The 50,585-nt window shown below is 73.2% G+C and carries 53 protein-coding genes and 1 pseudogene (1 of these 54 running past the window's edge); 33 read left to right on the forward strand and 21 right to left on the reverse strand.

The window, feature by feature from the left end; all coding sequences use genetic code 11:
- Together ACA514_RS15010 and ACA514_RS15015 are read right to left on the reverse strand one after the other, a co-directional pair.
- A protein-coding gene (locus ACA514_RS15010) for an NADP-dependent isocitrate dehydrogenase (protein WP_375041715.1) crosses the window boundary here: on the reverse strand, nt 1–685 show its 5' portion. 533 nt of this gene lie to the left of the window's left edge; only the first 685 of its 1,218 coding nucleotides appear in the window; the start codon lies at nt 683–685; its stop codon lies off the left edge, out of view.
- A gap of 139 nt (nt 686–824) precedes the next feature.
- Nucleotides 825–1,253, reverse strand: a complete 429-nt coding sequence (locus ACA514_RS15015; protein ID WP_375041716.1) for a DUF3017 domain-containing protein — start codon at nt 1,251–1,253, stop codon at nt 825–827.
- A 269-nt stretch (nt 1,254–1,522) separates the two neighbouring features.
- Here ACA514_RS15015 and ACA514_RS15020 point away from each other — a divergent pair.
- Nucleotides 1,523–2,098 (forward strand): annotated as a pseudogene (locus ACA514_RS15020) (FHA domain-containing protein); the annotation flags it as partial.
- Nucleotides 2,099–2,480: 382 nt separating this feature from the next.
- Here ACA514_RS15020 and ACA514_RS15025 read toward each other — a convergent pair.
- Nucleotides 2,481–3,329, reverse strand: coding sequence for a bifunctional methylenetetrahydrofolate dehydrogenase/methenyltetrahydrofolate cyclohydrolase (locus tag ACA514_RS15025; protein WP_375041717.1), 849 nt, complete (start codon nt 3,327–3,329; stop codon nt 2,481–2,483).
- A 226-nt stretch (nt 3,330–3,555) separates the two neighbouring features.
- Here ACA514_RS15025 and ACA514_RS15030 point away from each other — a divergent pair, with 226 nt between their 5' ends.
- Complete coding sequence (locus tag ACA514_RS15030; protein WP_375041718.1) at nt 3,556–4,149, forward strand: GNAT family N-acetyltransferase; 594 nt, start codon at nt 3,556–3,558, stop codon at nt 4,147–4,149.
- Between the two features lie 22 nt (nt 4,150–4,171).
- Here ACA514_RS15030 and ACA514_RS15035 read toward each other — a convergent pair whose 3' ends face one another.
- The 3 genes from ACA514_RS15035 to purN form a co-directional block, all read right to left on the reverse strand.
- Nucleotides 4,172–4,348 carry a hypothetical protein gene (locus tag ACA514_RS15035; RefSeq protein WP_375041719.1) on the reverse strand — a complete coding sequence of 59 codons (177 nt, stop codon included), beginning with the start codon at nt 4,346–4,348 and terminating at the stop codon, nt 4,172–4,174.
- Nucleotides 4,349–4,490: 142 nt separating this feature from the next.
- Nucleotides 4,491–6,056 (reverse strand): bifunctional phosphoribosylaminoimidazolecarboxamide formyltransferase/IMP cyclohydrolase, encoded by a 1,566-nt coding sequence (gene purH, locus ACA514_RS15040; RefSeq protein WP_375041720.1) that lies wholly within the window; start codon nt 6,054–6,056, stop codon nt 4,491–4,493.
- Nucleotides 6,053–6,757, reverse strand: coding sequence for a phosphoribosylglycinamide formyltransferase (gene purN / locus ACA514_RS15045; RefSeq protein ID WP_375041774.1), 705 nt, complete (start codon nt 6,755–6,757; stop codon nt 6,053–6,055). The genes purH and purN overlap by 4 nt, the downstream gene beginning before the upstream one ends.
- A gap of 106 nt (nt 6,758–6,863) precedes the next feature.
- On the opposite strand from purN, the gene ACA514_RS15050 reads away from it, so the two are divergent.
- On the forward strand, nt 6,864–7,349 hold the full coding sequence (locus tag ACA514_RS15050) for a hypothetical protein (RefSeq protein WP_375041721.1): 486 nt from the start codon (nt 6,864–6,866) through the stop codon (nt 7,347–7,349).
- A gap of 1 nt (nt 7,350) precedes the next feature.
- On the opposite strand, the gene ACA514_RS15055 is transcribed toward ACA514_RS15050, so the two are convergent.
- From ACA514_RS15055 to sucC, 3 genes are all read right to left on the reverse strand, one after another.
- Nucleotides 7,351–9,201, reverse strand: coding sequence for a DUF6350 family protein (locus tag ACA514_RS15055; protein ID WP_375041722.1), 1,851 nt, complete (start codon nt 9,199–9,201; stop codon nt 7,351–7,353).
- 158 nt (nt 9,202–9,359) lie between these two features.
- Nucleotides 9,360–10,247: a succinate--CoA ligase subunit alpha gene (gene sucD / locus ACA514_RS15060; protein ID WP_375041723.1), complete on the reverse strand. Its 888-nt coding sequence runs from the start codon at nt 10,245–10,247 to the stop codon at nt 9,360–9,362.
- A 2-nt stretch (nt 10,248–10,249) separates the two neighbouring features.
- Nucleotides 10,250–11,428, reverse strand: a complete 1,179-nt coding sequence (gene sucC / locus ACA514_RS15065; protein WP_375041724.1) for an ADP-forming succinate--CoA ligase subunit beta — start codon at nt 11,426–11,428, stop codon at nt 10,250–10,252.
- A gap of 238 nt (nt 11,429–11,666) precedes the next feature.
- On the opposite strand from sucC, the gene ACA514_RS15070 reads away from it, so the two are divergent.
- The gene (locus tag ACA514_RS15070; RefSeq protein WP_375041725.1) at nt 11,667–13,178 is read left to right on the forward strand and encodes a glycoside hydrolase family 15 protein; all 1,512 of its coding nucleotides are present in this window, start codon (nt 11,667–11,669) and stop codon (nt 13,176–13,178) included.
- A 12-nt stretch (nt 13,179–13,190) separates the two neighbouring features.
- Here ACA514_RS15070 and ACA514_RS15075 read toward each other — a convergent pair whose 3' ends face one another.
- Together ACA514_RS15075 and ACA514_RS15080 are read right to left on the reverse strand one after the other, a co-directional pair.
- Nucleotides 13,191–13,958 (reverse strand): sulfite exporter TauE/SafE family protein, encoded by a 768-nt coding sequence (locus tag ACA514_RS15075; protein ID WP_375041726.1) that lies wholly within the window; start codon nt 13,956–13,958, stop codon nt 13,191–13,193.
- A 124-nt stretch (nt 13,959–14,082) separates the two neighbouring features.
- Nucleotides 14,083–14,625 carry a GNAT family N-acetyltransferase gene (locus tag ACA514_RS15080; RefSeq protein ID WP_375041728.1) on the reverse strand — a complete coding sequence of 181 codons (543 nt, stop codon included), beginning with the start codon at nt 14,623–14,625 and terminating at the stop codon, nt 14,083–14,085.
- 51 nt (nt 14,626–14,676) lie between these two features.
- Between ACA514_RS15080 and ACA514_RS15085 the strand changes: the two genes are divergently transcribed.
- Both ACA514_RS15085 and ACA514_RS15090 read left to right on the forward strand, forming a co-directional pair.
- Nucleotides 14,677–15,264, forward strand: a complete 588-nt coding sequence (locus ACA514_RS15085) for a TetR/AcrR family transcriptional regulator (protein WP_375041729.1) — start codon at nt 14,677–14,679, stop codon at nt 15,262–15,264.
- Nucleotides 15,265–15,365: 101 nt separating this feature from the next.
- Nucleotides 15,366–15,806 carry a hypothetical protein gene (locus tag ACA514_RS15090; RefSeq protein ID WP_375041730.1) on the forward strand — a complete coding sequence of 147 codons (441 nt, stop codon included), beginning with the start codon at nt 15,366–15,368 and terminating at the stop codon, nt 15,804–15,806.
- Here the strand turns inward: ACA514_RS15090 and ACA514_RS15095 are convergent.
- Complete coding sequence (locus tag ACA514_RS15095; RefSeq protein ID WP_375041731.1) at nt 15,793–17,169, reverse strand: MFS transporter; 1,377 nt, start codon at nt 17,167–17,169, stop codon at nt 15,793–15,795. The two genes, ACA514_RS15090 and ACA514_RS15095, sit on opposite strands and share 14 nt — an antisense overlap.
- Nucleotides 17,170–17,285: 116 nt before the next feature.
- On the opposite strand from ACA514_RS15095, the gene ACA514_RS15100 reads away from it, so the two are divergent.
- Nucleotides 17,286–18,296 (forward strand): Lrp/AsnC family transcriptional regulator, encoded by a 1,011-nt coding sequence (locus ACA514_RS15100; protein ID WP_375041775.1) that lies wholly within the window; start codon nt 17,286–17,288, stop codon nt 18,294–18,296.
- Here ACA514_RS15100 and pcrA read toward each other — a convergent pair.
- The gene (gene pcrA / locus ACA514_RS15105; RefSeq protein WP_375041732.1) at nt 18,253–20,514 is read right to left on the reverse strand and encodes a DNA helicase PcrA; all 2,262 of its coding nucleotides are present in this window, start codon (nt 20,512–20,514) and stop codon (nt 18,253–18,255) included. The genes ACA514_RS15100 and pcrA overlap by 44 nt on opposite strands.
- Nucleotides 20,515–20,803: 289 nt before the next feature.
- Between pcrA and ACA514_RS15110 the strand changes: the two genes are divergently transcribed.
- Entirely contained in the window at nt 20,804–22,273 is a 1,470-nt protein-coding gene (locus tag ACA514_RS15110) for a hypothetical protein (RefSeq protein ID WP_375041733.1), read from the forward strand.
- 83 nt (nt 22,274–22,356) lie between these two features.
- On the forward strand, nt 22,357–22,647 hold the full coding sequence (locus ACA514_RS15115) for a protealysin inhibitor emfourin (protein ID WP_375041734.1): 291 nt from the start codon (nt 22,357–22,359) through the stop codon (nt 22,645–22,647).
- A 33-nt stretch (nt 22,648–22,680) separates the two neighbouring features.
- On the opposite strand, the gene dhaM is transcribed toward ACA514_RS15115, so the two are convergent.
- From dhaM to dhaK, 3 genes are read right to left on the reverse strand one after another with little or no spacing between them, the layout of a single operon-like run.
- Nucleotides 22,681–23,064, reverse strand: a complete 384-nt coding sequence (dhaM, locus tag ACA514_RS15120; RefSeq protein ID WP_375041735.1) for a dihydroxyacetone kinase phosphoryl donor subunit DhaM — start codon at nt 23,062–23,064, stop codon at nt 22,681–22,683.
- Between the two features lie 4 nt (nt 23,065–23,068).
- Nucleotides 23,069–23,710 carry a dihydroxyacetone kinase subunit DhaL gene (dhaL, locus tag ACA514_RS15125; protein ID WP_375041736.1) on the reverse strand — a complete coding sequence of 214 codons (642 nt, stop codon included), beginning with the start codon at nt 23,708–23,710 and terminating at the stop codon, nt 23,069–23,071.
- Nucleotides 23,707–24,702 (reverse strand): dihydroxyacetone kinase subunit DhaK, encoded by a 996-nt coding sequence (dhaK, locus tag ACA514_RS15130; RefSeq protein WP_375041737.1) that lies wholly within the window; start codon nt 24,700–24,702, stop codon nt 23,707–23,709. The genes dhaL and dhaK overlap by 4 nt, the downstream gene beginning before the upstream one ends.
- 106 nt (nt 24,703–24,808) lie before the next feature.
- Here dhaK and ACA514_RS15135 point away from each other — a divergent pair, with 106 nt between their 5' ends.
- From ACA514_RS15135 to ACA514_RS15155, 5 genes are all read left to right on the forward strand, one after another.
- Nucleotides 24,809–25,774: a nucleoside hydrolase gene (locus ACA514_RS15135; protein WP_375041738.1), complete on the forward strand. Its 966-nt coding sequence runs from the start codon at nt 24,809–24,811 to the stop codon at nt 25,772–25,774.
- A 139-nt stretch (nt 25,775–25,913) separates the two neighbouring features.
- On the forward strand, nt 25,914–26,597 hold the full coding sequence (locus ACA514_RS15140; protein WP_375041776.1) for a PIG-L deacetylase family protein: 684 nt from the start codon (nt 25,914–25,916) through the stop codon (nt 26,595–26,597).
- Between the two features lie 101 nt (nt 26,598–26,698).
- Nucleotides 26,699–27,088, forward strand: coding sequence for an SRPBCC family protein (locus ACA514_RS15145; protein ID WP_375041739.1), 390 nt, complete (start codon nt 26,699–26,701; stop codon nt 27,086–27,088).
- 131 nt (nt 27,089–27,219) lie between these two features.
- Nucleotides 27,220–28,104 carry a serine hydrolase gene (locus ACA514_RS15150; protein ID WP_375041740.1) on the forward strand — a complete coding sequence of 295 codons (885 nt, stop codon included), beginning with the start codon at nt 27,220–27,222 and terminating at the stop codon, nt 28,102–28,104.
- Nucleotides 28,105–28,208: 104 nt separating this feature from the next.
- Nucleotides 28,209–29,381 (forward strand): FAD-dependent monooxygenase, encoded by a 1,173-nt coding sequence (locus ACA514_RS15155; protein ID WP_375041741.1) that lies wholly within the window; start codon nt 28,209–28,211, stop codon nt 29,379–29,381.
- A 56-nt stretch (nt 29,382–29,437) separates the two neighbouring features.
- Here ACA514_RS15155 and ACA514_RS15160 read toward each other — a convergent pair whose 3' ends face one another.
- Nucleotides 29,438–30,190 (reverse strand): DUF4190 domain-containing protein, encoded by a 753-nt coding sequence (locus ACA514_RS15160; RefSeq protein WP_375041742.1) that lies wholly within the window; start codon nt 30,188–30,190, stop codon nt 29,438–29,440.
- 149 nt (nt 30,191–30,339) lie between these two features.
- Between ACA514_RS15160 and ACA514_RS15165 the strand changes: the two genes are divergently transcribed.
- Entirely contained in the window at nt 30,340–30,666 is a 327-nt protein-coding gene (locus ACA514_RS15165; RefSeq protein ID WP_375041743.1) for a hypothetical protein, read from the forward strand.
- Nucleotides 30,663–31,097 carry an acyl-CoA thioesterase gene (locus ACA514_RS15170; RefSeq protein ID WP_375041744.1) on the forward strand — a complete coding sequence of 145 codons (435 nt, stop codon included), beginning with the start codon at nt 30,663–30,665 and terminating at the stop codon, nt 31,095–31,097. Before ACA514_RS15165 ends, ACA514_RS15170 begins: the two co-directional genes overlap by 4 nt.
- Nucleotides 31,098–31,106: 9 nt before the next feature.
- Here the strand turns inward: ACA514_RS15170 and ACA514_RS15175 are convergent, their stop codons facing one another.
- Together ACA514_RS15175 and ACA514_RS15180 are read right to left on the reverse strand one after the other, a co-directional pair.
- On the reverse strand, nt 31,107–31,736 hold the full coding sequence (locus ACA514_RS15175; protein WP_375041777.1) for a LuxR C-terminal-related transcriptional regulator: 630 nt from the start codon (nt 31,734–31,736) through the stop codon (nt 31,107–31,109).
- A 5-nt stretch (nt 31,737–31,741) separates the two neighbouring features.
- A complete protein-coding gene (locus ACA514_RS15180; protein WP_375041778.1) occupies nt 31,742–32,920 on the reverse strand; it encodes a PspC domain-containing protein in 1,179 nt (392 codons plus the stop codon).
- Between the two features lie 213 nt (nt 32,921–33,133).
- Between ACA514_RS15180 and ACA514_RS15185 the strand changes: the two genes are divergently transcribed.
- The 5 genes from ACA514_RS15185 to ACA514_RS15205 all read left to right on the forward strand — a co-directional run bounded on the left by ACA514_RS15185 (nt 33,134) and on the right by ACA514_RS15205 (nt 36,980).
- Complete coding sequence (locus ACA514_RS15185; RefSeq protein WP_375041745.1) at nt 33,134–34,378, forward strand: PspC domain-containing protein; 1,245 nt, start codon at nt 33,134–33,136, stop codon at nt 34,376–34,378.
- Nucleotides 34,371–34,577: a hypothetical protein gene (locus ACA514_RS15190; RefSeq protein WP_375041746.1), complete on the forward strand. Its 207-nt coding sequence runs from the start codon at nt 34,371–34,373 to the stop codon at nt 34,575–34,577. Before ACA514_RS15185 ends, ACA514_RS15190 begins: the two co-directional genes overlap by 8 nt.
- Nucleotides 34,578–34,634: 57 nt before the next feature.
- Nucleotides 34,635–34,721 (forward strand): putative leader peptide, encoded by an 87-nt coding sequence (locus ACA514_RS15195; RefSeq protein ID WP_375041780.1) that lies wholly within the window; start codon nt 34,635–34,637, stop codon nt 34,719–34,721.
- 70 nt (nt 34,722–34,791) lie between these two features.
- A complete protein-coding gene (locus ACA514_RS15200; protein WP_375041747.1) occupies nt 34,792–36,135 on the forward strand; it encodes a dicarboxylate/amino acid:cation symporter in 1,344 nt (447 codons plus the stop codon).
- A 143-nt stretch (nt 36,136–36,278) separates the two neighbouring features.
- On the forward strand, nt 36,279–36,980 hold the full coding sequence (locus ACA514_RS15205) for a TetR/AcrR family transcriptional regulator (protein WP_375041748.1): 702 nt from the start codon (nt 36,279–36,281) through the stop codon (nt 36,978–36,980).
- A gap of 72 nt (nt 36,981–37,052) precedes the next feature.
- On the opposite strand, the gene ACA514_RS15210 is transcribed toward ACA514_RS15205, so the two are convergent.
- Nucleotides 37,053–37,457 (reverse strand): cysteine dioxygenase, encoded by a 405-nt coding sequence (locus ACA514_RS15210; RefSeq protein ID WP_375041749.1) that lies wholly within the window; start codon nt 37,455–37,457, stop codon nt 37,053–37,055.
- Between the two features lie 289 nt (nt 37,458–37,746).
- Here ACA514_RS15210 and ACA514_RS15215 point away from each other — a divergent pair, with 289 nt between their 5' ends.
- Both ACA514_RS15215 and ACA514_RS15220 read left to right on the forward strand, forming a co-directional pair.
- Complete coding sequence (locus ACA514_RS15215) at nt 37,747–39,285, forward strand: alkaline phosphatase D family protein (protein WP_375041750.1); 1,539 nt, start codon at nt 37,747–37,749, stop codon at nt 39,283–39,285.
- 195 nt (nt 39,286–39,480) lie between these two features.
- Nucleotides 39,481–39,843: a hypothetical protein gene (locus tag ACA514_RS15220; protein WP_375041751.1), complete on the forward strand. Its 363-nt coding sequence runs from the start codon at nt 39,481–39,483 to the stop codon at nt 39,841–39,843.
- Nucleotides 39,844–39,852: 9 nt separating this feature from the next.
- Here the strand turns inward: ACA514_RS15220 and ACA514_RS15225 are convergent, their stop codons facing one another.
- Nucleotides 39,853–40,578: a TetR/AcrR family transcriptional regulator gene (locus ACA514_RS15225; RefSeq protein WP_375041752.1), complete on the reverse strand. Its 726-nt coding sequence runs from the start codon at nt 40,576–40,578 to the stop codon at nt 39,853–39,855.
- 113 nt (nt 40,579–40,691) lie between these two features.
- On the opposite strand from ACA514_RS15225, the gene ACA514_RS15230 reads away from it, so the two are divergent.
- The 10 genes from ACA514_RS15230 (at nt 40,692) to ACA514_RS15275 (ending at nt 50,556) form a co-directional block, all read left to right on the forward strand.
- Complete coding sequence (locus tag ACA514_RS15230) at nt 40,692–42,197, forward strand: MFS transporter (RefSeq protein WP_375041753.1); 1,506 nt, start codon at nt 40,692–40,694, stop codon at nt 42,195–42,197.
- Between the two features lie 267 nt (nt 42,198–42,464).
- Nucleotides 42,465–43,304, forward strand: a complete 840-nt coding sequence (locus ACA514_RS15235; RefSeq protein ID WP_375041754.1) for an oxaloacetate decarboxylase — start codon at nt 42,465–42,467, stop codon at nt 43,302–43,304.
- 81 nt (nt 43,305–43,385) lie between these two features.
- Nucleotides 43,386–43,742, forward strand: a complete 357-nt coding sequence (locus tag ACA514_RS15240) for a hypothetical protein (protein WP_375041755.1) — start codon at nt 43,386–43,388, stop codon at nt 43,740–43,742.
- A gap of 193 nt (nt 43,743–43,935) precedes the next feature.
- Nucleotides 43,936–44,103, forward strand: a complete 168-nt coding sequence (locus tag ACA514_RS15245) for a hypothetical protein (protein ID WP_375041756.1) — start codon at nt 43,936–43,938, stop codon at nt 44,101–44,103.
- Nucleotides 44,100–44,807: a peptidoglycan-binding protein gene (locus tag ACA514_RS15250; protein ID WP_375041757.1), complete on the forward strand. Its 708-nt coding sequence runs from the start codon at nt 44,100–44,102 to the stop codon at nt 44,805–44,807. Before ACA514_RS15245 ends, ACA514_RS15250 begins: the two co-directional genes overlap by 4 nt.
- Nucleotides 44,808–45,028: 221 nt before the next feature.
- Nucleotides 45,029–45,523: a (2Fe-2S)-binding protein gene (locus tag ACA514_RS15255; RefSeq protein ID WP_344271870.1), complete on the forward strand. Its 495-nt coding sequence runs from the start codon at nt 45,029–45,031 to the stop codon at nt 45,521–45,523.
- Nucleotides 45,520–47,937, forward strand: coding sequence for a xanthine dehydrogenase family protein molybdopterin-binding subunit (locus ACA514_RS15260; protein ID WP_375041758.1), 2,418 nt, complete (start codon nt 45,520–45,522; stop codon nt 47,935–47,937). Before ACA514_RS15255 ends, ACA514_RS15260 begins: the two co-directional genes overlap by 4 nt.
- Entirely contained in the window at nt 47,934–48,791 is an 858-nt protein-coding gene (locus ACA514_RS15265; protein WP_375041759.1) for an FAD binding domain-containing protein, read from the forward strand. Before ACA514_RS15260 ends, ACA514_RS15265 begins: the two co-directional genes overlap by 4 nt.
- Before the next feature lie 154 nt (nt 48,792–48,945).
- Complete coding sequence (locus ACA514_RS15270; protein WP_375041760.1) at nt 48,946–49,752, forward strand: SRPBCC family protein; 807 nt, start codon at nt 48,946–48,948, stop codon at nt 49,750–49,752.
- Between the two features lie 102 nt (nt 49,753–49,854).
- Nucleotides 49,855–50,556, forward strand: a complete 702-nt coding sequence (locus tag ACA514_RS15275) for a class I SAM-dependent methyltransferase (RefSeq protein ID WP_375041761.1) — start codon at nt 49,855–49,857, stop codon at nt 50,554–50,556.
- Nucleotides 50,557–50,585 lie beyond the last annotated feature (29 nt).

Below are 50,585 nucleotides of genomic sequence, written 5' to 3' on the forward strand. Positions count from 1 at the left end.
TCTCCTGGAAGAGGTCCTTGAACCGGCCGTCGTAGGCCTTGAGGATCGTGTTCTTCGTCGACAGGTACAGCGGCATCTCGCGGCTCAGCGCGTACCGCATGCTCGTCCGGGCGAAGTCACGGATCGACTCGTCGTAGTTGTACATCCCCATCGCGACGCCGCCGCCGGGGAAGTTCGCGACCTCGACCTCCATGGGCTCCGAGCCGTCCTGCGGGGTGTAGGTGATCGTCACCTTGCCCGGGCCGGGGACCACGAAGTCGGTCGCCTTGTACTGGTCGCCGTGGGCGTGCCGGCCGATGATGATCGGCTTGGTCCAGCCCGGGACCAGGCGGGGGATGTTCGAGACCACGATGGGCTCGCGGAAGATCACGCCGCCGAGGATGTTGCGGATCGTTCCATTGGGGGAACGCCACATCTTCTTCAGGCCGAACTCTTCGACGCGCGCCTCGTCGGGGGTGATGGTGGCGCACTTGACGCCGACGCCGTGCTCGGCGATGGCGTTCGCGGCGTCGATGGTGACCTGGTCGTCCGTGGCGTCACGGTGCTCGATCCCCAGGTCGTAGTACTTCAGGTCCACGTCGAGATAGGGCAGGATCAGCTGGTCCTTGATGAATTTCCAGATGATCCGCGTCATTTCGTCGCCGTCGAGTTCGACGACCGGGCCCGCTACTTTGATCTTGGGCATGCTGTTGCTGTCCCTTTCCTACACCTGGCCAGCAGTCCTTGTAAGGCTCAACTGGCAAGGCTAGCCGAGGCCCGGATGCGGTCTAGACCTGGGCTCCTCGCTGGACCGGCCGCATCTCCGGTGACCTGCGGAAACATCGTTAGCCCGGCGAACCGTCCCGGCGCCGGACGAGCAGCAGGCGCACCCCGCGCGCCAGCATGACCAGGGCGATCAGCACGCCGAGCGCGCCCGCGCCGACGAGGCCGGTCTTGTTCATCGGGGGAATGCTGAGCGCGACGAACGCCACCATCTCGCCGAGGATCACCAGCGTCCAGCAGTCGATCTGGCGGCTGCGCACCGCGAGCAGCCCGAGCTGGGACTCCGGCAGCAGCAGCCGCGCCAGCGCGCCGAACAGCAGCGCGGCGGCCATCAGGCCGGAGCCCTTGCGGAAGTAGTTGAGGGCGCACAGCACCAGGCCGCCGCCCACGCCGCTGAGCACGATGAGGTACGGCAGCCGCGCGAGCCAGTGCGGGGCGGCGCCCCTGCCCCGCGGCGCTCTCCGCCTGCGCCGGTGCACCTGCGTGCTCATGGGTCCACGGTAATGCCGATCGGCGCGCGGCACGACATCGCCGGCGCCGGACGGCGGGACTTCGGGGCCGGGTGAGGGGCCGGGAGATCGTCCCGGCGAATCGGCGGCCGGACTTGTGCGGCGGCGACGGAAACGCACCCGGTCCGGCTGGTGGGGAAGAGCCCCGAATGCCTTGTGCCATCGGTGCTACTCGCCAGTAGGAGGGTGTGGCGGGGGTCCGGCCGGGTAACCCGGCAGACAGGGGTCGCTAACTAGCTGGGAGGACTGCCGTGGAGGGGCCGTTCATGCGGATCGAGGACAGCGGGCTGGTGGTGCCGCTGCGCCCCGACGTTACGACGGTCGGGAGAGGGAGAGGAGTAGACATCCGCCTCGACGACCCGAGTGTGTCCCGTTTGCACGCAGAGATCGTGCGGCGCGGCCCGTACGTCTACGTCGTCGACATGGGTCTGTCCCGCAACGGGACCCGTGTCAACGGCCGGCCGATCGCCCGCCGTGTCCTGGAGGACGGTGACGTCGTGAGCTTCGGCACGGCGCGCTGCCGGATGGGGGGCATCCCCCGTGAGGAGGTCGACCCGGACGTCGAGCTGAGGCGCGCCGTCGCCCCCGAGCTCACCCGCCGCGAGGTCGACGTGCTGACCGCGCTGTGCCGTCCCGCCCTGTCGGACGAGGCGTTCGTGGCCCCCGCCACGGCGCGCGACATCGCGGGAGAGCTGGTCGTGACCGAGGCCGCGGTGAAGCAGCACCTGCTGCGGCTCTACCAGAAGTTCCGGATCCCCGAGGGGGCCAACCGGCGCACCCGGCTGGCCAACGAGGTCATCGCGATGGGCCTCGTCCGGCCGCTGCCGCCGGTCCACGTTCCCCAGCAGGGCCGCCCCCCGATCGACGGGCGTCCGCCGGGGATGCGGGGTCCGGCGGACGCGCGCCGGACCGGGCCGCCGGGACACGCCCCCGGCCATCCCACGGGCCCGGCCCGCGCCGCGGCGCACACCGCGGCGACCCGCCGGGCCAGCTGAGATGCCGGGCCGACCGAAGTGAACGTGCGATCGCCCTCACCGGCAGCGCAGTCGAGGGCGATCGCCTGACCCGCCCGGATCGGGTCGCGCAAGTGACGGCGCGGCCCGGCCCGGGGGACCTCCGAGAAGGCGAGCGACAAGGCGAGAGGGCCGCCACCACGGGTGCGGTGGCGGCCCTCTCGCCTGTCCGGTCTCTCGCCTGTCCGGTGGGCCGTCAGACGGTCTGCTCGGCGGCCTCGACGACGTTCTGCAGGAGCATGGCGCGGGTCATCGGGCCGACGCCGCCGGGGTTCGGGGCGACCCAGCCGGCGACCTCGCGGACGTCGGCCGCGACGTCCCCGGTGAGCTTGCCGTCGACGCGGGAGACGCCGACGTCCAGCACGGCGGCGCCGGGCTTGACCATGTCGGCGGTGATCAGGCCGGGGACGCCGGCCGCCGCGACGACGATGTCGGCGGCGCGGGTGTGCGCGGCGAGGTCGCGGGTGGCGGTGTGGCAGAGCGTGACGGTGGCGTTCTCGCTGCGCCGGGTCAGCAGCAGGCCGAGCGAGCGGCCGACGGTGATGCCGCGGCCGACGACGGTGACCTCGGCGCCCTTGATCGGCACGTCGAAGCGGCGCAGCAGCTCGATGATGCCCTTCGGGGTGCAGGGCAGCGGGCCCGGCTGCATCAGGACGAGCCGTCCGAGGCTCATCGGGTGCAGGCCGTCGGCGTCCTTGGCGGGGTCGATCAGCTCCAGCACGCGCTGCTCGTCCAGGCCCTTCGGCAGCGGCAGCTGGACGATGTAGCCGGTGCAGGCGGGGTCGGCGTTGAGTTCGGCGACGGCCCGCTCGACGTCCTCCTGGGAGGCGGTCTCGGGCAGGTCGCGGCGGATGCTCTCGATGCCGACCTCGGCGCAGTCGCGGTGCTTCATGTTGACGTAGGAGCGGCTGCCGGGGTCGTCGCCCACCAGCACCGTCCCGAGGCCCACGGACACGCCGCGGTCGCGCAGCGCCTCGACGCGCCCCTTGAGGTCGGAGCGGATCTCGGCGGCCGTGGCCTTGCCGTCCAGGATCTGTGCGGTCATGCATGCCTCCGCGGTGTGTCGCCAGGGACCGAGCCCTGCTCGGGGTCCCGTCCACCCAGGCGCGCGGTGTCCGGACTGTCGTTCGCTCCCCGGTGGTGATCCACCTTGACCGCGCCAGTCGCGTCGAAACCCCATGGTAGCCGCCCCGGCGGCGCCGAGTGGTCCGCCGGAATCGCCCTGAAGTGGCTCTGCCGGACCCCCGGCGGTCCCTCCTAGCGTGGACGCCATGAACGACGAATGGTTTGCGCAGCCGGTCCTGACCGGCCGTTATGTGCGGTTGGAACCCCTCTCCCCCGACCACGTCGACGGCCTGTTCGCGGCGTCGAAGGACCCTTCCGTCTGGACGTGGCTGAGCGAGCGGCAGCCGGCGGACGCGGACGCCGTGCACGCCATGGTGAGCAAGGCCCTGATCGCGCGGGACAAGGGCGTGCGGCTGCCGTGGGCGCAGATCGACGTGGCGACCGGGGAGGTCGCCGGGACGACGTCGTACTACGAGGTCGTCCCGAAGGACCGGGGGCTGTGCATCGGGTACACGTGGCTGGGTGCGCGCTGGCAGCGGACGGGTTTCAACACCGAGTCGAAGCTGCTGCTCCTGCAGCGGGCGTTCGACGACCTGGGGGCGATCCGGGTGGGATGGCACACCCATTCCCGCAACGAGCGGTCGCGGGCGGCGATCCAGCGGCTCGGCGCGTCGTTCGAGGGGATCCACCGCAAGCACCGGATCCGCCAGGACGGCTCGATCCGCGACACCGCCGTCTTCTCGATGACCGACGACGACTGGCCGGAGGCGGCGAAGGCGCTGCGCGCGCGGCTGCGCTAGGCCGCGCCGGATGCCGGGAACGCTAGTCGTCGGCGCGTTCGCGGCGGGCGAGGATCCGGTCGGTGCCGTGCCAGCCGAGCTGCCCGGCCAGGAGGGCGGCGAGCACCGCCGCGACCAGCCCGACCAGCTGGCGTGACTCCATCAGCAGCGAGTCTGCCTGACCGATGTGGGCGACCAGGAAGGTCGTCAGCGAGTCCATTCGCGCCTCCTACAGCGGACGATCGCGCCGAAGGTCAAGAGACGGTCATGGGGCGCGGCCAGCCAGAGGCTACCTCCGGCGCGGCAGTGGAAAGACCGGGCCCGGCGGGGCGGAACGCCGCGCCGGGCCCGGGCATGTCCGGTCAGTGGAAGAAGTGCCGCGTGCCGGTGAAGTACATCGTGACGCCGGCCTTGGTCGCGGTCTCGATGGCCAGCTCGTCGCGGATCGAGCCGCCCGGCTGGACGACGGCCTTCACGCCGGCCTCGATCAGCACTTCGAGCCCGTCCGGGAACGGGAAGAAGGCATCGGACGCGGCGACCGAGCCGCGCGCCCGCTCCTCCCCCGCGCGCGCCACGGCCAGGCGGGCCGAGTCGACCCGGTTGACCTGGCCCATGCCGACGCCGACGGTGGCGCCGCCGGAGGCCAGCAGGATCGCGTTGGACTTGACGGCGCGGACGGCCCGCCACGCGAACGCCAGGTCGCGGAGGGTGTCCTCGTCGGCGGCCGCGCCGCACTTGAGCTCCCAGCCGGACGGGTCGTCGCCGGACGCGTCGACGCGGTCGACGGTCTGCACGAGGAGCCCGCCGTCGATCCGCCGGGACTCGATGGCGCCGCCGGGGGCGTCCGGGCAGATCAGCAGCCGGGTGTTCTTGAACCGGTTCTTCAGCACGGTGACGGCCTCGTCCTCGAAGGACGGGGCGACGACGACCTCGGCGAAGCTCCCGGTGATCTGCTCCGCCATCGCGGCGGTGACCGGCCGGTTCGCGGCGATCACGCCGCCGTAGGCGGACGCCGGGTCGCACTCGAGGGCGCGGCGGTGCGCGTCGGCGATGTCGGCGCCGACCGCGATGCCGCACGGGTTGGCGTGCTTGATGATCGCGACGCAGGGGTCGGTGAAGTCGTAGGCGGCGCGGCGGGCGGCGTCGGTGTCCACGTAGTTGTTGTAGGACATCTCCTTGCCGTAGATCTGCTCGGCGCCCGCGAGGCCCGTCTCGCCCGGCACCCGGTACAGGGCGGCGCGCTGGTGCGGGTTCTCGCCGTACCGCAGGGCGTTCGACCGCTCCCAGGTGGCGCCGAGGAAGTCGGGCCACCGCGTCTCGGCGGCCTGCTCGTCGGGCGCGTACTCGCTCGCGAACCAGGAGGCCACGGCCACGTCGTAGGACGCGGTGTGCGCGTAGGCGAGCGCGGCGAGGCGGCGGCGCTGCTCGATCGTGAACCCGCCGGCCTTCACCGCGTCCAGGACGTCCCCGTAGGCGGACGGGTCGACGACGACGGCGACGGACGCGTGGTTCTTCGCGGCGGCGCGGACCATCGTCGGGCCGCCGATGTCGATCTGCTCGACGCACTCGTCGGGCTTCGCGCCGGACGCGACCGTCGCGGCGAACGGGTACAGGTTCACCACGGCCAGGTCGAACGGCTCGACGTGCAGGTCGTCGAGCTGCTGGAGGTGGTCCTCCTTGCGCCGGTCGGCGAGCAGGCCCGCGTGCACCTTCGGGTGCAGGGTCTTGACCCGGCCGTCCAGGCACTCGGGGAACCCGGTGAGCTTCTCCACCTTCATCACCGGCACGCCGGCGGCGGAGATCCGGCCCGCCGTGGACCCGGTGGAGACGATCTCCACCCCGGCCTCGTGCAGGCCGCGGGCGAGCTCCTCCAGCCCGGTCTTGTCGTACACGCTGATCAGTGCGCGCTTGATCGCCACCCGACTCACCGGCCGAGCTCCCCTCGTTCCGTCTGACCTGGACTGCCGGACGTTCCGCCGTCCGGCGCGGCGCCGCCGGACGTGCCGTCGCCGCAGGTTCTGCATTTCATCGAGACCCGCCGCCCCCGCGTGGTCCAGCCGTCGCGGGCCAGCCGTCCGACGACGTCGACCAGGAGCCGGCGCTCCACCTGCTTGATGCGCTCGTGCAGGGAGTCCTCGTCGTCATGCCAGCCCACGGGGACGGTCTCCTGGGCGATGACGGGTCCGGTGTCCACGCCTTCGTCGACGAAGTGAACCGTACAGCCCGTGACCTTCACCCCGTACGCCAGGGCGTCCCGTACGGCGTGCGCGCCGGGGAACGAGGGCAGCAGCGCGGGATGGGTGTTGACGATGCGGCCGCCGAACCGGGCCAGCACCTCGGGGCCGAGGATCTTCATGAACCCGGCGGACACCACCAGGTCGGGCTCGTGCTCGGCGATCGCCGTGGCGAGGGCGGCGTCCCATTCGGCGCGGGACGGGAAGTCGGGGATGCGCAGCGTGAACGCGGGCAGCCCGGCGCGCTCGGCGCGCTCGGTGCCGCCGATCCCGTCGCGGTCGGCGCCCACGGCCACCACTTTCGCCCCGTAGGCTGGATCTGCGCAGGCGTCGAGCAGCGCTTGTAGGTTGGTCCCCGCGCCGGAGACGAGGACGACGAGCCGGGCGGACACCATGACTCCCTTGTGGACGGTGGGGTGGACGGTGGGGTTGTCGGCATTCGGCACGAAGCCTATCGGCCCTGTTCGGCGCGGTTGAATCCACGGTTGGGAGGAAGCGGACGTGAGCGAGCAGCCGGGTCGACCGGCCCACCCCGTCGAGCAGGGGCGGGATCCGGCGGGGCCGCCCCCGGGCACCCCGCTCGGCCCTCCGGGGCCGCCGCCGGTCGAGCGGACCGGGCGGCGGGCCCTGTGGCTCGGCATCGTCGCCCTGCTGACGTCGCTCTTCTTCTACCCGCTCGGGCTGGTGCTGGGCGTCGCCGCGCTGGTCATCGGGATCAGGGCGCGGCGCCGGGCGCGGACGGCGCGCGGCGCGGCCCCGGGCGCGGTGCCGGGCATCGTGCTCGGCTCGGTGGGGCTGGCGTTCTCCGCGCTGTCGGTCGCGCTCACGGTGTTCCTGTGGCCGGAGCTGAGCGGGTACCAGGAGTGCCTGGGGGCGTCGAACACCGGCGCCGACAAGACCGCCTGCAAGCACGAGTTCTACCCGAAGATCGAGAAGAAGCTCGATCTGCCCGCGGGCAGCATGGACAAGTACGGCGACCTGCTCTGATTCACTCGCGGGGCTCGTCGCGCAGCACGTAGATGGCGCCGCCGCGGTTCTCGGTGCGCTCGGGGTCCTCGCGCGGCGGCGGCACGGGGTCGGGCTCGGCGTCCTCGACGATGTGGCCTTCGAGGACGACCTTGCCGTCCCGCTCGTCCGGCTGGGGTTCCGCCGGGGCGGGCTCCGGCTCGGCGGATCCAGGTGCGGGTGCGGCCGGCTCCCGCTCGGCGGGCTCGGGGGCGGCGGGCTCGTCCATGATCAGCTCGGGCAGCGGGTCCGCGGCGCGGCCGCGGCCGCGCGGCCTGCGCGGCGCCAGGACGGGCTCGGCCTCCTCGAACTCCAGCGGGTCGGGCGCGTAGGGCGACGGGCGTGAGGGCGCCGGGCGCGGTGCCGCCGGCCGCTCGGCCGCCGCCGGCGCCTCGTCCGGGACCGGCACGGGCGCGGGCTGCGGAACCGCCGCCTCGGGCAGCCGGGCCGCGGGCCGCCGCGTCCTGCGCTTCTTCCGCTTCTTCGGGCGCGACGGCGCCTCCTCGCCCTCCGGCCGCCGCATGATCCGCCAGTTCGCCGCCCACGCCGCGAACGCCGCGGAGATCCCCACCTCCAGCGCCGCCAGCAGCCCGACCTGCCACGCGGACGGGCCGACCGTCGCCATCCGGCCGCCGCCCAGCGGGCCGCCCGACAGCGCCGCCAGCAGCGCCACGACGGCGCCGGTCAGCGTCCCGGACACGAACCCCCATAGCGGCGCCGCCTCGGACGTCGCGCTCGGCATCGTCCGGATCGTCAGCACGCCGCCCACCGCGCCCGCCGCGAACGGCGCGGCCAGCGCCAGCAGCGACACGGCGGGCGCCGGACCGGCCTCGGGCAGCGCCGCCAGCGGCGGGAACGCCGGGACCGTGTCCAGGAACACACCGGTCGGCGACACGCTCGTCCCGGCGCCGACCGCGAAGCCCGGCCCGACCGCGTACGCGACGCCCCAGATCACCGCGTTCGGCAGGAACGCCAGCTCGACCAGGAGCAGCAGGACGCCGCCGACGATGCCGGGCGCGAGCAGGTCGTACAGCCGGTCGGACTCGGACATGTGCATCGCCAGCGACCCGCCGACCAGGACCGCGCCCGCCGCCAGCAGCACCGCCACCGACCCGGCGACCCCGATCACCAGCGACCTCGGGCGGTCCGGCAGCAGCCGCAGCAGCGCGCCCAGCCCGGACCGGACCCGCCGCCCGCGCGCCTCCGCCGCCACCTGCGCGGCCACCACGGCCCGCGCGGCGCCCAGCCCGCCCGCGATGACCGCGACGACGAAGCACCCGGCGAACGCCTGCCACGCCGACGGATGCACCTCCGGCGCGGACGCGGCCAGCGCCAGCAGCACGGCCAGCAGCGCGTACGGGACGGCCAGCGTCGCCGCCACGCGCACCACGGCGATCCGCGGCCGCGGCGGCAGCCCGAGCCCCCGGATCATCCACGCGCCGCCCCGGTACAGCAGCGCCCCGGGCAGCACCAGCACGCCCAGCGGCAGCAGCCCGACCCGGCCGTGCCCGTAGGAGAACCCCGCGTGGTGGGAGACGAGCCAGAAGTTCACGGCCGTCCGGAACACCCCGGACATCCCGTGCCCGAGCGCGGTCCTGGGCGCCGCGACCCAGCCGAGCAGCGTCACGGTCGTCAGCACCGTGAGCCCGATCCCCACGCACCACAGCGACGCCACGAGGCCCGTCACGTACAGGGGCCGCCCGTTCCCCGGCGCCGGCGCCGGGCGCGGTTCCGCGGGTCCGCGCCGGGCCCCGTCGCGGGGCGCGCGCGGCGTCCCGCCCGCGCCCCTCGCCGCCTGCGTGGTCACGCGCTGTCCCCGGCTCACGTCGCTCACCGCACCATGCTGGCACCACGCCCGCCCCCCGGCTCCGCGTGTCGCCCGGCGTGTCGCCTTTGTCGCCCGGCCGTCCCCGCGCGCCGGGGCCGGGAAAGCCGAAAGACGCCCGGACCGCGCGGGGCGGCTCGGGCGTCTTTCGGTGCCTGATCGAACGATCAGAGGTTCTTCATGATCTCCCGCATCAGGACGGCGGTCTCGCTGGGGGTCTTGCCCACGCGGACGCCGACCTTCTCCAGGGCCTCCTTCTTCGCCTGCGCGGTGCCGGCGGAGCCGGACACGATCGCGCCGGCGTGGCCCATCGTCTTGCCCTCGGGCGCGGTGAACCCGGCGACGTAGCCGACGACCGGCTTCGTGACGTTCTTCTCGATGTAGGCGGCGGCGCGCTCCTCGGCGTCGCCCCCGATCTCACCGATCATCACGATCGCGTCGGTCTCCGGGTCGTCCTGGAACGCCTTGAGGGCGTCGATGTGGGTGGTCCCGATGATCGGGTCGCCGCCGATGCCGACACAGGTGGAGAAGCCGATGTCGCGCAGCTCGTACATCATCTGGTACGTCAGCGTGCCCGACTTGGACACGAGGCCGATGCGGCCGGGGGTCGTGATGTCGGCCGGGATGATGCCCGCGTTGGACTTGCCGGGCGAGGCGATGCCGGGGCAGTTCGGCCCGATGATCCGGGTCTTGTTGCCCTTGGACCCCGCGTACGCCCAGAAGTAGGCGGTGTCGTGCACCGGGATGCCCTCGGTGATGACGACGCAGAGCGGGATCTCGGCGTCGATCGCCTCGACGACCGCGTCCTTGGTGAACTTCGGCGGCACGAAGACGACGGACACGTCCGCGCCGGTCTTCTCCATGGCCTCCTTGACGGTGCCGAAGACGGGCAGCTCGGTGCCGTCGAAGTCCACGGTCGTGCCGGCCTTGCGGGCGTTCACGCCGCCGACGACCTGCGAGCCGGCGGCGAGCATGCGGCGGCCGTGCTTGGAGCCCTCGGAGCCGGTGATGCCCTGCACGATGATCTTGCTGCTGTCGGTGAGCCAGATGGCCATTGTCATGCACCTGCCGCGGCGAGTTCGGCGGCACGCTTGGCCGCGTCGTCCATGGTGTCGACCTGCTGGACGCCGCTCAGTGCGGCATCGGTCAGGATCTTGCGTCCGAGCTCGGCGTTGTTGCCGTCGAGGCGGACGACGAGCGGCCGGTCGACGGCCTCGCCGCGCTCGGCGAGCAGCTTGTAGGCCGAGACGATCCCGTTGGCGACGGCGTCGCAGGCGGTGATGCCGCCGAAGACGTTGACGAACACCGACTTGACGTCGGCGTCCGACAGCACGATCTCCAGGCCGTTCGCCATCACCTCGGCGGACGCGCCGCCGCCGATGTCGAGGAAGTTGGCGGGCTTCTGGCCGCCGAACTCCTCGCCGGCGTAGGCGACCACGTCCAGGGTGGACATGACCAGGCCCGCGCCGTTGCCGATGATGCCGACGGAGCCGTCGAGCTTGACGTAGTTGAGGTCCTTGGCCTTCGCCGCCGCCTCCAGCGGGTCGGCCGCGGCCTTGTCCTCGAGCTTGTCGTGCTCCTGGCGGAACCCGGCGTTGTCGTCGAGGGAGACCTTGCCGTCGAGGGCCTTCACCTGGCCGTCGGCGGTGAGGATCATCGGGTTGACCTCGACCAGCGTGGCGTCCTCGTCGGTGAACACCGCCCACAGCCGCTCGATCAGCTCGGCGGCGCCGTCGAGCGCCTCCGCGGGCAGCCGGCCCTGCTCGGCGATCTCGCGGGCCTTCGCCCGGTCGACGCCGTCCAGCGGGGAGATCGGCACCAGCCCGAGGCGGTCGTGCGGGACCTCCTCGATCTCCACGCCGCCCTCGACGGAGCAGATGGACAGGAAGGTGCGGTTGGCGCGGTCGAGCAGGAAGGAGAAGTAGAACTCCTTCTCGATCGCCGAGCCCTCCTCGACCAGGACCTTGTGGACCGTGTGGCCCTTGATGTCCATGCCGAGGATCTGACCGGCGAGCGTCTCCGCCTCGTCGGCCGTGTCGGCGAGCTTCACGCCGCCGGCCTTGCCGCGGCCCCCGGTCTTCACCTGGGCCTTGACGACGACCTTCTTGCTCCCCGCGGAGAAGAGCTCCTCCGCGATGGCGCGCGCTTCCTGGGGTGTAGAGGCGACCTTGCCGGTGGGCACCGGTACCCCGTACTCGGCGAAGAGTTCCTTCGCCTGATGTTCGAACAGGTCCACGAGGGCGTCCTTTAACGGATCGACAGCCAGATGACCACGCGAGTGGGGGTACACGGGTGTCCGTGCGGCCGGCACTCCGCGGTCCGCTCCGTCGATGCAGCCTAGTCAACCCCGGTCCGTGCTGCCGCCGCCGGGTCCGTTTGTCACCCGGAGTCCGGAAACCGCAGGGTGCGGAGGGTGCGGCGGCGGGCACATCCGTTCCCGAGGACGATGAGTCGATTGGCATAGTTTGATGTACTTGCGCGAGGCCAGGGGGGAGACGACGGCCATGGAGGACGACCGGGGGGACGTGCGCGCCGCCGTCGTACCCGCGCCCGCCGGGCCCGCTCCCGCCCGCCGGCGGCCCGCGCGGCGCCGGACGCGCCGGATCCGGCGCGCCGCCGCGTTCCTCGTCGTCGCCGCGCTCGTCGCCGTGGCCGGGGCGAACGTGCCGGAACCGGCGGCGCCCGGCTGGGCGAGCCCCGGCCTGGTGGGCGGCGGCGGGTGGCCGTTCGCGGGCGTCCCGCTCGATCCGGAGGACACCGACGGCGCCGCGTACCTGCCCGACAGCTCGGCCGTGCGGCTCAAGGACGGCCGGGTGGAGCTGATCCCGTCCGGCGGCGACACCCCGGTCGTGGTCGCGGCGGACGACCCGCGGGTGGCGCAGGCGGTGCGGTCCGACAGCGCGTGGCTGGCGTCCGGCACCGTCCCGGAGGGCCCGGCCGACTCCGGCTTCCGGGACATGGCGGCGCGGGCACTGCTCGACCTGCGGCTCCTCACCCCGCCGAACGGCGCGACGCTCGCGTCCTGGTTCGGGGCGTGGCGGTACTCGTGGCCGCGCGACTCCGCGTTCGCCGCCGCCGCGTTCACCGTGACGGGCCATCCGTCGGAGGCGCGGCGCGTCCTGCGGTTCCTGGCGCGGGTGCAGACCGACCAGGGGCTCTGGGCGGCGCGGTACAACGCCGACGGGACGGCCGTGACGGACGGCCGGGCGCCGCAGCTCGACTCGCTGGGCTGGGTGCTGTGGGCGAGCTGGCTCTACCGGACGAAGACCCCGGACACCGGCGACCTGCCGGAGCTGTGGCCGATGGTGCGGCGCGCCGCCGACCACCTGGCCGGGTCGCTGGACGCGGAGGGCCTGCCGCCGCCGTCGTCGGACTACTGGGAACGCGACCACGGGAGCGAGCAGGACCCGCGGCGCCCCACGCTCGGCGTGGTCGGGCCCGCGCTGGCGGGCCTGCGGGCGGCGGCGGCCCTCGCCCAGAGCTACGGCCAGGACGGTCAGGCGGCGCAGTGGCGGGCCGCCGCGCACCGGATGTCGGCGGCGCTGGACCGGCAGTTCGCGCCCTACGGGTATCCGCGCTCTCCGGTGGAGGAGGGGCTGATGGACACGTCCGTGACGTTCGTCGCACCGCCTTTCGCGCCGCCGGACCCGGCCGTGGCCACGGCCGTCGCGGACGCCGAGCGCAGGCAGGCGCTGCCGAACGGGGGCGTGCTGCCGGGCGAGAAGTGGTCCGGCGCCCCGGACGTCGCGTGGACGCCGGAGACCGCGCTGTTCGGGCTGTCCGCCGCGGCGGGCGGGCGCGGGACCGAGGCGATCGCCCGGCTCGGCTGGCTGTCGGCGCACCGCACGGCCCTCGGGGCGCTGCCCGAGAAGGTCGGCCCGACGGGCCGCCAGGCGGGCGTGGCGCCGCTGGGCTGGACGGACTCGCTGGTCCTGCTGACCCTGTCGGCGCTGCGCGACCCGCTGCCGATCCCGCCCGCGCCCTGACCGCCGCGCCGGTCAGGTGACGTACTCGTAGCCCATCTTGAGCACGAGCGCGGCGACGACGCACAGCAGGACGACCCGGACGAACCCGGAGCCGCGGCTGATCGCCATCCGGGCGCCGAGCTGCGCGCCGGCCGCGTTGCACACGGCCATGCCGAGCCCGATCGCCCACAGCACGTGGCCCTGCGCCGCGAACACCACGAGCGCGCCGAGGTTGGTCCCGGCGTTGATGATCTTCGAGGTGGCGGACGCGTCGACGAAGTCCATGCCGAGCAGCGCGGTGAACGCGACGACCAGGAAGGTCCCGGTCCCGGGGCCGACGAGGCCGTCGTAGAAGGCGATCGCGACGCCGGGGACGAGGATCGCCGCGGCCAGCCGGCGCCGGGTGCGCAGCACGAGCCGGGGGGCGCGGCCGAGGTCCGGCTTCAGCACCACCAGCGCGGCGACCGCGAGCAGCACCACCATGATCACGGGCTTCAGCACGTCCGAGGAGATCGCCGCCGCGCACAGCGCGCCGCCGGCCGAGCAGCACACCGCGAGGGCCGCGGCCGGTCCGGCGACCCGGACGTCCGGCTTGGCCTTGCGCGCGTAGGCGATCGCGGCCGAGGTGGTGCCCGCGATGGAGCCGAGCTTGTTGGTGGCGAGCGCCGTCGCGACCGGCTGGCCGGGGTAGAGCAGCAGCAGCGCGGGCAGCTGGATCAGCCCGCCGCCGCCGACCACCGCGTCGACCCAGCCGGCCGAGGTGGCGGCGGCCAGCATCGCAAGGACCTGCTCGGCGTGCACGGGGGCTCCCGGGAGTAAGGGGTGTTCCGGGTATGACCATAACGGCCCGGGACGCCGCGCCGCGTCAGGCCCTCCACCCCCACGTCAGGCCCTCCACCCCCGCGTCAGGCCCCCCACCCCCGTGTCAGGCCCTCCACTCCCGCGCCAGGACCGCCCAGACCTGCTCGTCGCTGCGCTCGCCGTCCAGCACGAACGCGTCCCGGTGCACGCCCTCGCAGGTCATCCCGAGCCGCTTCGCCACCGCCGCGCTGGCGGTGTTGCGCGGGTCGCAGTACCACTCCACCCGGGCCATCCCGCGCACCCCGAACGCCCAGTCGATCATGTGCCGGACCGCGGTGGTGACCAGGCCGCGGCCCCGCACGCCCGTGCCGAGCCAGACCCCGGCCTCGCAGACGCCCTGCGCCGCGTCGAACGTCCGGAAGACGGTGCCGCCCTCCAGCACGCCGTCCACCCAGATGCCGTAGAGGCGGCCCTCGTCGCGGACCTGCTTGTCCGCGTAGCGCTGCAGGAAGTCCCGCGCGCTCGCCTCGTCGACGACGGTGCGCGCCCACGGGATGAAGTCGATGACGTCGCGCCGCACCCGCTCGGCGTGCGCGGCGAACTCGGCGGCCTGCCACGGCTCCAGCGGGCGGAGCTCGGCGTCGTCGGCCAGTGTGACGGCGAACATGGGGGGCCTCCAAGAGTACGTACCGAACGTTTGTTATGTATCGTACGGGACATGCCGGCCAAAGGTGATCACGACGCCCGCCGCCGCGACGTCTCCGAGGCCGTCTGGCGGGTGCTCGCCGACCGCGGCTTCGGCGGGCTGACGCTGCGCGCCGTCGCCGCCGCGATGGGCGCGTCCACCGGCCTGCTCACGCACTACTTCCCGACCAAGAAGGCGCTGGTCTCCTACGCCCTCGACGTCGCCGACGAGCGGACCGCGGGCCAGGGCCCGCGCGCCGCGCGGGAGCCGGGCCTCGCCGCCCTGCGCGCCGCGCTGCTGGACGTCCTGCCACTGACGCCGGAGGCCGCGGTGATGAACCGGGTGTGGGTCGGCTCCTGGGACGGCTCGCTCGCCGACCCCGAACTGCGCGAGCGCGAGAAGCAGCGGTACCGCGGGTGGCGGGCGCGGCTGCGCGTCCATGTCGCCGCCGCCGTCGAGCACGGCGAGCTGCCCGCCTCGGCCGACGTGGACGATGTCACGGCCGCCGCCGCCGCGTTCGCGCACGGCCTCGTCGTGCACGCCCTCTTCGATCCCGATCAGTACCCGCCCGAGCGGCAGACCCGGATGCTCGACGCCTGGCTCGCCTCGTCCGCCCCCTGACCGCCGCCGGCGACGCCGCGCGCCATGCCGCCGTGACCCGAACGTGACGGTCCGTAGGCATGATCGGACGTCCGGCATGATCAAGCGAGGAGGAGGACGCCATGGGACGTGCGAAGACCACCGGCTGGGGATGGGTCGGTTCGGTGCTGCCCCTCCTCGCCCTGGTCCTCGGCGGCTCGCTCGGCATCGCGGCGGGCGCCTGGCTGGAGGCCGAGGACGTTCTCGGACCGCCCGCCGCGGGCGTCCTGGCCTGCGAGGTCGTCGCCGCGGCGGTGGTGTTCCTCGTCGGCTTCCGCAAGAACAGCTCGTGGACGCCCGAGGGCCGGGTGTGGACGAGGGAGCACAGCTACGGCGGCCACGGCGTCCAGTGGCTCGGCGTCACCGTCGCCCTCGCCATCGCGGTGCTCCCGTTCTCCATCACGTTCGAGAAGCTGACCGCGCCCGGGCTGAACTGGGTGGGCCTCGTGGCGGCGATGGCGCTGACGGCCGGCGTCAGCCGCCTGATCTACGTGAAGACCTGCGCACCCGTCATCGACGCATGAGAGCCGCGGTCCCCAGCGCCAGCATCAGCAGAACGGCCGCGAGCCCGAACGCGGCCTCCGCCGCGGCCGCGGAGCCGTGCGGCAGGACGCGAAAGAACGCGGTGCCGAGGACGGCGATGCCGAGCGTCCCGCCGAACTGCTGGACGGCGTTGAGCAGCCCCGCCGCCGACCCCGTCTCGTGCGGCCGCACGCGCGCCAGGGCCGCCGTGAAGAACGGGACCGTGAACAGCCCGTTGCCCGTCCCGGCCAGGGCGAGCGCGCCGAGCAGCGGCCACGGGTAGGACTGCGGGCAGGCCCGGTAGACGGGGATCGCCGCGCAGACGCCGGCCAGCATGATCGCGAGTCCGGCGACCATCAGCCGCGAGCCGAAGCGCGGGACGAGCCGGGTCCCGGCGAGCCAGGACGCGGCCGCCATCGCCGCCGACCAGGGCAGCAGCGTGAGCCCCGCGTTCAGCACGCCGCGTCCCAGCCCGATCTGGACCTGCAGGACGACCACGACCATCAGCCCGTTCATCACCGCGAAGAACAGCGTCGAGGTCGCCAGCGCGGCCGGGAAGCCGCGGCCCGAGAACAGGCTCGGCTCGACGAGCGGGGCGGCGGCCCGGCGCTGGTGCAGCGCGAACACGCCCAGCAGCAGGGCGCCGCCGGCGAGCACCGCCCACATCCACGCCGGCCACCCGGCGGAGTTGCCCTGGATCAGCGGGTACACGACCATCGCGGCGCCTGCGGTGGCGAGGGCGGTGCCGGCGGCGTCCAGCCGGGGCCGGCGCTCCGCCCGGTCCTCGAGCAGCAGCGGCACGGCGGCGAGGACGCCGGCGGCGATCGGCAGGTTCACCAGGAACGCCGCCCGCCACGACACCGCGTGGGTGAGGACCGCCCCGAGCACCGGCCCGCAGATCGCCGACAGGCCCATCACCGGCCCGATGCTCCCGAACGCCTTCGCCGTCTCGGGACCGTCGAACATCGCGCGGATCAGCCCGATCGTCTGCGGGATGATCAGTGCCGCCGCGGCGCCCTGCACGGCCCGCGCCGCGATCAGCGCCGCCGCTGACGGGGCCAGCGCGCAGCACGCCGACGCGACCGCGAACCCGACGACTCCGACGGCGAACACCCGCCGCCGGCCCGCGATGTCGCCGAGCCGCCCGCCGGTGATCAGCAGCACCGCGAACGGCAGCGTGTAGGCGGCGCTGAACCACTGGATCCCGGCCTCGCCGCCGCCGAGGTCCCGCCGGATCACCGGCGCCGCGACCTGCACGATCGTCGCGTCCAGCAGGTTCATCGCCTCGGCCGCCAGCAGCGTGGCGAGGGCCGCCCACCGCCACCGGTGGACGGGCCGGGCCCGCGTCTCCTCCTGTACCCGCATGGCACGTCTCCTTTCGGTTCCGTGCCCCAGCCTCAGCGGGAAGCCGCACTGCGTTCCAACCACGGCGTTCAAGTGGCGGATATCTTCCATACGAGAGGCTGAAATGAGGGATCGTGATGCTGGACGAGCTGGACCGCGCCGTCATCCACGCGCTGCACATCGACGGGCGCGCCCCGTTCAGCCGCATCGCGGACGTCTGCGGCGTCTCCACGCAGACCGTCGCGCGCCGCTACCGGCGGCTGCGCACCGAGGCGGGGCTGCGCGTCGTCGGCGTCCTGGACCGCGACACCGGCCCGGAGACGCACTGGACGGTCCGGCTGACCTGCACTCCCGCGGCGACGCGGGGCCTCGCGCACGCGCTCGCCGCGCGGCCCGACACGTCGTGGGTGAAGCTGACGTCCGGCGGGACGGAGATCTTCGCGATCGTGCACGTCCCGGACGGCGCGGGGGGAAGGGAAGGCACGGACGCCCCGCACGCCATGCTGCTGCACGACGTCCCGCGCCGGGCCGGCATCACCGCGGTCTCCGCGCACTGCATGCTGCACACCTACCTCGGCGGCCCGACCGCCTGGCGCGGCATCACCCGCGCGCTGACCCCCGGACAGCAGGAACGGCTGAGGCCGCATCCCGCCGACCCGGGCGACCCGCGCCCGCTGACCGCCGCCGACCACGCGCTGCTGGACGTCCTGCGGCACGACGGCCGGGCCGGGTACACCGACCTCGCCGCCGCGACCGGCTGGTCACAGGCGACGGCCGCGCGCCGCCTCGCCGGCCTGCGCGCCCGCGGCACGCTGTTCTTCGACGTCGAGGTCGACTCCGCCCTGCTCGGCGGCACCACCCAGACGCTGATCTGGATGTCGGTCGCCCCGGGACGGCTCGACGACGTCGCCACGACCCTCGCCGGCCACGACGAGCTCGCCGTCGTCGCCGCGACCACCGGCCCCACCAACCTGCTGGCGCAGGCGCTCTGCGACGGCCCCGCCGACCTGCACCGCTACCTCACCCGCGAGCTCGGCGCCCTGGACGGCATCCGCACTCTGGAGACCGCGCCCGTCCTGCGCACCCTGAAGCGGGCCGGTGCGGTCAGAGCTTCTCCACCGGCGCGAAGCGCAGGACGAGGCGCTTGACGCCGTACTCGCCGCCGAAGTCGACGCTGGCGGCGGCCTTGTCGCCGGCGCCGTCCACGGACACGACCGTGCCGAGGCCGAAGGAGTCGTGGGTGACCTTGTCGCCCGGCGACAGGGCCGGGACGGCCCGGTTGCCCGGCGACTTCACGCCGGGCCGGGCCGCCATCCGCGACATCGCCGACGACGACGTGGACGACGCCTCCCGCTCCCAGTCGACCAGCGTGCCGGGGACCTCGCCGAGGAACCGGGACGGCGGGTTGACCTGCGGCGCGCCCCACGAGCTGCGCATCGTCGCGCGGGACAGGTACAGCCGCTGCCGGGCGCGCGTGATGCCGACGTAGGCGAGGCGGCGCTCCTCCTCCAGCTCCTTGGGGTTGCTCATGGCGCGCAGGTGCGGGAAGACCCCGTCCTCCATGCCGGTGAGGAACACCACGGGGAACTCCAGCCCCTTGGCGGTGTGCAGGGTCATCAGGGTGACGACGCCCTGGTCGGTCTCCTCGGGCTGCTCGCCCGGCGGGACCGGCCCGCCCTTCGCGCCGCCGGGGATGGAGTCGGCGTCGGCGACCAGCGCCACCTGCTCCAGGAAGTCGGGCAGCCGGCCCTCGGCGGACTCGCCGTCGAGCCGCTCCTCGAACTCGCGGGCGACGGCCTCCAGCTCGCGGAGGTTCTCGACGCGGGTCTCGTCCTGCGGGTCCTTGGAGGCCTGCAGCTCGGCGAGGTAACCCGACTTGTCGAGGATCTGGACGACCAGGTCGGCCGGCGTGAGGGACTCGGCGGCGGCGCGCAGCTCGTCCAGCAGCAGGACGAACTCGCGGACGGCGTTGATCGAGCGGGTCGCCATGCCGGGCACGTCCTCGGGGACGCGCAGCGCCTGCCAGAACGAGATCCGCTCGCGCGACGCGTACGCCTCGACGCACGCCTCCGCGCGGTCGCCGATGCCGCGCTTCGGCACGTTCAGGATGCGGCGCAGCGAGACGGTGTCCTCGGGGTTGGCGAGGCAGCGCAGGTAGGCGAGCAGGTCGCGGATCTCCTTGCGCTCGTAGAAGCGGACGCCGCCGACGACCTTGTAGGGCAGGCCGACGCGGATGAACACCTCTTCGAACACACGCGACTGCGCGTTGGTGCGGTAGAAGATCGCGACGTCGCCGGGGCGGGCGTCGCCGGCGTCGGTGAGCCGGTCGACCTCGTGCGCGACGAACGCGGCCTCGTCGTGCTCGTTGTCGGCGACATAGCCGGTGATCTTGTGGCCCTCGCCCTGGTCGGACCAGAGCCGCTTCGGCTTGCGGTCGGCGTTGCGCTCGATGACCGCGTTCGCCGCCGACAGGATCGTCTGCGTGGAGCGGTAGTTCTGCTCCAGCAGGATCGTGGTGGCGTCGGGGTAGTCGCGCTCGAACTCCAGGATGTTGCGGATCGTCGCGCCGCGGAACGCGTAGATCGACTGGTCGGCGTCGCCGACGACGCACAGCTCGGCCGGCCCGACCCCCTCGACCGGCGCGGTCAGCTCGCGGACCAGCTCGTACTGCGCGTGGTTGGTGTCCTGGTACTCGTCGACGAGGACGTGCCGGAACCGCCGCCGGTAGTGCTCGGCGGCCTCCGGGAACACCTGCAGCAGGTTGACCGTCATCATGATCAAGTCGTCGAAGTCCATCGCGCCGGCCTGCTGCAGCCGCGCCTGGTACATCTCGTAGGCCTCGGCGAGCGTCTGCTCCATGTGCGTGGACGCGCGGTTCTTGAACGTCTCGTAGTCGATCAGCTCGTTCTTCAGGTTCGACACCTGGGCGCTGAACGACTTCGGCGGGTACCGCTTGGGATCGAGGTCCAGCTCGCGGCAGACCAGCGCCATCAGCCGCTGCGCGTCGGCCTGGTCGTAGATCGAGAAGCTCGTGGGGAAGCCGAGCCGCTTGGCCTCGCGGCGCAGGATCCGCACGCAGGCGGAGTGGAACGTCATCACCCACATGGCGCGCGAGCGCGGCCCGACGAGGGCGTCGACGCGCTCCTTCATCTCGGCGGCGGCCTTGTTGGTGAAGGTGATCGCGAGGATCTGGCCGGGGTGCGCGTCCCGCTCGCCCAGCAGGTGCGCGATGCGGTGGGTGAGCACGCGGGTCTTCCCGGACCCGGCGCCCGCGACGATCAGCAGGGGGCCGCCGGAGTGCACGACGGCGGCGCGCTGCTGCTCGTTCAGGCCGTCGAGCAAGGGGTGAGCTTCGGTCTTCGACATCACGTGCGAGTGTACGGCGCGGAGCGGACGTTTTCGGCTCGGTCGCCGCCGCGCGCGGGTGACCGCCCGCTTCCCGGGGGTCACGAGTCCGGAAGAGGACAGCGCCCGGACCGGAGGCCTTTCCGGGTTGACTCGACCTTGTGAGGAGCGGAGCGTAAGCCGGGCGGGCGGTCCCTCAGGGGGCACCGCCGACGCATCCCGCCAGGTGAACGCCGGGGATGCCGCATGGCCGCCCGCGGTCGCGCAGGGCCATCGGAGGTCCGCGCACGGTGACGGGAAGGTGGCATCGATGACGATCCACCCGGAGGAAGTCCAAATCCAGAACGGCGGACGACGGGACATGGAGGTCCCCGCGTCCCTGATGGGGCGGATGGCGCCGCCGCTGCGCATAGAAGGGGCGGTCCAGGCCGTCCGCCGTCCGGCCGCGCGCCCGGTGCCGATCCCGGTGCCGCTCGCGACCGGGCACCGCTTCCTCATCTACAAGCAGGACCCGTCGGTCACGGGCCTCGGCGTCCGCCCGGTGTTCGTGCCGACGGTCGTGCTGAACGGGCCTGCGGACGCGCGCGTCCAGACGGAGCTGCAGGGCGCGACGCCGGTCGCCCGCAACGCCAACGGCGACTTCGTCTTCACCCCCAACACGCCGCAGTTCGACTGCGCGCACACGTTCGCCGTCGTCCGGCAGACGATCGCGATGTACGAGCGGCACAACGGCGGCAACCCGATCCCGTTCGCGTGGAACGTCGGCGGCAACACCGACCGCATCACGGTGTTCCCGCACGCGGGTGAGGGCGCCAACGCCTTCTACAGCCGCACGGCGAAGGCGCTGAAGTTCCTGTTCTTCACGCCGCAGGGGCAGCCGCCGTCCAACGTGCTCTACACGTGCCGCTCGCTGGACATCGTGTCGCATGAGACGGGCCACTCCGTGCTGGACGGGCTGAAGCCCGGCTGGCTGGCGGCGGGCAACCCGCCGCAGACCGGCGGCCTGCACGAGTCGTTCGGCGACCTCACCGCGATCTTCCTCGCGCTGTCGCAGCCGGACCAGGCGGAGGCGTTCGTCGCGCTGACCAAGGCCAACCTGCACGACAAGTCCTTCCTGCCGGAGCTGGCGGAGGAGTTCGGCAAGGCGCTCGGCATGCCCGCCGGGCTGCGCAACGCCGACAACGACCTCAAGCTCAGCCAGGTCGGCAACGAGGTGCACGCGATCTCGCAGGTGTTCACCGGCGCGATCTACGACGTGCTGGCCGACGTCTACCTGTTCGAGGCGGCCCGGCAGCGCCGCACCAAGGACGCCACGATCGTGCTGATCGAGGTCGCGCAGCAGCTGTGCAAGCTGCTGTTCGACGCGATCGTGGCGGCCCCGGCCGCCGGCGCCGGGTACGTGGACGTCGCGAACAAGATGCTGCAGATCTCGGCGAGCCGGGGCGACCCGGCGATCTACCGGACGTTCATCCGCAACCGGTTCGCGGTCCGCGAGATCATCGCGGCGGCGACCCCGCTGCGCGACCTGATGAGCGGCGTGATGCGGATGACCGACGCCGACTACACCGGCGACGGGCGGGACGTCACGGAGGTCGAGCCGCACGACGAGCACTCGGCGAGCCTGCGCGCCGAGCAGGACCGGTCGCTGTGCTGCGGCACCATGCAGATGCCGGAGTACCAGGTCGTCGACCGGGAGAAGCTGGCGAAGCGCGGCTCGCTGGAGGACGATGACATCCTCCGCGACGAGCTGGACGAGCTGCGCCGCGCCTTCAGCAAGTGAGCGGTTAGCGAACGGGGAGCCGGCCGGCGTGCGCGAGGGCGGGCGCGCCGGCCGGCGGAACCCGGCGAGGGAGGTCGGACGGCATGCGCGTGACGATCGAGAGCACCGGCGGCTTCACCGGCCGCGAGGTGGTGGTCGCGCGGTACGACACCTCCGACCTGCCCGCCGGCCGGGCGGACACGGTCCGGCGGGCGGTCCGCGCGCTGGACGCCGCGCAGGCCCGCGGCGGCACCGGCGAGATCGGCGCCGACCTGCCCGGGTACCGGGTGACGGTGGACGACCCGGACGCCGGCGCCGCGCCCCGCGTCTACGAGGTGCGCGGCGACCCGTCCGAGCCGTCCCCGATCACGGCGCTGCTCGCGGGCCCGGACTGATCGGGTCCCGCGGTGCTCGCGGGCCCGGGCCGATCAGGTCTTGCGGTGCTCGCGGGCCGACTCGGCCGCGGCGTGCACGGCCGCCAGGCCGGCGCCGGTCGCGGCCATCGACGCGGCGGCGACCGCGCCCTCGACCAGCGGCGCGTCGGCGAGCAGGACGTTCTCCCCGCCGGCGTCCTCGATGAGCATCTTGGCGGTGAGCACGGAGCTGCCGATGTCGGCGAGCAGCAGCACGCCGTCGCCGCCGTCGGCCCGCTGGACGGCGTCCTCGACCAGGTCGATGCTGGTGCCGAGGCCGCCTTCGGAGTCGCCCCCCGCGGGTTCGACGACGGCCTTGCCGACGCCCATCGCGCGCGCCACCTCGGCGACGCCCTCCGCGAGCGTCCGGCTGTGCGAAATGATCACGATTCCGACCATCGGCTCACTCCTGCCCGGTGACGTCGGCGAGCGCGCGCAGGATCAGGGCGGTGGACGAGGCGCCCGGGTCCAGGTGGTCGACGCTGCGCGGGCCGAGGTAGCTGGCCCGGCCCTTGCGCGCCTGCATGGGGACGGTCGCCGCGGCGCCCGCGTCGGCGGCTTCGGACGCGGCGCGGACGCAGCCGGCGAGGTCCGCGCCGTCCGCCAGGGCGGCCTCGTAGGCGGCGACGGCCGGGGCCAGCGCGTCGATCATGGTCTTGTCGCCCTCGTTCGCCTGGCCCAGCTCCTTGACGCCGTCCAGGGCGGCCTTCAGGGCGGCGCCGAGCGCGGCGGCGTCCGCCTCGGCGGCGTCGCCGAGCGCCTTGCCGGCGCGGCGCAGCGCCGTCCCGTAGAGGGGGCCGGACGCGCCGCCGGTCTTGGACACGATGGCGCGCCCGGCGGCGACCAGCACCTTGCCGGGCGGGGCGCCGCCGGGCAGCGCGGCGACGGCGGCGGTGAAGCCGCGGTCGAGGTTGTGGCCGTGGTCGCCGTCGCCGATCGCGGCGTCGAGCCTGGTCAGCCGCTCGGCGTCGGCGGAGATCAGCTCGGCGGCGTGCCGGATCCAGGACGCGATGGCCGCGCCGTCCATCGAGCCTGCGTCGGTCATCGGCCCCACCGCAGCGCCGGGGTCTCGACGGGGGCGTCCCAGAGCCGGGTCAGCTCGGGCGTCAGCCGGCACACGCTGATCATGCAGCCGGCCATCTCCAGGCTGGTGACGTACGGGCCGACCAGCGGGCGGACGACCGTCGCGCCGTGCCCCTCCAGCCAGCGGGCGGCCGCCGCGTAGGCGATGTACTGCTCCATCAGCGGGGTGGCGCCCATCCCGTTCACCAGGACGAGGACCTCGGAGCCGGACAGCGGCATGTCCGCGTCGATGGCGCTCAGCGACGCGTCCACGATCGCGTCGGCGGTGGCCAGCGGGACGCGCTCGCGGCCGGGTTCGCCGTGGATGCCGATGCCGAGCTCCATCTCGCCGTCCGCGAGCTGGAACGTGGGCTCACCGGCGGCCGGCACCGTGCACGGGGACAGCGCGACGCCGAACGAGCGGCTGCGCTCGTTCACCTCGCGGGCGACCGCGGCGACGGACGCGAGGTCGGCGCCCTCCTCCGCGAGCGCCCCGGCGATCTTCTCGGCGAACAGGGTGGCGCCGGTGCCGCGCCGCCCGGCGGTGAAGAGGCTGTCCTCGACCGCGACGTCGTCGTTGACGATGACGGCCTCGACCTCGATGTCCTCGTCCTCGGCGAGCTCGGCGGCCATCCGGAAGTTCAGGACGTCGCCCGTGTAGTTCTTGACCAGGTGCACGACGCCCGCGCCGCCGTCGACCGCCATCGTCGCCGCGATGATCTGGTCCGGCACCGGCGAGGTGAACACCTCGCCGCAGCAGGCCGCGTCGAGCATGCCGTGCCCGACGAACCCGGCGTGCAGCGGTTCGTGCCCGGAGCCGCCGCCCGACACCAGGGCGACCCTGCCGGTGCGCGGCGCGTCCGCCCGCACGACCGTGCCGTTCTCCGGATCGACCCGCAGCGACGGGTGCGCGGCGGCCAGCCCGCGCAGCGCGTCGGCGACCACGGCCGCCGGGTCGTTGATGAGTTTGCGCATGTCTCAGCTCTACCCCGGCGCGGCGCCGCGTCCCAGGCCCAATCACGATCTCTGTGCGGCGGATATCGGGATGCCGCCGGCGGGCGGCCCGTCATAGGTTGCATCCGTGACCAAAGCGCCCACGTTCCTGTTCGACTGCGACACCGGCATCGACGACGCGCTGACCCTGCTGTACCTGGCCTCGCTCGTGCGCGCGGGCGAGGCGGAGCTGGCCGGGGTCGGGACGGTGCACGGCAACATCGACCCGCTGACCGGCGCGCTCAACACGCTGCGCGTGCTGGAGGCCGCCGGGGTGAAGGCGGGCGGGCAGGGGGTGCCGGTCGCGGCCGGCGCCGCACGACCGATGGCCCAGGACGTCCACTACGCGCTCGACTGGCACGGCACCGACGGCCTCGGCGACACGCACCTGCCCGAGCCGGCGGGGCGGCCGGTGGCGGAGCCCGCCGCCGCGCAGATCGTCCGGCTGGCGCGGGAGCGGCCCGGCGAGCTGACCCTGCTGGCGACCGGCCCGCTGACCAACCTCGGCACGGCGCTGCTGCTGGACGCCGAGCTGCCCGCGCTGGTCCGCGAGGTCGTCGTGATGGGCGGCGCGTTCGGCCATCCCGGCAACATCACCACGCACGCCGAGGCGAACATCTGGCACGACCCGGAGGCCGCCGACCTGGTGTTCGCCGCGGACTGGCCGGTCGTCCTGGTGCCGCTGGACGCCACCCACCCGACCGCCGTGCACGACGACTGGCTCGACCGGCTGGCGGCGCACGACTCCCCCGTCGCGCGGTTCGCCGCCCGGATCCTGGAGTTCTACGCCGACGCCTACACGCCGACGCTGCGCCGCCGGGGCGCCGTCATCCACGACGCGCTCGCCGCGATGCTGGCCGTCGACCCGGGCCTCGGCGAGTACGTCCAGCGCCCGGTGCGGGTGGAGCTGCGCGGCGAGCTGACGCGCGGCACGACGGTCTGGGACGCGCGGTCCCTGCCCGCCGAGGACACCCGCCGCCCGGTGAAGGTCGCGGTCGGCAGCGACGTGCGGACGTTCCAGGAACGCCTCCTGGCGGCCGTGCTGTCGCTCTGACCGGGGCGCCGTCCGCGATCGGCCGGAGCGCCCGCGGAAAGCCCGATCTCCGGTGTGCCCGTATCCGCCGGGGACATTTATTGTTGAATCCGTGACCAACGTTCTGGACGACAGCGGGCTGCAGCGGATCCTCGTCGTGATGGCGCATCCGGACGACGTCGACTTCGGTTGCGCGGGGACCGTGGCCGGCTGGACCGACCAGGGCATCGAGGTCGTGTACCTGATGGTCACCGACGGCGACGCGGGCGGTTTCGACGACGCCGTGACCCGCGCGGAGATGGCGGTCCTGCGGCGCGAGGAGCAGCTCGCGGCGGCCAAGTGCGTCGGCGTCACCGACGTCCGGTTCCTCGGCTACCCGGACGGCCGGGTCGAGGCCACGCTGGGCCTGCGCCGCGACATCGCGCGGGTGATCCGGCAGGTCCGCCCCGACCGGGTGGTGATGCCGAGCCCGGAGCGCAACTACGAGCGGATCTACCCGAGCCACCCCGACCACCGGGCGGTCGGCGCCGCGGCGCTGGACGCGGTGTACCCGGACGCGCGCAACCCGTACGCCTTCCCCGAGCTGCTCGCCGACGAGGGCCTGGACGCGTGGACGGCGCGGGAGGTGTGGATCAGCGGCGGCCCGACGGTGAACCACTACGCCGACATCACCGAGCAGTTCGACCGGAAGGTGAACGCGCTGCGGGCGCACGCCAGCCAGACGAGCCACATGGGCGACGAGCTGCCGAACATGCTGCGGGGATGGCTGTCGGCGAACGCCAAGGCGGCGGGCTTCGGCGACGGCCGGCTGGCGGAGGCCTTCCAGGTCGTCGACACCGCCTGATCCGGGGCACGACGGTCACTCTGCAAATACATCACGTCACAAGCCGTAATCTTCCCTGAACCGGGCATACATCCGCCGTGTCCTGACTCAGGGGGGATGTCATGCCGCATGAGATCGAGGCCACCGCCACGACCTACGCCGCACCGGAAGTGATCTTCAAGCACCTCTTCGTGGCGGACTCCTGGGACGAGTGGGCCGCGTTCTGGGCCCGCGCCCGGCACGAGGTCGTCGCCTACGACCCGCCGCACCACTGCGGGTACACCGCCCTCGCCGGGCTGCCGCGCGGCTACCGCGCCGACATCGTGCTGGAGCCGCACGGCGTCAACACGCTGATCCGCTGGCGCGCGTCGTTCGAGGGCCGCGTCCCGGGCACCGCGCGGCTGAAGCGGGCGATGCTGCGCCGCCGGTTCGGCTCGTACGCGCGCCGCGTCGCCTGGCACGCCGAGCGCTGCGAGCCGGGCTGCCCGGCCCGGCTGCCCGTCGAGTTCTGATCCCGCTACCGCGCTGACCTGCCCGGACACCACCCTCCCGGGCAGGTGATCTTCCCGTCGCGGCGGGTAGGAGCGAGGTGATCATGGCGGCCCCGGGGGGCGGGCCGCCGTCGCGCGAATCGGGGGATCGCATGCGACGCAGCGTCGCCGTGCTCGCCGTCGCCGCCGGCGCCGTGGCGGCCGTCTGGACCGGGATGATCGCCGACGGGCAGCTGCGCCGTGCCGCCCACCCGGCGGATCCCGGCGGCGGGGGGCGGCGGGCCGTGACGGTCGCGAAGGCACCGGAGTTCGACCCGCTGCGGCTGCGCGGCGGCCTCCGCGCCTACCTGCGGGGACGGCCGGGACGCGCCGGGGTGATGGCGGCCGACCTGCGCAGCGGCCGGACGTTCGGGCTGAACGAGACGTCCCAGTTCGTCACCGCCAGCGTCATCAAGGTCGACATTCTGGCGGCCCTGCTGCTGCAGCACCAGTGGCAGGGGGTCGGGCTGTCGGAGGGCGAGCGGGCGCTGGCCGGGCGGATGATCCGGCGCAGCGACAACGCGGCGGCCGACGCGCTGTACGCCGACGTCGGCCGCGGTGACGGGCTGCGGCGGGCCGGCGAGGTGTTCGGCCTGGAGCACACCGATCCGTATCCGGTGTCGTGGGGGTCGTCGTGGACCAGCCCGTCCGACCAGGTCCGGCTGATCCGGTCGCTGGCGTCCGCTCCGAGCCCGCTCGCCCCGGCGAACGGCCGGTACGTCCTGCGCCTGATGCGGTCGGTGGTCCCCGCGCAGGCGTGGGGCATCAGCGCGGCGGCGCGTCCCGGCGAGCGGGTCGCGCTCAAGAACGGCTGGGTGCCGCTGCGGTACGAGGGCAACGGGTGGGCGGTCAACAGCATCGGCCGCATCACCGGCCACGGCCACGACTTCGTCGTCGCGGTGTTCAGCTGCGACAGCCCCACGATGCGGGAGGGCGTGGCCACCGTCGAGCACGTCGCGACCGCGGTCGTCTCGGCGCTGCGCGGCGCCGACGGGTGACGCTCTCAGCGGGGCATCAGGTCCTGTGATCGGCGCGTCAGCGTTCTGTCAGCGCGCCCGGCGAGTCTTCGGAGGACGGCACGGAACCTCCGAAGGAGCAGCTCATGCGCAACACGAACGTCCTGATCTCCGGGGCGAGCATCGCGGGCCCGGCCCTCGCGTACTGGCTCGACCGGTACGGGTTCGCGGTCACGATCGTCGAGCGGGCGCCCGCGATGCGTCCCGGCGGGCAGGCGATCGACGTCCGCGGCCCCGCCCTCGACGTCGCCGACCGGATGGGCGTCCTCGACGCGGCCCGGGAACTGGCCACCGACCTGCGCGGGATGTCGATCGTCGGGCCGGACGGCGAGGAGGTCTTCAGCACCACCGAGCGCACCGCCAGCGGCGGCGACCTCGCGAGCCCGGACGTGGAGGTCCTCCGCGACGACCTCGCCGAGCTGGTCGTCGGCGCCGGCGGCGACGGGATCGAGTACCTCTTCGACGACTCGATCGCCGGGATGGAGCAGGACGACGAGGCGGTCCGCGTCATCTTCCACGGCGGCGCGACCCGGACGTTCGACCTCGTCATCGGCGCCGACGGCCTGCACTCGGGCGTCCGGCGGCTCGCGTTCGGCCCCGAGGGGGCCTTCCTGCGGCACCTCGGCGCCTACCTCGCCGTCTGGACGGCGCCGAACCTGCTCGGCCTGGACCGCTGGCAGACGATCTTCCCGGTGCCGGGGAACGCGTGGGGCGCCATGGCGATGAGCGTCCGCGGGAACGGCGAGCTCCGCGTCTACATGGGGTTCGACGCGCCGGAACCGGTCCCCTACGACCCGCGCGACGTCCAGGACCAGAAGCGGCTGCTCGCGAGCCGGTTCGCGGACGCCGCCGGCGCGATCCCCGGGCTGCTGGAGACGATGGACGACGCGCCGGACTTCCACTTCGACGCCATGGCGCAGATCCATATGGACTCGTGGTCGAAGGGCCGCGTCGCCCTGCTCGGCGACGCCGGGTACTGCGGCTCGCCCTCGTCCGGGCAGGGCACCAGCATGGCGCTGGTCGGCGCGTACGTGCTGGCCGGCGAGCTGAAGGCCTCGGACGGCGACCACCGCGCGGCGTTCGCCGCCTACGAGGCCGAACTCCGCGACTTCGTCACCGCGAACCAGGAACTGGCCCTCGCGAACATGGACCGCAACCGCGACCGGGCGTCCGCGGAGATGGGGATGGCCGACGCGGGCGAGGAGCGGATGGACGGCGTCGCCGCCGTCACGAACTCCTACAAGCTGCGCGACTACTGAGGCCGGGGTCGGGCTGAGCGGCGGGCCGGCCGCCCAGCGGGAGGTGCCCGGAGGGGTCAGCCGCGGATGCGGCGGGTGAGCTTCTTGCCGTCGGCGGCGTTCACCGCGAGGCAGGTGACGGCGCGGTCGCCGTCGCGCCAGGAGGCGGCGGTCGGGTAGTAGAACGACCGCGTCAGGTGCGCGGCCGCCGGGTCGCGGTCGAGCCGGCGCTGGATGCGCAGCTTGCATCCGGCGGAGGCCAGGTCGCTCATCTGCCGCTCGTCCGGCATGACCGTCTGCGTCAGTTTGAACACGGCCAGGACCTCGCCGTCGTGCGGCCCGGCGCAGGGCACCTTCTTGACGCTCTCCACCTCGACCGGCGGGCCCGACTCGCCGGCCGGGGCGCCGGACGAGATGGGGTCGTTGATGCAGTCGCCGACCTTCATCGTGTACGCGTCGATCTTCTGGGGCCTGGTCGTCTTCGGCTTGGGCGTGCCGGCGGAGGACGCGGAGTCCGAGCCGCGGATCACCAGGTAGCCGGCCACCCCGCCCACGATCCACAGCGCGGACAGGACGATGCCGGCGATGGCGAGGCCGCGCCCCTTGCCGCCGCGGTCGCCGATCTGGCGGAGCGCGACGGCGCCGAGGACGGCGCCGACGATGCCGCAGCAGCCGAGCAGCCCGGTGACGAACGCGGCGATCGCCAGGCCGTTCGTCTTGTCCTGCGGCGGCCCGGCGGCGTGCCCGGGCCCGACCGGCATCGGCGGGGGCGGATAGGGGTCGTGGAACCCGGGGTCCGGCTGCCCGGGCCCGGGAGGGGGATAACTCATGGGCAGCGACCCTGCCACAACCCGCCGCCCGCGCGATCATGATGCGCCACATTCCGGACATTACATTTTGCTCACACCCATCGCTCGCATGTACGCCACGGAGGGCTCGCAATAGCAAAGCGATCGATAGCGATTGCTATGCTATATCCATGGAGCCGCCGCCGACACCGCAAGCCGACCGGATCGCCGCGGCGCTGCGCCAGATCAGCGCCGGGTTCGCGGCCCTGGCCGACGCGGTCTCCGCCGACCCCGCCGAGCCCCCCGAAGAGGACCGCCACCGCGCGCTCATCACCGAATGGGGCGAGCAGGGCCTCACCAGGGCGGAGGCCAGCGCCCTGTTCCGCAAGCACGGCTTCTCACCCCAGGCCGCGGGCGGCTGGGTCCGCGGCGACTGGCTGGAGGTCCGCGGCGACGGCCGCCGCTACCTCACCGAGCGCTCGCTTCGCTGGCGAGCCGAACAGGAGGAACCCGAATGACCGTCGCGGCCGAACCGTTCAGCGTCCGGATGGAGGTCCGCGTCTACGAGATCGACCCGCAGATGCACCTCAACGGCGGCTTCTACGTCCAGTACGCCGACCACGCGCGCTTCGCGTGCGTGCAGGCGGCCGGGGTGTCCGTCGAGGACCTCGTCGGCGGCGGCCTGGGGCCCGTCAACCTGGAGACCGTCATCAAGTACCACCGCGAACTGCGGGGCGGCGACCAGGTCGACGTGACCTGCGAATGGGAATGGAGCGGCGGCAGGACCTACCGCGTGCGGCACGCGTTCCGGCGCGCGGACGGCGTCGTGGCGGCGGAGGTCGCGCACGTCAGCGGCCTGCTCGACCTCTCGACGCGCCGGCTGGTCGCCGATCCCCGGAGCGAATGGCGGAACCGGGCGAGCAGCCCCGGGCTCCTCGGCCTGGAATGAGCCCGAGCGCTACACCAGGCGGCGGGCGGCGGCCCAGCGGGACAGCTCGTGCCGGTTCGACAGCTGGAGCTTGCGCAGCACGCTGCTGACGTGCGTCTCCACCGTCTTCACCGAGATGAACAGCTCCTTGGCGATCTCCTTGTAGGCGTAGCCGCGGGCGATCAGCCGCAGCACGTCCCGCTCCCGCTGCGTGATCTGGTCCAGCTCCGGGTCGACCGCCGGGACGTCCGACGCGGAGAACGCGTCCAGCACGAAACCCGCGAGGCGCGGCGAGAACACCGCGTCGCCCTCCGCGACCCGGCCGATGGCGTCCGTCAGCTCCGGGCCCGAGATCGTCTTGGTGACGTAGCCGCGCGCGCCGCCCCGCACCACGCCGATCACGTCCTCCGCCGCGTCCGACACCGACAGCGCCAGGAACCTCGACGGCACGACGCCGTTCAGCCGGCGCAGCACCTCGATGCCGCCGCCCCCGGGCAGGTGCACGTCCAGCAGCACCACGTCCGGGGCGGTCGCCCGGATCACCGCCACCGCCTCGTCGACGTCGCCGGCCTCCCCGACGATCTCGACGCCGCCGCCGAGCTCCGCCTTCACCCCGGTCCGGAACATCTGGTGGTCGTCGACCAGCACGACCCGCCTCAGCTCGCTCACGACTTCTCCATCTCCAGGCGCACCTCGGTGCCCTCGCCCGGCGCGGTCCGGACGGCCGCCTTGCCTCCGTTGCGCTCCATACGTCCGATGATGGACCCCCGGACGCCCATCCGGTCCTCCGGGACCTGATCCAGGTCGAATCCCTTCCCCCGGTCCCGGACGAAGATGGCCACCTTGTTCCCCTCCACCTCCGCGTACACCGACACCGACGGCGACTCGGCGTACTTCGCCGCGTTCACCATCGCCTCCCGCGCCGCCTGCAGCGCCGCGCCCAGCCGGTCGTCCAGCCCGATGTCCCCCACGCACACCACCTCGATCGGCACGCCGTGGTCGTCCTCGACCTCCCCCGCCGCCGCCTTGATCGCCGCGGCGAACGTCTGGTCGGGGTCCGAGCGCGGCTGGTAGAGCCACGTCCGCAGCGTCCGCTCCTGCGACCGGGCGAGCCGCTGCACCTCCCGCGCGTCGTGCGCGTTGCGCTGGATCAGCGTCAGCGTGTGCAGCACCGAGTCGTGGACGTGCGCGGCCAGCTCCGCCCGCTCCTGCGAGCGGACGCGCTCGGCCCGCTCGGTGTCCAGGTCCTGCCAGAGCCGCAGCACCCACGGCGTCACGATCAGCGTCACCCCGGTCAGGATGATCAGCATCGCGATCACGACCGACCGGGCCTGCCCCACGTCCACCCGCTGCGCGACGAACCCGCCGATCCCGCCGACGACCAGCAGCAGCCCCAGCAGGCTGCGCAGCCACCGCTGGCGCAGCGGCAGCACCCACCGCTGCCGCTGGTCCCGGTCCGCCTGCTGCCACAGGATCGCCGCGCCGACGCCGCCCAGCACGAACGGCCAGATCGCCCACTGCATCAGCCCGCCGGCCTTGCCCGCCGCCCCCCACGGCAGGGCCGCCAGGCCGACCGTGACGACCGCGTAGACGGCGAGCTGCCCCCAGTCGCGCCCGCGCCGCGCCGGCGTCGCCTCCCGCGCGGGCACCAGGATCCAGAACGCGCCGTAGGCGGCGAGCCCGAGCCCGCTCGCCACCGTCAGCAGCACGAACGCCGCCCGGACGATCCACGCGTCCACGCCCAGGTGCTCGGCGAGCCCCCGGGCCACGCCCGCGACGAGCCGCCCGTCCGGCACCCGTTCCAGCCGCGCCCCCTCGGGCACGGCGGCGGGCGCGGACGTCACCCCGCCCGCCGCGCCCTCGCCCTGCGGCCCTTCGCCACGTACTCCCACGTCACCGATCGTCACACGCCCGGACCGCCCCCCGCATCAGGGCACCACCCCGAATTCCCTCAGGGTCCCGGCGGTTGCGCGCGACCGGATTCCCGCGGGGATCTCGGGGACGGGTCAGGGTCGTCCCTGATGGTGCGGGGGGCGGCGGGCGGTCACGATGGTGGCATGGGTGAGGAGCGGAAGGCCGGCGAGCACCGGCGCCTGGCGCGGGATCCGGAACGACGGATCCTGGTCGGGGTCTGTACCGGGTTGGGACGGTTCACGGGGATCGATCCCGTCGTCTTTCGGGTGGGGTTCGCGCTGCTGGTCCTCGCGCACGGCCAGGGCGTCTTCCTGTACATCGTCGCCGGGCTGCTGATGCCGGCGAGCCCGGGCGAGTCGTCGGTGGCGGAGCGGGCGTTCCGGCGCTGGTTCGACGCGCCCGCGGTGCTGTCGGCGCTCGGGGCGCTGCTGTGCGTGGGGGTCGCGCTCAGCCTGATCGGCGGGGTGTCGACGGACTCGATCGCCGTGCTGGTGGTGTTCGCGCTGGTCATGCTGGTCGCCCACGCGCGCGGCGTCGATCTCGTCGGGGCGGCCAGGTCCGTTCCGGAGCGGTTCGCCGGGCACCCCCCGGGGCCGTCGGGCGAGTGGGCCACGGCCGGGAGCGTGTCACTGGAGAAGGAGACGCCGGCGTGGACGGGCGGCGGGCTGCCCGACGGGATGATCGACCTCGCCACCTTCGGCCGGGCCCACGCCGCGCAGCCGCGGGAGGACGCGCTCCCGCGGGAGGACGCGCAGCGGCCGGCGAGGCGGGACCGGCGCCGGTCCCCCGCGACGACGATCACCCTGCTGGCGGCGATGGCCACCGGCGCCGCGGTCCTCCCGGTGGCGCGCGGCTACCCGGCGCCCGAATCGTGGCTGATCGTCATGGCGCCCGCGCTCGCGGTGGTGGGCGCCGGCCTGATCGTCGGCGGCTGGTTCCGGACGCGCGGCCTCGCCGCCGCGGGAACGCTGCTGACCCTGTCGCTGTTGGCCACGGCGGTCGCGGCGCATATGCCGGACAACGTTGAGTACGGGGACATGGAGTGGCGGCCGATGAACGCGACCAGCACGCACCAGGAGTACCGGATCGGCGTCGGGCAGGGCACGCTCGACCTGACCGCGCTGCCGCTGACGACGGGGCAGCACGTCTCGGTCGACGCGTCCGTCGGGCTCGGCGGGATGGAAGTGAAGGTGCCGCAGGGCGTGCGGATCCGGCTGGACGCGCGCATCGCGCTCGGTGACCTGCGCGTCGAGCACCGCACGACGAGCGGCCCCAACGCCAGGGTCGTGCGGGTGCTGGAGCCCGAGGGCGCCCAGGTGAGCGACCCGCCGGAGATCGAGCTGAGGATCCGCGGAAAGGTCGGGGATGTGGATGTCCACCGTGTCTGAGAAGCGCCGCGGGTTCGACCCGGGCGGGCCGGTCGCGGGGATCTTCTTCCTCGTCGCGGCGGGCGCGTTCCTGGCGGACGGCCTGTCCGGCGGGAACGCCGTGGCGGTGGCGGTGATGGTGCCGGCGGTGCTGATCGGCCTCGGGGTCGTCGGGACCGTCCGGGTGCTGACCAGGGGGCGCCGCCGGCGGCTGAGGTGACGCAGGCCACGTCCGGACCGGGAACACCCGGTCCGGATGTGACTGTTTGAGTGCTTCGTGAAGTTCTCCGAGAAGAGCGTCCGGCTCGTGGCCCGGCTGCACGTGGACCTGTGCCGCCTCGCCAGCGTGCTCTGTCGCACCTGACGCAGCCCCCCGCCCTCTTCTCGTCCCCTTCCCCGCAAGCCGGCCTCCGGCTGCCCTGGAGAACCTCTCGATGAACCCGCGTGTCTGGAAATGGCAGTTCTGGCAGCAGATCGTGCTGTCGCTGGTGCTCGGCGTGGCCGCCGGCGCCCTGATCAACAACTTCGGCGGCGGCGAGAAGACCGCCGCCGACTGGCTGGACCCCTTCGGCGACGTCTACGTCAGCCTGCTGAAGGTCGTCGTGGTGCCGCTGGTGTTCGCGGCGATCGTGGTGAGCGTGGGACGGCTCCGCAACGTCGGCAGCGTCGCGCGGCTGACCGCCAAGACGCTCGGCTGGTTCGTGGTGACCTCGGCGATCGCCACCGCGATCGGGCTGACCGTCGCGCTGCTGATCAAGCCGGGGCAGGGCCTCGGGAAGCTGGCCAGCGAGTCCGCCGAGACCGACCCCGTCACCTGGACGCAGGTACTGCAGAACCTGTTCCCGTCCAACATCGTCAAGGCGATGGCGGACGGCAACGTCCTCGGCGTCGTCACGTTCGCGGTGCTGTTCGGCGCGGCGCTGGTCGCGATCGGCGAGCGCGGCGAGCGGCTGACGAACCTGATCGACGACCTGTACGTGGTGATGCAGAAGGTCGTGTGGTGGGTCGTCCGGCTCACCCCGATCGGGTCGTTCTTCCTGATCGGATCCGTCGTCGCCACCTACGGGCCGAGCTCGCTGGCGCCGCTGGCGAAGTTCACCGGCGCCATCTACCTGGCCGTCGCGATCATGCTGCTGGTCGGCTACCCGCTGCTGCTGCGCGCGTTCGGCCGGGTCAACCCGCTGAAGTTCCTGCGCAACTCCTGGCCGGCGATCCAGTTCGGCTTCGTGTCCTCGTCCTCGCTGGCGACGCTGCCGATCGCGCAGCGGGTGTCGATCGAGCGCAACGGCGTCCAGCGGGAGTACGCGAGCTTCGCGCAGCCGCTCGGCGCGACCATCAAGTTCGACGGCTGCGGCGCGATCTACCCGGCGGTGGCGGCGGTGTTCGTCGCCCAGTACACCGGCGTGCACCTCGGCATCGCCGACTACGCGCTGATCGCGCTGGCCGCGGTGATCGGGCAGCTCGGCACCGGCGGCACGCCCGGCCCGGCGCTGGTCGCGCTGACCCTGACGCTGACCACGGTGGGGCTGCCGCTGCAGGCCGTCGGCTACCTGATCGCGATCGACAAGGTCATCGACATGGCCCGGACGGCGCTGAACGTCACCGGCCAGCTGACCGTGCCGGTGCTGGTCGCGCGGTCGGAGGGGCTGCTGGACGAGTCGGTGTTCAACGGCCCGCCGAAGGAGCTGACCTCCAGCCCGTCCATCCCGGACGCGGCCGGCGAGGCCGGTGGCGAGGCGCCGCGGCGCGACCGCGAAGCCGAGCCCGTTCCCGCCTGATCTGCCGGAAACCCACGGACGCCCGCGCCGGGACCGGCGCGGGCGTCCGCGTGTGACCCGCGCCGCACCGCGCGGCCATCCCCCTCCGGCGGGAACGCGAAGTAGTGTGATCCCAACGGCAGGTGATCGGGGATCGAGGTGCGATGGCAGGGCGACCCGGTGTCCCAGAGGGCGGCGGCACGGACGTGCTCCCGGGCGCGCGGTCGGCCCTGGACCCCGAGCGCGCGATCAAGCCGGGGCGGCACGGGCTCTCGCCGGAGACCGTCGCGGGCATCCAGCGCGAGCGGCTCATCGACGCGTTCGTGCAGGTGGTGTCCGAGCGCGGCTTCGCGCACACGACGATCGGCCGGGTGACCGAGGGCGCGGGCGTCACCAAGAAGACGTTCTACACGCACTTCACCGACCTCGACGACTGCTTCCTGGCGGCCTACCAGCACGGCATGGACATCCTGCTGCGGCGGATGACCGAGGCGTACGAGGCGGCGCCGTCCTGGCCGGACGGGATCCAGGCGGCGCTGCGCCGGATGCTGGCGACCCTGGCCGCCCAGCCGCCGTTCGCGCGGGCGTCGCTGGTGGAGGTGAACGCGGCCGGGCCGCAGGTGCGGCAGGCGCGCATCGACAGCCTCACCCGGTTCCGCGCGTTCTTCGCCGAGCCGTCGCTGCCGCCCGTGCCGATCGCGGTGATCGACGCGATCGTCGGCGGCATCTACAGCGCGATCCACGTCCAGGTGGAGACGGGCGACGCGGAGGAGCTGCCGTCGCTGCTGCCGGCCCTCACCTACTTCGTGCTGCTGCCCTTGATCGGCCGCGAGGCCGCCTCCCCCTACCTGACCGGCGAACACTGACGGCCCGCCCCTGCGACTCGCTCCGCCGCCGCCGCCGGTCCCGGCCACGGCGGGGGCGGCGCGGCGGCGGGGTCAGGAGGCGTGCAGGCTGACGGCGAACGCGGGGCCGGGGTTGGTGAAGGTCTGCGGGCCGCCGTGCACGCGGACCCGGTTGGCCCGCAGCGGGCGCTCCGTCACCCCGTCCGCCGCGATCGCCACCTCCGCCAGCTCACCGGCGATGAGCGTGCTGACCTGCCCGTGCACGGTCGCGCCGTGCCCGGGGGGCCAGGTGGTCAGCCACAGCCGGACGCCGTCCGGGCCGTCCGGGCCGTCCGGATCGTCCAGCGGGACGCGCACCGGGCCGGTCTCGTCGAAGGTGAGGCGGCGCCACCAGTCGGACGGGCGCGCGGCCAGCGCGTGGACGCGGGCGGCGAGCTGCCCCACGGTCGGCGGACGGGCGATGATCGTGCGGCCGTGCGGGTCGTTCTGGCCACGCATCGTGAGATCGGGAACCATTGTCCTGGAGTCCTGGAAGTGAGCCGGATCCGGGTGAGCCACCCGGCGTGCAAACGGGATGATCAGCGGCTACAGGCAGGACACAGCGCGCTGGCCACGCGGCGGAGGGCCACGGGGCTGTCGGTGGGGACGCGCGCTGGCATGGGACCAAGGAGACACTCCGTGACCAACGGTTGTCAAGCCGAACGCCTGCGTTCACCCGCCGTGCACCGGCGGTCTGTCCCGGTCCGCCACCATCCGTCCCGGTAACGGATCAAGGAACGGAGCCTGCATGGACCGGCGCACCGTGCTGCGAGGTGGTCTCGTGACGACCGCCGGAGCGGCCTTCGCCCTGCTGAACGACGGACCGGCGCGCGCCGCCGGGCTGCTGCGGACCGGCCGGCCGCGGCTCACCCACGGCGTGCAGAGCGGCGACGTCAGCGCGCACGAGGCCGTCGTGTGGGCGCGGGCCGACCGTCCCGCGCGGATGTTCGTCGACCTCAGCGACCGCCCCGACTTCCGGAACGCCAGGACCGTCCGCGGCCCCGTCCTGACCCCGGACACCGACCTCACCGGCAAGGCGTTCCTGCGCGGCCTGCCGGCGGGCCGCGAGCTGCACTACCGGGTCCGGCTGGACGACCTGGACCGGCACCCGGCGTCCGAGCCGGTCGCCGGCCGCCTCCGCACCGCGCCGCGCACCCGCCGCGACATCCGGTTCGTTTGGTCCGGCGACCTCGCCGGCCAGGGCTGGGGCATCAACCCCGACCTCGGCGGCTACCGCATCTTCAAGGCGATGGCCGCGGTCGACCCCGACTTCTTCCTGTGCAGCGGCGACCTCGTCTACTCCGACGGCCCGCTGACCGAGACGGTGGCGCTGCCGGACGGCCGCACCTGGCGCAACCTCACCACTCCGGAGAAGTCCGCCGTCGCCCAGACGCTCGCCGAATACCGCGGCCAGTTCCGCTACAACCTCCAGGACGCCAATCTCCGCGCGTTCAACGCCCAGGTCCCGATGCTCTACCAGTGGGACGACCACGAAACGCTCAACAACTGGTATCCGGGCGAGATTCTGGACCTCCCGCAGTACACCGAGAAGCGGGTGGATGTCCTTTCCGCACGCGCGCGCCGCGCCGCGTTCGAATACACGCCCATCTCCATTCAGGCCGCCAAGGGCGGACGCATCTACCGCAAGATCTCCTACGGCCCGCTGCTCGATGTGTTCATGCTCGACATGCGGACGTACAAGTCCCCGAACGACGCCGGCGACTCCCCGACGCAGCGCGACGGGCTCCTCGGCGCCGAGCAGGCCGCGTGGCTCAAACGCGAGCTCCGCGGTTCGAAGGCCACCTGGAAGGTCATCGCGAACGACCTGCCGATCGGCCTCGTCGTCCCCGACGGCACCGCGCAGGAAGCGGCGGCCCAGGGCGACAACGGCGCGCCGCTCGGCCGCGAACGGGAAATCGCGGAGATCCTTTCCGACATCAAGAGGCACCGCGTCCGCAACACCGTCTGGCTGACCGCCGACGTCCATTACACGGCCGCCCACTACTACGACCCGTCCAAGGCCGCCTATCAGGACTTCGACCCGTTCTGGGAATTCGTGTCCGGCCCGCTCAACGCCGGCGCATTCGGCCCGAACTCCCTCGACGGCACGTTCGGCCCGACGGCGAAGTTCGTGCAGGCCCCGCCGCACGCGAACACCTCGCCCGCCGAGGGCTACCAGTTCTTCGGCGAAGTCGACATCGACGCGCATTCGGGCACCCTGACCGTCCGGCTCCGGGATCTGGACGGCAGGGTGCTGCACACCGAAAGCCTCACCCCCGGCCGCTGAGACCCGCCCTCCGACCCGAACACGCCCCCGTCGCCCCGCCCCCGCCGGCGGGGCGACGGCGCCCGGGTGTCAGCGGGTGAGCAGGACGTAGGCGACCACGGTCAGCAGCGCGGTCACGAACAGGTACTTGACGAACACACTGCGTGCATACCCCGCAGAACGGGGCACAGTCCCCGACCTGGGATCATCGGTGCCGTGAAACCGGTGCGCATCCTCGTCCCGCCCGCGGTGGCGCTCGCCCTGTGCCTCCTGGTGCCCGGCTGCTCCGGCGGCGGCGACCACCGGAAGGCCGACTGCTCCAAGATCACCGCCGCGCTGCGGTCCCGGGCCGGGTCGGACGACGTCCAGGGCATCATCGGCGCGCTCCGCGGGGTCCGCCCGAAGCTGAAGGACGACCACCTGGCCAAGGAGGTCGACATCGTCCTGGACGTCGGCGCGAAGCTGGAGAAGAACGGCGGCGACGAGGCCGGGAAGAACTTCCTCTCCGAGTCCGAGACGGTCCGGTTCACCCAGGCCACCGACGACATCACCAAGACCTGCGGCACGCCGTCGCCGTGACGGTGCGGGTCAGGACTTCCTGTCGATCCAGGCCTGCAGGCCGTCGAGGAGGCGTTCGAGGCCGAACTCGAAGCCCTCGTCCGGGTCGATGTCGATCGTCTTGTTCTGGCGCCACCAGCCGGCGTAGTTCGGGTAGTCGTCCGCCACGCGCTCCACGAAGGGGCGGAGCTGCTCCATGAGGTCGGCCGCCGACTTGCCGGCGGCGCGGGTGGCGCGGTCCAGGGCGGCGTCGGACGTGGCGTAGCCGATGGCGTGCGACGTCAGCAGGGAGCTGGCCCAGGCGACCTCCGCGCCGGACAGGCCCGCGGCGGTCAGCAGGGCGATGGTGCGGTCGCTGACCCGCATCGCGTTCGGGCCGATGGCGGGATGGGTGCCGAACAGCGCGATCACCCAGGAGTGGCGGAGCAGCACGGTCCGGAAGGCGCGAGCGAGCCCGGCCGCCGCCTCCCGCCAGCCGACCGCCTCGACGTCGGGGACCTCGACCTCGCCGAGGATCTCGTCGACGGCCAGCTCCAGCAGCTCGTCCTTGTTCGCGACGTAGAAGTACATCGAGGTGGCGCCCGCGCTGATGCTGGCGGCCAGGCGCCGCATGCTGAAGCCGTCCGGGCCCTCGGCGTCCAGCAGCCGGACCGCCGCGCCGACGATCTCCTCCCGGCTGAGCTGCGGACGGCCCCGCCGCGGGCGGCCCGGGCGCAGCCAGACCGACGTGGCGACGGGATCGTGTTCAGGGGCCATGCGCGTCCTTCTGACCTGGGGGTGCTCCGCCGCTCCAGATTATCGGTTGACGAACGGCGTACCACGGTTAGTACAGTGTGCGAAAATTCGATCGTTGTACGAACGGGGATGCCATGTCCGCCCGAGACCCGCGCCGCTGGTTGATCCTCGGCGTGCTGTGCCTCAGCCTGCTCGTGGTCGTCATCGACAACACGGTGCTCAACGTCGCGATCCCGTCGCTGGTCAAGGACCTGCACGCGACCAACGCCGACATCCAGTGGATCCTGGACGCCTACATGCTGGTCTTCGCCGGGCTGCTGCTCACCGCGGGCGCCCTCTCCGACCGGTTCGGGCGCCGCCGGGGCCTGGTCGCCGGGCTCGTCCTGTTCGGCGGCGCGTCGGTGTTCGCCGCCATGGCGGACTCCTCCGGCGAGCTCATCGCCGCGCGGGCGCTGATGGGCGTCGGCGGCGCGTTCCTCATGCCGGGCACGCTCTCGATCCTCACCACCGTCTTCGACGACGAGGAGCGCAAGAAGGCCCTCGCCATCTGGAGCTCGGTGCTGATGGCGGGCGCCGTCGCGGGCCCGCTCGTCGGCGGCCTGCTGCTGCGCGACTTCTGGTGGGGGTCGGTGTTCCTGCTGAACGTCCCGATCGCGGTCGTCGGGATCGTCGCCGCGCTGCTGATCATCCCGGAGTCGCGCGGCCCGGCCGTCCGGCCGGACGTGGTGGGCGCCGTGCTGTCCACGGTCGGGATGACCGCCCTGGTGTGGGGCGTGATCGAGACGGCGCGGGACGGCTGGTCGTCCGGCCGGACGATCGGCGGGTTCGTGGTCGCGGTCGTCATGATCGCCGCGTTCGCCCTGTGGGAGCGGCGCTGCCCGGAGCCGATGCTGCCGACGGCCCTGTTCCGCGACCGCAACTTCAGCGGCGCCAGCCTGTCGGTGGTGCTGATGTCGTTCTCGGCGGGCGGCCTGCTGCTCGCCCTCACCCAGTACCTGCAGTTCGTGCTGGAGTACAGCCCGCTGAAGGCCGGCGCCGCGTTCATCCCGCTGATGGTCACCGCGATGGCGTTCAACGGGATCGGCGTGGTCGTCGACAAGAAGCTCGGCGCCCGGGTCGCGGTGGCGGCGGGCCTGCTGCTGCTCGCCGCCGGCTTCGGCGTGCTGGCGACGCTGTCGCCCGGCGACGGCTACCCCAAGCTCGTGATCGCCCTGGTCATCATGGGGATGGGCAGCGGGACGATGGGCCCCGCGGCGTACGGGACGCTGCTAGCCGCGCTGCCACCGGAGCGCGCCGGCGTCGGCTCGGCGGTCAACGACACCGTCCAGCAGCTCGGGCAGGCGCTCAGCGTCGCGATCCTCGGCAGCGTCCTGTCGACGGCGTTCTCCGGCCGCATGCCGGACGGCGTCACCGGCGCGGCGCGCAAGTCCATCGGCGACGCGCTGGCGGTCGCGGCGGCCAGGGGCGACGCCGGCCTCGCCGCGGCGGCGCGCGACGCGTTCACCGATTCCATGGCCACGATCGCGGTCGTCGGCGTGGTCGCCGGCGTCGCCGCGTCCGTGCTGGCGTTCCTGGTGCTGCGGCCGACCCCGGCGACGCAGCCGGACGCGTCGGCCGCACCGGTCGACGTGGCGCCCTAGCCGGCGCAAAAGAAAGGCCAAGAACAAATCGCCATATCGCGTTTCATAACCGGCGAAGGGCAGTCGATTTTAGGCGACCGCTACATTCACTTTGCCCCTCCTATACGTTCTGGATGAGTAACTATTCGCAACGCGGAATAGTGACTCGTCCGCGTTGTTCGAGGCGTGACAGTCCCCCGGTCCGGTGCCCCACGGGCGCCGGACCTGCCACACCCCAGAACAGAGGAGTGATACGTGAATTACGGAGACGAGCTACGACGAGAGATCATGTCGGAGGGAGTCACTCCGCTCATCGGAGTGTTCGACATGTTCTCCGCCTCCGTCGCCGCCAAGCACTACAACGGCCTCTTCGTGTCCGGCTTCGGGTTCGCGGCGTCCCATTACGGGCTGCCCGACATCGGCTTCATCGCCTGGCCGGACATGGTCGCGTTCGTGCAGCGGCTGCGGCTCGCCTTCCCCGGCCGGCACCTGCTGGTCGACATCGACGACGGGTACGTCGACCCGGAGGTCGCCTGCCACGTCGTCGAGCAGCTGGAGATGTTCGGCGCGTCCGGGATCATCCTGGAGGACCAGCGGCGGCCGCGCCGCTGCGGGCACGTCGACGGCAAGCAGATCCTTCCGCTGCCGGAGTACCTCGAGAAGCTCGAGATGGTGCTGGAGACGCGCCGCGACCTGGTCGTCGTCGCCCGCACCGACGCCACCGACGAGGAGGAGATCCTGCGGCGCGCGCGGGCCCTCGCCGAGACCGACGCCGACGTCGTCCTGGTCGACGGCGTCCGGAGCGTCGACTGGATCCACCGGGTGCGGCAGGTGATCGGCGGCAAGCCGCTGCTGTTCAACCAGATCGCCGGCGGCAAGTCGCCGCGCATCTCGCTGCCCGAGCTCACCGAGCTCGGCGTGGACGTGGCGATCTACAGCACCCCGTGCCTGTTCGCGGCGCAGAGCGCCATGGACGCGGCGCTGCTCGAACTGAAGGGCGCCGACGGCCGGCTGCCCGAGATGACGCCGGACAGCGTCGGCGTCAAGGAGTCGATCGAACTGCTGGAACGCAACATGAGCCGGCACCACCGGAGCAACGAACAGGAGATGGCGGGCACCCCCGCCTGACCCCGCCCGACATCCGCCCATCGCGGTGATTCCCCACCCGGGAGTCGCCGCGATGTTTCGTCACTACAGAAAAAGGCCACCATGCGCATGCTCGCCAGATTCCTCGCCCTCACCGCACTCGCCTGCGGCGCCTCGGCCGCGACGGCCGGGGTCACCTGGGCGTCCACGTCCGCCCCGCCGCCCGCCGCGCCGGCGGCCCCGGCCGCGCCCGGGGACAGCCTCGTCAGCGCCTTCAACAACACCGGCGACGACGCGGGCAACGACAGCTGGCTGGAGATCGACCGGTCGCTCAACCTCGCCAAGGGCGACGGCAGTCCGGGCAGCGACATCATCAACGAGGTCAGCGGCGCGTCCAGCGGCATGTCGCCCGGCTCGTCGAACGGGTCGCTGTCGGGCACGTCCACGACCGTGTCGCCGCCCGAGGCCGACGACGAGTGACTCCCCGGGACGGCGCCCGCACGCGCGTGGGCGCCGTCCGCTTACCGGGTGGCGAGAGTGGCACGGCCGTCGGGGCAGGTCAGCCGCGGTCGATGTGAATGTGGGGGAAATCCGGAAAAGTATGGGGGATCCGATTACGGTCGGTTGGTGATCGCCCACGGAACGGGGCGGTCGCCGCCGTCGAGGAGTGACAGTGACCCCCGAAGCACGAACGGACGCCACCGAGGCGTCGCATATGGACGAGGTCGACGTGAACCCCGGTGTCGACCGCGCGACGGAGCCGGACGAGGAGCAGGTCCTGCGGGAGCTGTACGGAGAGCCGGACAAGGACGGGATCTTCCGCGGGGAGGGTTCCGCATGACCGCGGCGAGCATGCTGGCGGAGGCCCGCAAGTCCCTCGGGATGTCGGGCCGCCCGAACACCATCACCAAGGAGTACGCGGCCAGGCACGGGGACGAGTTCCTCAACGCGTCCTGGTGCGACATGGCCATCACCTACTGGGCGCGGCACAGCGGCAACGCGGGCGCCGTCCTGCCCGCCGGCGACCGCGCGTACACGCCGTGGCACGCCGAGGACTTCCAGAAGGCCGGACGCTGGCACGCCGGGACGACCGCGCAGGTCGACGCGGCGCGGCCCGGCGACATCGTCTTCTTCGACTGGGGCGCGTCCAACGCCATCTCCGCGATCGACCACGTCGGCGTGGTCGAGAAGGCGCTGGGCGGCGGACGGGTCCAGACGATCGAGGGCAACACCTCCGACGCCTGCAAGCGCAAGGTGCGCGGCGCGGACGTGATCGCGGGCTACGGGCGGCCCGACTACAGCGGCGACGACTGGATGGAGGCCATGGTGAACAGGCTGCCGCAGCTGGGCAAGGGCGACACGGGCGAGCACGTCGAGAGCGTGCAGGGGCTGCTGCTGGCGCGCAGCCACTCCGAGGTCGCCGTCAACGGGAAGTTCGACGACACGACGGAGGCGGCGGTGAAGGCCGTCCAGAAGTGGGGCGGCGTCACGGCCGACGGGGTCGTCGGGCCCGACACCTGGCCGGTGCTGCTGCGGGTGCACTAGCGGCGGCACCGGGCCCAGCCTGGGACAAATAGGCCACGTCGGGGTCTAGTACGCGATTCAACTGCGGCATACCTTCGTAAGGTCGCATGTCGCGGAGCGCTCCGGGAGGCATGTCGCGGAGCGCTCAGAGAGGCGGGCCCCGATGACGTGGCCGGTTCAGCGTGCTCCGCCCAGGGACGTCCTCTCTCCGGTCCACCCCGAGACGTCCCTGGGAGAAACGCATGCCACGTATCCGTGTCGAGGTCGATGGTGCGACGTACGAGGACGACGTCGAACCGCGGCTTCTTCTCGTCCACTATCTGCGCGACCGGCTGGGCAAGGTCGGCACCCCGGTGGGGTGCGACACCAGCAACTGCGGAGCCTGCACCGTCCTGATGGACGGGCTGAGCGTGAAGAGCTGCTCCGTGCTCGCCGTCCAGGCCGACGGCCGCGACGTCACGACCGTCGAGGGGCTGGGGGCCGGCGGCGCCGGGCACCCGATGCAGCGGGCGTTCCACGAGGAGCACGCGCTGCAGTGCGGCTACTGCACCCCCGGCATGATCATGGCGTCGATCGACCTGCTGCGGGAGAACGCCGACCCGTCGGAGGAGGAGATCCGGGACGGGCTGGAGGGCAACCTGTGCCGGTGCACCGGCTACCAGAACATCGTGAAGGCGGTGCGGCGCGCGGCGGCGGAGATGCGCACGCCCGCGCAGGAGCCGGAGGTGGCGTCATGACCGCGACGGCGGAGGGTCCCGCGCGGGAGATGGGCTCGCCCCGGAAGCGGTCGGAGGACGCCCGGCTGATCACCGGGCGGACGAAGTGGACCGACAACATGGCTCCGGCGGGGACGCTGTACGTCGCCTTCGTACGCAGCCCTCACGCGCACGCGCGCATCACGGGGGTCAACGTCGAGCAGGCGAAGAGCCGTCCGGGCGTCGTGGGGGCGTTCAGCGGCGCCGACTTCGCGGCCGAGCAGGGGTCGCTGCCGTGCGCGTGGGTCGTCACCGAGGACATGAAGCATCCGGACCATCCGCCGATGGCGGTGGACGAGGTCCGCTACGTGGGCGAGCCGGTGGCATGCGTGGTGGCGCGCGACCGGTACGCGGCGGTCGACGCGCTGGAGGAGATCGACGTCGACTACGCGCCGCTGCCCGCCGTGGTGGACATGGAGGCGGCGGTCGCGGACGGCGCCGACCTGGTCCACGAGGGGCTCGGGACGAACACGTCCTACACGTGGGTGTTCGAGAACGGCGATGTGGACGCCGCGCTGCGGGACGCGCCGGTCGTGCTGGAGCGCAGGTACGTCCAGCAGCGGCTGATCCCGACGGCGATGGAGCCGCGGTCGGTGCTGTGCGTCCCGGAGGGCGACGAGTTCACCCTGTACTCGGCGACGCAGATCCCGCACATCCTGCGGCTGATGCTGGCGACGGTCACCGAGATCCCCGAGCACAGGATCCGGGTCGTCGCGCCCGATGTGGGCGGCGGGTTCGGTTCCAAGCTCCAGGTGTACGGCGAGGAGGTGCTCGCGCTCCTGCTCGCGCGGAAGCTGGGCCGTCCGGTGAAGTGGACGGAGTCGCGCAGCGAAGGGAACATGACCGTCCACCACGGGCGCGACCAGATCCAGCGGCTGACGCTGGCGGCGGAGCGGGACGGGCGGATCCGCGGCCTGAAGGTGGAGCTGCTCGCCGACATGGGCGCCTACCTGATGCTGGTGACGCCGGGCATCCCGCTGCTGGGCGCGTTCATGTTCAACGGCATCTACAAGATGGACGCCTACTCCTTCACCTGTTCGGGCGTGTTCACGACCAAAACACCCACGGACGCCTATCGCGGTGCGGGACGTCCGGAGGCGACGTTCGCGATCGAGCGGCTGATGGACGAGCTGGCCGACGAGCTGGGCATGGACCCGATCGAGGTGCGGCGCCGCAACTGGATCGCGCATGAGGAGTTCCCGTACGACACGATCGCGGGCCTCACCTACGACAGCGGGAACTACGAGGCGGCGACGGACAAGGCGCTGGAGCTGTTCGAGTACGACAAGCTCCGCGCGGAGCAGGCGGACCGCCGCGAAAACCATGACCCGGTACAGCTCGGCATCGGAGTGTCGACGTTCACGGAAATGTGCGGGCTCGCACCGTCGCGGGTGCTGGGATCGCTGTCGTACGGCGCGGGCGGCTGGGAGCATGCGGCGGTGCGGGTGCTTCCGTCCGGGAAGGTCGAGGTCGTCACGGGTTCGTCCGCGCACGGGCAGGGCCACGAGACGGCGTGGGCGCAGATCACCGCGGACCGGCTGGGCGTCCCGTTCGAGGACGTGAAGGTGCTGCACGGCGACACGGCCGTGTCCCACAAGGGCATGGACACCTACGGGTCGCGGTCGCTCGCGGTCGGCGGGATGGCGCTGTACTCGGCGTGCGACAAGGTCGTCGACAAGGCCCGGAAGGTCGCGGCGCACCTGCTGGAGGCGTCCGAGCAGGACCTGGAGTTCGAGGGCGGCCGGTTCAGCGTCCGGGGCGTCCAGCAGGAGGGCCGGACGCTGCAGGAGGTCGCGCTGGCCGCGTTCGCGGCGCACGACCTGCCGGACGGTGTCGAGCCGTCGCTGGACTCCGACGCGACCTACGACCCGGGCAACTTCTCCTTCCCGCACGGCACGCACCTGTGCGCGGCCGAGGTCGACACCGAGACCGGGATGGTGCGGATCCGCAAATACGTGGCGGTGGACGATGTCGGCAAGGTCGTGAACCCGCTGATCGTCGAGGGGCAGGTGCACGGCGGGCTCGCGCAGGGCATCGCGCAGGCGCTGTACGAGGAGGCCGTGTACGACGAGGAGGGCAACCTCACCACGACCACGATGGCCGACTACCTGATCCCGTCGGCGGCGGACCTGCCGCCGTTCACCACCGACCGCACCGAGACGCCCGCGACGTCCAACCCGATGGGCGTGAAGGGCGTCGGCGAGGCCGGCACGATCGCCTCGACCCCGGCGGTCGTCAACGCGGTCGTGGACGCGCTGCGCCCGTACGGCGTGCACGACGTCCCGATGCCGTGCACGCCGGAGCGCGTGTGGCGCGCTCTGCGCTCGGAGTCCAAGCCGGACACCGCCGAACCCGGGGCGGGCGGCGGTCTCGGATCGGCCGGAGGTGCCCAGTGATCCCCGCGACGTTCGACTACGTGCGTCCCGCGTCGGTGGACGACGCCGCGCGGGCGCTGGCCGGCGCCGGCGAGGACGCGAAGGTCCTCGCCGGCGGGCAGAGCCTGATGCCGCTGCTGCGGATGCGGCTCGCCTACCCCGACGCGCTCATCGACCTCGACCGGCTGGCCGGGCTGCGCGAGATCCGCGACGACGGCGACGCCGTGGTGATCGGCGCGATGGCGACGCACCACCAGGTGATCGGCGACCCGCTGGTGCGCGAGCACCTGCCGCTGATCGCGCGGGCGACCGGGACGGTCGCGGACCCGGCCGTCCGGCATCGCGGCACGTTCTGCGGGTCGCTGGCGCACGCGGACCCGGCGGGCGACCTGCCGGCCGTCGCGCTGGCGCTGGACGCGGTGCTGCTGGCCCGGTCGGTGCGCGGCGAGCGGGAGATCCCGGCGGCGGAGTTCTTCGTCGACTGGATGACCTCGGCGCTGGAGCCGGACGAGCTGCTCGTGGGGGTCCGGGTGCCGAAGCTCGGCGCGGGCTGGGGTGTGCACTACGAGAAGTTCCACCGGACGGCGCAGGCGTGGGCGATCGTCGGGGTCGCGTGCGCGGTGCGCCGGTCGGGCGACACGGTCGAGGAGGCCCGGGTCGCGCTCACCAACATGGGGCCGACGCCCGTCCGCGCGGGCGCCGTGGAGGAGGCCGTCCGGGGGCGGGCGGCGTCGCAGGAGGCGTTCAGATCCGCCGCCGGGCATGCCGCCGAGGGCACCGAGCCGCCCACCGACCTGCACGGATCGGCCGAATACCGGACGCACCTGGCGTCCGTCCTGACCGCGCGGGCGCTGGCCGCCGCGGCGGGCGGCTGAGGCGCGGCCGCGCGGCCGGGTCCCCGCGCCCCGGGGCCCGGCCGCGCGGCCCGCACCGTTCCCGCCCGTCCCGTGCGGGCACCCCCGCACTGGCGGCGGCCGGGTGATCGCCGTAAGGTCGCGGGAAGAACACCGGACGATAAGGACCATGATCATGGAGCTCGACCACGAATTCACCGTCCCCGTGCCGGTGGATCGGGCCTGGTCGGTGCTGCTCGACGTGGAGCGCGTCGCGTCGTGCATGCCGGGCGCGATCCTCGACTCGGCCGAGGGCGACGAGTACGCGGGCCGGATGAAGGTGAAGGTCGGCGCGATGACCATCACCTACCGGGGCACCGCGCGCATCGTCTCGGCCGACGAGTCGTCCCGCACCGTGACGCTGGAGGCCTCCGGCAAGGAGGCGCGCGGCTCGGGCACGGCCTCGGCGACCGTCCAGGCGAGGCTGCACGCCCAGGACGACGGCACCACGCGGGTGGCCGTGCACACCAAGCTGAACGTGACGGGGCGGCCCGCGCAGTTCGGCCGCAACATCCTGTCCGAGGTCGGCTCGAAGATCATCGGGCGGTTCGCGAAGGCGCTGTCGGCGGAGCTGGAGGCACCGGAGGCCGAGGCCGCCGCCCCGGCGCCCGCCGAGCCCGTGCAGGAGGCCATGCCGGACCCGGCGGAGGCGGCGAAGCCGGAGCCGGAGGCCGAGACCGGCGTCGCGGACGCCGCGCGGGGCAGGCACGCCGCGCCGGAGCCGGCGAGGGCGGAGGTGCCGCGGCCGGTGCCGGCCGCACCGCCGCGCCCTCCGGCGTCGCCGTCCGAGCGTCCGCCGCTGCGGCTGGCGCGCGAGGACGACGCGATCGATCTGCTGGAGGTCGCGGGTCCGTCGCTGGCCAAGCGCGCCGTCCCGGCGGCCGGCGGGCTCGTGGTGCTGCTGCTGGTGATCCGCTGGCTGGTGCGGCGCCGCAGGCGCTGAGGCGCCGCGCACGCCCGGGCCCGATTCAAGGGCGGGTCAACGATCGGCATGCGATCGGCGACGACAGTGGAACGCACCGCCCCGATGGCATGACCTTGTGCTGTGGACACGATCGAGCTGCAGCGGATCACGCGGATCGAGAACGAGAACTGGTGGTACCGGGAACGGCGCGCGATCCTGTCCGGTGAACTGCTGCGGTTCAGCACCCCCGGCACGGCCGTCGACATCGGCGCGGGAGCCGGCACGGACGCGCGGATGCTGGCCGAGCACGGCTGGCGGGCGACCGCGATCGACCTGAACCCCGGCGCCGTCGAACTGGCCCGCGCGCACGGCGTCGAGGCCTACGAGGGCGACGCCCGCTACCTCCCGCTTCCGGGCGACGAGTACGACCTGGCGCTGGCGATGGACGTGCTGGCGCACATCGAGGACCACGGGCGCGCCGCCGCCGAGATCGCCCGGGTGCTCCGCCCGGGCGGGACGGCGCTGCTGTCCGTCCCGTGCGACATGGGGCTGTGGTCGGCGCACGACGTCGCGCTCGGGCGCGTCCGCCGCTACACCCGCGACACCCTCGCCGAGCTGCTCGAAGGCGCCGGGCTGCTGCTGGAACGGCTGTGGAGCCGGGGCGTGCTGCTGCGTCCGTTCGTCCGCCGGTTCCGGCACCGGACGACCCGCCGCGAGGACCTCGCGCCCCTGCATCCGATGGCGAACGAGGCGCTGCGCCTCTCGATGGCCCTGGAGCGGCGGCTGCCGCTGTGGACGCTGCCCGGCACCTGGCTCTTCGCCCGCGTCCGCCGCCCCGGCTGACCGCCCCGGCTGACCGCCCCGGCTGACCC

It is taken from the genome of Actinomadura sp. NTSP31, assembly GCF_041951385.1.
Taxonomy (GTDB): Bacteria; Actinomycetota; Actinomycetes; order Streptosporangiales; family Streptosporangiaceae; genus Spirillospora; species Spirillospora napierensis.

Bases quoted from the DNA above. Each gene is read 5' to 3' on its own strand.
- ACA514_RS15225 (WP_375041752.1), bottom strand. From the start codon at position 40,578: ATGGCCCCTGAACACGATCCCGTCGCCACGTCGGTCTGGCTGCGCCCG.
- ACA514_RS15200 (WP_375041747.1), top strand. From the start codon at position 34,792: ATGAACCCGCGTGTCTGGAAATGGCAGTTCTGGCAGCAGATCGTGCTG.
- ACA514_RS15085 (WP_375041729.1), top strand. From the start codon at position 14,677: ATGCCGGCCAAAGGTGATCACGACGCCCGCCGCCGCGACGTCTCCGAG.
- pcrA (WP_375041732.1), bottom strand. From the start codon at position 20,514: ATGTCGAAGACCGAAGCTCACCCCTTGCTCGACGGCCTGAACGAGCAG.
- ACA514_RS15210 (WP_375041749.1), bottom strand. From the start codon at position 37,457: ATGCGTGGCCAGAACGACCCGCACGGCCGCACGATCATCGCCCGTCCG.
- ACA514_RS15015 (WP_375041716.1), bottom strand. From the start codon at position 1,253: ATGAGCACGCAGGTGCACCGGCGCAGGCGGAGAGCGCCGCGGGGCAGG.
- dhaM (WP_375041735.1), bottom strand. From the start codon at position 23,064: ATGGTCGGAATCGTGATCATTTCGCACAGCCGGACGCTCGCGGAGGGC.
- ACA514_RS15215 (WP_375041750.1), top strand. From the start codon at position 37,747: ATGGACCGGCGCACCGTGCTGCGAGGTGGTCTCGTGACGACCGCCGGA.
- ACA514_RS15160 (WP_375041742.1), bottom strand. From the start codon at position 30,190: ATGAGTTATCCCCCTCCCGGGCCCGGGCAGCCGGACCCCGGGTTCCAC.
- ACA514_RS15170 (WP_375041744.1), top strand. From the start codon at position 30,663: ATGACCGTCGCGGCCGAACCGTTCAGCGTCCGGATGGAGGTCCGCGTC.
- ACA514_RS15115 (WP_375041734.1), top strand. From the start codon at position 22,357: ATGCGCGTGACGATCGAGAGCACCGGCGGCTTCACCGGCCGCGAGGTG.
- ACA514_RS15270 (WP_375041760.1), top strand. From the start codon at position 48,946: ATGGAGCTCGACCACGAATTCACCGTCCCCGTGCCGGTGGATCGGGCC.
- ACA514_RS15230 (WP_375041753.1), top strand. From the start codon at position 40,692: ATGTCCGCCCGAGACCCGCGCCGCTGGTTGATCCTCGGCGTGCTGTGC.
- dhaL (WP_375041736.1), bottom strand. From the start codon at position 23,710: ATGACCGACGCAGGCTCGATGGACGGCGCGGCCATCGCGTCCTGGATC.
- dhaK (WP_375041737.1), bottom strand. From the start codon at position 24,702: ATGCGCAAACTCATCAACGACCCGGCGGCCGTGGTCGCCGACGCGCTG.
- ACA514_RS15030 (WP_375041718.1), top strand. From the start codon at position 3,556: ATGAACGACGAATGGTTTGCGCAGCCGGTCCTGACCGGCCGTTATGTG.
- ACA514_RS15205 (WP_375041748.1), top strand. From the start codon at position 36,279: ATGGCAGGGCGACCCGGTGTCCCAGAGGGCGGCGGCACGGACGTGCTC.
- ACA514_RS15025 (WP_375041717.1), bottom strand. From the start codon at position 3,329: ATGACCGCACAGATCCTGGACGGCAAGGCCACGGCCGCCGAGATCCGC.
- ACA514_RS15145 (WP_375041739.1), top strand. From the start codon at position 26,699: ATGCCGCATGAGATCGAGGCCACCGCCACGACCTACGCCGCACCGGAA.
- ACA514_RS15035 (WP_375041719.1), bottom strand. From the start codon at position 4,348: ATGGACTCGCTGACGACCTTCCTGGTCGCCCACATCGGTCAGGCAGAC.
- ACA514_RS15110 (WP_375041733.1), top strand. From the start codon at position 20,804: ATGACGATCCACCCGGAGGAAGTCCAAATCCAGAACGGCGGACGACGG.
- ACA514_RS15255 (WP_344271870.1), top strand. From the start codon at position 45,029: ATGCCACGTATCCGTGTCGAGGTCGATGGTGCGACGTACGAGGACGAC.
- ACA514_RS15100 (WP_375041775.1), top strand. From the start codon at position 17,286: ATGCTGGACGAGCTGGACCGCGCCGTCATCCACGCGCTGCACATCGAC.
- ACA514_RS15155 (WP_375041741.1), top strand. From the start codon at position 28,209: ATGCGCAACACGAACGTCCTGATCTCCGGGGCGAGCATCGCGGGCCCG.
- ACA514_RS15185 (WP_375041745.1), top strand. From the start codon at position 33,134: ATGGGTGAGGAGCGGAAGGCCGGCGAGCACCGGCGCCTGGCGCGGGAT.
- ACA514_RS15240 (WP_375041755.1), top strand. From the start codon at position 43,386: ATGCGCATGCTCGCCAGATTCCTCGCCCTCACCGCACTCGCCTGCGGC.
- purN (WP_375041774.1), bottom strand. From the start codon at position 6,757: ATGGTGTCCGCCCGGCTCGTCGTCCTCGTCTCCGGCGCGGGGACCAAC.
- ACA514_RS15095 (WP_375041731.1), bottom strand. From the start codon at position 17,169: ATGCGGGTACAGGAGGAGACGCGGGCCCGGCCCGTCCACCGGTGGCGG.
- ACA514_RS15140 (WP_375041776.1), top strand. From the start codon at position 25,914: ATGGCGCATCCGGACGACGTCGACTTCGGTTGCGCGGGGACCGTGGCC.
- ACA514_RS15090 (WP_375041730.1), top strand. From the start codon at position 15,366: ATGGGACGTGCGAAGACCACCGGCTGGGGATGGGTCGGTTCGGTGCTG.
- ACA514_RS15165 (WP_375041743.1), top strand. From the start codon at position 30,340: ATGGAGCCGCCGCCGACACCGCAAGCCGACCGGATCGCCGCGGCGCTG.
- ACA514_RS15080 (WP_375041728.1), bottom strand. From the start codon at position 14,625: ATGTTCGCCGTCACACTGGCCGACGACGCCGAGCTCCGCCCGCTGGAG.
- ACA514_RS15260 (WP_375041758.1), top strand. From the start codon at position 45,520: ATGACCGCGACGGCGGAGGGTCCCGCGCGGGAGATGGGCTCGCCCCGG.
- ACA514_RS15235 (WP_375041754.1), top strand. From the start codon at position 42,465: ATGTCGGAGGGAGTCACTCCGCTCATCGGAGTGTTCGACATGTTCTCC.
- ACA514_RS15250 (WP_375041757.1), top strand. From the start codon at position 44,100: ATGACCGCGGCGAGCATGCTGGCGGAGGCCCGCAAGTCCCTCGGGATG.
- ACA514_RS15150 (WP_375041740.1), top strand. From the start codon at position 27,220: ATGCGACGCAGCGTCGCCGTGCTCGCCGTCGCCGCCGGCGCCGTGGCG.
- sucD (WP_375041723.1), bottom strand. From the start codon at position 10,247: ATGGCCATCTGGCTCACCGACAGCAGCAAGATCATCGTGCAGGGCATC.